This is a genomic window from Nonomuraea sp. NPDC000554 (assembly GCF_040300065.1).
Classification (GTDB): domain Bacteria; phylum Actinomycetota; class Actinomycetes; order Streptosporangiales; family Streptosporangiaceae; genus Nonomuraea.
The window spans coordinates 259,845-316,173 of sequence record NZ_JBEPDC010000006.1 but is presented as its reverse complement, the minus strand read 5'-3'; the positions used below and the strand labels follow the sequence as shown (position 1 = coordinate 316,173).

General features: G+C 71.7%; 50 protein-coding genes and 3 pseudogenes (1 of these 53 running past the window's edge). 25 read left to right on the top strand and 28 right to left on the bottom strand.

The window, feature by feature from the left end:
- Positions 1 to 905, bottom strand: the 5' portion of a protein-coding gene (locus tag ABT294_RS14815; protein WP_350806063.1) for a CaiB/BaiF CoA transferase family protein. It extends 289 nt beyond the left edge of the window; 905 of the gene's 1,194 nt are visible here — the first part of the coding sequence; it begins with the start codon at positions 903 to 905; the stop codon falls past the left edge of the window.
- A gap of 113 nt (positions 906 to 1,018) precedes the next feature.
- Here ABT294_RS14815 and ABT294_RS14810 point away from each other — a divergent pair, with 113 nt between their 5' ends.
- The 4 genes from ABT294_RS14810 to ABT294_RS14795 are packed head-to-tail and all read left to right on the top strand — an operon-like array spanning position 1,019 to position 4,712.
- Positions 1,019 to 1,993 (top strand): Bug family tripartite tricarboxylate transporter substrate binding protein, encoded by a 975-nt coding sequence (locus tag ABT294_RS14810; RefSeq protein WP_350806061.1) that lies wholly within the window; start codon positions 1,019 to 1,021, stop codon positions 1,991 to 1,993.
- Entirely contained in the window at positions 1,990 to 2,424 is a 435-nt protein-coding gene (locus ABT294_RS14805; protein ID WP_350806060.1) for a tripartite tricarboxylate transporter TctB family protein, read from the top strand. Before ABT294_RS14810 ends, ABT294_RS14805 begins: the two co-directional genes overlap by 4 nt.
- Positions 2,421 to 3,965, top strand: coding sequence for a tripartite tricarboxylate transporter permease (locus tag ABT294_RS14800; RefSeq protein ID WP_350806059.1), 1,545 nt, complete (start codon positions 2,421 to 2,423; stop codon positions 3,963 to 3,965). The genes ABT294_RS14805 and ABT294_RS14800 overlap by 4 nt, the downstream gene beginning before the upstream one ends.
- A 15-nt stretch (positions 3,966 to 3,980) precedes the next feature.
- Positions 3,981 to 4,712, top strand: coding sequence for an IclR family transcriptional regulator (locus ABT294_RS14795; protein WP_350806058.1), 732 nt, complete (start codon positions 3,981 to 3,983; stop codon positions 4,710 to 4,712).
- Positions 4,713 to 4,793: 81 nt separating this feature from the next.
- Here the strand turns inward: ABT294_RS14795 and ABT294_RS14790 are convergent, their stop codons facing one another.
- Together ABT294_RS14790 and ABT294_RS14785 are read right to left on the bottom strand one after the other, a co-directional pair.
- Positions 4,794 to 5,255 carry a hypothetical protein gene (locus tag ABT294_RS14790; protein ID WP_350806055.1) on the bottom strand — a complete coding sequence of 154 codons (462 nt, stop codon included), beginning with the start codon at positions 5,253 to 5,255 and terminating at the stop codon, positions 4,794 to 4,796.
- A gap of 68 nt (positions 5,256 to 5,323) precedes the next feature.
- The gene (locus ABT294_RS14785; RefSeq protein WP_350806054.1) at positions 5,324 to 6,253 is read right to left on the bottom strand and encodes a hypothetical protein; all 930 of its coding nucleotides are present in this window, start codon (positions 6,251 to 6,253) and stop codon (positions 5,324 to 5,326) included.
- Positions 6,254 to 6,370: 117 nt separating this feature from the next.
- Between ABT294_RS14785 and ABT294_RS14780 the strand changes: the two genes are divergently transcribed.
- From ABT294_RS14780 to ABT294_RS14770, 3 genes are all read left to right on the top strand, one after another.
- Positions 6,371 to 7,003, top strand: a complete 633-nt coding sequence (locus ABT294_RS14780) for a dienelactone hydrolase family protein (RefSeq protein ID WP_350806053.1) — start codon at positions 6,371 to 6,373, stop codon at positions 7,001 to 7,003.
- A gap of 142 nt (positions 7,004 to 7,145) precedes the next feature.
- Positions 7,146 to 7,742, top strand: coding sequence for a TetR/AcrR family transcriptional regulator (locus ABT294_RS14775; RefSeq protein WP_350806052.1), 597 nt, complete (start codon positions 7,146 to 7,148; stop codon positions 7,740 to 7,742).
- A gap of 114 nt (positions 7,743 to 7,856) precedes the next feature.
- Positions 7,857 to 8,261, top strand: a complete 405-nt coding sequence (locus ABT294_RS14770) for a VOC family protein (protein ID WP_350806050.1) — start codon at positions 7,857 to 7,859, stop codon at positions 8,259 to 8,261.
- Between the two features lie 4 nt (positions 8,262 to 8,265).
- Here ABT294_RS14770 and recD2 read toward each other — a convergent pair whose 3' ends face one another.
- Both recD2 and sigJ read right to left on the bottom strand, forming a co-directional pair.
- A complete protein-coding gene (gene recD2, locus ABT294_RS14765; protein WP_350806048.1) occupies positions 8,266 to 10,428 on the bottom strand; it encodes an SF1B family DNA helicase RecD2 in 2,163 nt (720 codons plus the stop codon).
- Between the two features lie 34 nt (positions 10,429 to 10,462).
- Positions 10,463 to 11,398, bottom strand: coding sequence for an RNA polymerase sigma factor SigJ (gene sigJ / locus ABT294_RS14760; protein ID WP_350806047.1), 936 nt, complete (start codon positions 11,396 to 11,398; stop codon positions 10,463 to 10,465).
- A gap of 173 nt (positions 11,399 to 11,571) precedes the next feature.
- On the opposite strand from sigJ, the gene ABT294_RS14755 reads away from it, so the two are divergent.
- Both ABT294_RS14755 and ABT294_RS14750 read left to right on the top strand, forming a co-directional pair.
- Entirely contained in the window at positions 11,572 to 12,399 is an 828-nt protein-coding gene (locus tag ABT294_RS14755) for a pentapeptide repeat-containing protein (RefSeq protein WP_350806046.1), read from the top strand.
- 110 nt (positions 12,400 to 12,509) lie between these two features.
- A complete protein-coding gene (locus tag ABT294_RS14750; protein WP_350806044.1) occupies positions 12,510 to 12,647 on the top strand; it encodes a hypothetical protein in 138 nt (45 codons plus the stop codon).
- Between the two features lie 221 nt (positions 12,648 to 12,868).
- On the opposite strand, the gene ABT294_RS14745 is transcribed toward ABT294_RS14750, so the two are convergent.
- Positions 12,869 to 13,981: a Gfo/Idh/MocA family protein gene (locus ABT294_RS14745; RefSeq protein ID WP_350806043.1), complete on the bottom strand. Its 1,113-nt coding sequence runs from the start codon at positions 13,979 to 13,981 to the stop codon at positions 12,869 to 12,871.
- A complete protein-coding gene (locus ABT294_RS14740) occupies positions 13,966 to 14,634 on the bottom strand; it encodes a ThuA domain-containing protein (protein WP_350806041.1) in 669 nt (222 codons plus the stop codon). The genes ABT294_RS14745 and ABT294_RS14740 overlap by 16 nt, the downstream gene beginning before the upstream one ends.
- Positions 14,635 to 14,802: 168 nt before the next feature.
- Between ABT294_RS14740 and ABT294_RS14735 the strand changes: the two genes are divergently transcribed.
- Positions 14,803 to 15,837 (top strand): substrate-binding domain-containing protein, encoded by a 1,035-nt coding sequence (locus tag ABT294_RS14735; protein WP_350806040.1) that lies wholly within the window; start codon positions 14,803 to 14,805, stop codon positions 15,835 to 15,837.
- 642 nt (positions 15,838 to 16,479) lie between these two features.
- On the top strand, positions 16,480 to 18,114 hold the full coding sequence (gene ctaD, locus ABT294_RS14730) for an aa3-type cytochrome oxidase subunit I (protein ID WP_350806208.1): 1,635 nt from the start codon (positions 16,480 to 16,482) through the stop codon (positions 18,112 to 18,114).
- A gap of 2 nt (positions 18,115 to 18,116) precedes the next feature.
- Here ctaD and ABT294_RS14725 read toward each other — a convergent pair whose 3' ends face one another.
- On the bottom strand, positions 18,117 to 19,352 hold the full coding sequence (locus tag ABT294_RS14725; protein ID WP_350806206.1) for an NAD(P)/FAD-dependent oxidoreductase: 1,236 nt from the start codon (positions 19,350 to 19,352) through the stop codon (positions 18,117 to 18,119).
- A gap of 65 nt (positions 19,353 to 19,417) precedes the next feature.
- Positions 19,418 to 20,623: an acyltransferase family protein gene (locus ABT294_RS14720; protein WP_350806038.1), complete on the bottom strand. Its 1,206-nt coding sequence runs from the start codon at positions 20,621 to 20,623 to the stop codon at positions 19,418 to 19,420.
- A gap of 582 nt (positions 20,624 to 21,205) precedes the next feature.
- On the opposite strand from ABT294_RS14720, the gene ABT294_RS14715 reads away from it, so the two are divergent.
- From ABT294_RS14715 to ABT294_RS14705, 3 genes and pseudogenes are all read left to right on the top strand, one after another.
- Positions 21,206 to 21,721 (top strand): hypothetical protein, encoded by a 516-nt coding sequence (locus ABT294_RS14715; RefSeq protein WP_350806037.1) that lies wholly within the window; start codon positions 21,206 to 21,208, stop codon positions 21,719 to 21,721.
- Positions 21,722 to 21,835: 114 nt separating this feature from the next.
- Positions 21,836 to 22,732, top strand: a pseudogene (locus ABT294_RS14710) (IS5 family transposase).
- A 236-nt stretch (positions 22,733 to 22,968) separates the two neighbouring features.
- The gene (locus tag ABT294_RS14705; protein WP_350806036.1) at positions 22,969 to 24,177 is read left to right on the top strand and encodes an MFS transporter; all 1,209 of its coding nucleotides are present in this window, start codon (positions 22,969 to 22,971) and stop codon (positions 24,175 to 24,177) included.
- Between the two features lie 90 nt (positions 24,178 to 24,267).
- Here the strand turns inward: ABT294_RS14705 and ABT294_RS14700 are convergent, their stop codons facing one another.
- From ABT294_RS14700 to ABT294_RS14685, 4 genes are all read right to left on the bottom strand, one after another.
- Positions 24,268 to 25,239 carry a DMT family transporter gene (locus ABT294_RS14700; protein ID WP_350806035.1) on the bottom strand — a complete coding sequence of 324 codons (972 nt, stop codon included), beginning with the start codon at positions 25,237 to 25,239 and terminating at the stop codon, positions 24,268 to 24,270.
- On the bottom strand, positions 25,236 to 26,306 hold the full coding sequence (locus tag ABT294_RS14695; protein ID WP_350806033.1) for a glycosyltransferase family 4 protein: 1,071 nt from the start codon (positions 26,304 to 26,306) through the stop codon (positions 25,236 to 25,238). Before ABT294_RS14695 ends, ABT294_RS14700 begins: the two co-directional genes overlap by 4 nt.
- A 98-nt stretch (positions 26,307 to 26,404) precedes the next feature.
- Positions 26,405 to 27,217, bottom strand: a complete 813-nt coding sequence (locus ABT294_RS14690; RefSeq protein ID WP_350806031.1) for an SDR family NAD(P)-dependent oxidoreductase — start codon at positions 27,215 to 27,217, stop codon at positions 26,405 to 26,407.
- Complete coding sequence (locus ABT294_RS14685) at positions 27,214 to 28,395, bottom strand: Gfo/Idh/MocA family protein (protein ID WP_350806030.1); 1,182 nt, start codon at positions 28,393 to 28,395, stop codon at positions 27,214 to 27,216. Before ABT294_RS14685 ends, ABT294_RS14690 begins: the two co-directional genes overlap by 4 nt.
- 316 nt (positions 28,396 to 28,711) lie before the next feature.
- Here ABT294_RS14685 and ABT294_RS14680 point away from each other — a divergent pair, with 316 nt between their 5' ends.
- The 3 genes from ABT294_RS14680 (at position 28,712) to ABT294_RS14670 (ending at position 30,655) form a co-directional block, all read left to right on the top strand.
- Positions 28,712 to 29,380: a TetR/AcrR family transcriptional regulator gene (locus ABT294_RS14680; RefSeq protein ID WP_350806029.1), complete on the top strand. Its 669-nt coding sequence runs from the start codon at positions 28,712 to 28,714 to the stop codon at positions 29,378 to 29,380.
- Positions 29,381 to 29,525: 145 nt separating this feature from the next.
- The gene (locus tag ABT294_RS14675; RefSeq protein ID WP_350806028.1) at positions 29,526 to 30,122 is read left to right on the top strand and encodes an NADPH-dependent FMN reductase; all 597 of its coding nucleotides are present in this window, start codon (positions 29,526 to 29,528) and stop codon (positions 30,120 to 30,122) included.
- The gene (locus tag ABT294_RS14670; protein ID WP_350806027.1) at positions 30,119 to 30,655 is read left to right on the top strand and encodes a dihydrofolate reductase family protein; all 537 of its coding nucleotides are present in this window, start codon (positions 30,119 to 30,121) and stop codon (positions 30,653 to 30,655) included. Before ABT294_RS14675 ends, ABT294_RS14670 begins: the two co-directional genes overlap by 4 nt.
- Here the strand turns inward: ABT294_RS14670 and ABT294_RS14665 are convergent.
- Positions 30,650 to 33,805, bottom strand: a complete 3,156-nt coding sequence (locus tag ABT294_RS14665; protein ID WP_350806025.1) for an AfsR/SARP family transcriptional regulator — start codon at positions 33,803 to 33,805, stop codon at positions 30,650 to 30,652. The genes ABT294_RS14670 and ABT294_RS14665 overlap by 6 nt on opposite strands.
- A gap of 120 nt (positions 33,806 to 33,925) precedes the next feature.
- A complete protein-coding gene (locus ABT294_RS14660; protein WP_350806024.1) occupies positions 33,926 to 34,726 on the bottom strand; it encodes a TetR/AcrR family transcriptional regulator in 801 nt (266 codons plus the stop codon).
- Between the two features lie 58 nt (positions 34,727 to 34,784).
- Between ABT294_RS14660 and ABT294_RS14655 the strand changes: the two genes are divergently transcribed.
- The gene (locus ABT294_RS14655) at positions 34,785 to 37,055 is read left to right on the top strand and encodes an ATP-binding cassette domain-containing protein (protein ID WP_350806205.1); all 2,271 of its coding nucleotides are present in this window, start codon (positions 34,785 to 34,787) and stop codon (positions 37,053 to 37,055) included.
- 4 nt (positions 37,056 to 37,059) lie between these two features.
- On the opposite strand, the gene ABT294_RS14650 is transcribed toward ABT294_RS14655, so the two are convergent.
- Positions 37,060 to 37,809, bottom strand: coding sequence for a PIG-L family deacetylase (locus ABT294_RS14650; protein ID WP_350806023.1), 750 nt, complete (start codon positions 37,807 to 37,809; stop codon positions 37,060 to 37,062).
- 109 nt (positions 37,810 to 37,918) lie between these two features.
- On the opposite strand from ABT294_RS14650, the gene ABT294_RS14645 reads away from it, so the two are divergent.
- The 3 genes from ABT294_RS14645 (at position 37,919) to ABT294_RS14635 (ending at position 41,039) form a co-directional block, all read left to right on the top strand.
- A complete protein-coding gene (locus tag ABT294_RS14645) occupies positions 37,919 to 38,893 on the top strand; it encodes a DUF5937 family protein (RefSeq protein ID WP_350806021.1) in 975 nt (324 codons plus the stop codon).
- A 146-nt stretch (positions 38,894 to 39,039) separates the two neighbouring features.
- Complete coding sequence (locus ABT294_RS14640) at positions 39,040 to 40,062, top strand: patatin-like phospholipase family protein (RefSeq protein WP_350806020.1); 1,023 nt, start codon at positions 39,040 to 39,042, stop codon at positions 40,060 to 40,062.
- 188 nt (positions 40,063 to 40,250) lie between these two features.
- Positions 40,251 to 41,039 carry an SDR family NAD(P)-dependent oxidoreductase gene (locus tag ABT294_RS14635; protein WP_350806019.1) on the top strand — a complete coding sequence of 263 codons (789 nt, stop codon included), beginning with the start codon at positions 40,251 to 40,253 and terminating at the stop codon, positions 41,037 to 41,039.
- Here the strand turns inward: ABT294_RS14635 and ABT294_RS14630 are convergent.
- Positions 40,929 to 41,372 (bottom strand): DUF4180 domain-containing protein, encoded by a 444-nt coding sequence (locus ABT294_RS14630; protein ID WP_350806017.1) that lies wholly within the window; start codon positions 41,370 to 41,372, stop codon positions 40,929 to 40,931. The genes ABT294_RS14635 and ABT294_RS14630 overlap by 111 nt on opposite strands.
- Positions 41,373 to 41,604: 232 nt before the next feature.
- Between ABT294_RS14630 and ABT294_RS14625 the strand changes: the two genes are divergently transcribed.
- Positions 41,605 to 42,297, top strand: coding sequence for an MBL fold metallo-hydrolase (locus tag ABT294_RS14625; RefSeq protein ID WP_350806016.1), 693 nt, complete (start codon positions 41,605 to 41,607; stop codon positions 42,295 to 42,297).
- A gap of 9 nt (positions 42,298 to 42,306) precedes the next feature.
- Here ABT294_RS14625 and ABT294_RS14620 read toward each other — a convergent pair whose 3' ends face one another.
- From ABT294_RS14620 to ABT294_RS14600, 5 genes are all read right to left on the bottom strand, one after another.
- Complete coding sequence (locus ABT294_RS14620; protein WP_350806014.1) at positions 42,307 to 43,179, bottom strand: alpha/beta fold hydrolase; 873 nt, start codon at positions 43,177 to 43,179, stop codon at positions 42,307 to 42,309.
- Positions 43,180 to 43,249: 70 nt separating this feature from the next.
- Complete coding sequence (locus ABT294_RS14615) at positions 43,250 to 43,987, bottom strand: SRPBCC family protein (protein WP_350806013.1); 738 nt, start codon at positions 43,985 to 43,987, stop codon at positions 43,250 to 43,252.
- A gap of 2 nt (positions 43,988 to 43,989) precedes the next feature.
- Positions 43,990 to 44,562 carry an ArsR/SmtB family transcription factor gene (locus ABT294_RS14610; RefSeq protein ID WP_350806012.1) on the bottom strand — a complete coding sequence of 191 codons (573 nt, stop codon included), beginning with the start codon at positions 44,560 to 44,562 and terminating at the stop codon, positions 43,990 to 43,992.
- A gap of 46 nt (positions 44,563 to 44,608) precedes the next feature.
- The gene (locus tag ABT294_RS14605; RefSeq protein WP_350806010.1) at positions 44,609 to 45,841 is read right to left on the bottom strand and encodes an RNA polymerase sigma factor; all 1,233 of its coding nucleotides are present in this window, start codon (positions 45,839 to 45,841) and stop codon (positions 44,609 to 44,611) included.
- Positions 45,838 to 46,182: a YciI family protein gene (locus tag ABT294_RS14600; protein WP_350806204.1), complete on the bottom strand. Its 345-nt coding sequence runs from the start codon at positions 46,180 to 46,182 to the stop codon at positions 45,838 to 45,840. Before ABT294_RS14600 ends, ABT294_RS14605 begins: the two co-directional genes overlap by 4 nt.
- Before the next feature lie 179 nt (positions 46,183 to 46,361).
- Between ABT294_RS14600 and ABT294_RS14595 the strand changes: the two genes are divergently transcribed.
- Together ABT294_RS14595 and ABT294_RS14590 are read left to right on the top strand one after the other, a co-directional pair.
- On the top strand, positions 46,362 to 47,489 hold the full coding sequence (locus tag ABT294_RS14595; RefSeq protein ID WP_350806009.1) for a winged helix DNA-binding domain-containing protein: 1,128 nt from the start codon (positions 46,362 to 46,364) through the stop codon (positions 47,487 to 47,489).
- Between the two features lie 127 nt (positions 47,490 to 47,616).
- On the top strand, positions 47,617 to 48,696 hold the full coding sequence (locus tag ABT294_RS14590) for a helix-turn-helix transcriptional regulator (protein ID WP_350806203.1): 1,080 nt from the start codon (positions 47,617 to 47,619) through the stop codon (positions 48,694 to 48,696).
- A gap of 76 nt (positions 48,697 to 48,772) precedes the next feature.
- Here ABT294_RS14590 and add read toward each other — a convergent pair whose 3' ends face one another.
- The 6 genes and pseudogenes from add to ABT294_RS14560 form a co-directional block, all read right to left on the bottom strand.
- The gene (gene add, locus ABT294_RS14585) at positions 48,773 to 49,717 is read right to left on the bottom strand and encodes an adenosine deaminase (protein ID WP_350806008.1); all 945 of its coding nucleotides are present in this window, start codon (positions 49,715 to 49,717) and stop codon (positions 48,773 to 48,775) included.
- A gap of 60 nt (positions 49,718 to 49,777) precedes the next feature.
- The gene (locus ABT294_RS14580) at positions 49,778 to 50,551 is read right to left on the bottom strand and encodes an SDR family NAD(P)-dependent oxidoreductase (protein ID WP_350806007.1); all 774 of its coding nucleotides are present in this window, start codon (positions 50,549 to 50,551) and stop codon (positions 49,778 to 49,780) included.
- 30 nt (positions 50,552 to 50,581) lie between these two features.
- Positions 50,582 to 51,145: a TetR/AcrR family transcriptional regulator gene (locus tag ABT294_RS14575; RefSeq protein ID WP_350806005.1), complete on the bottom strand. Its 564-nt coding sequence runs from the start codon at positions 51,143 to 51,145 to the stop codon at positions 50,582 to 50,584.
- An 86-nt stretch (positions 51,146 to 51,231) separates the two neighbouring features.
- Positions 51,232 to 52,152: pseudogene (locus tag ABT294_RS14570) on the bottom strand (RNA polymerase sigma factor); the annotation flags it as partial.
- Positions 52,153 to 52,587: 435 nt separating this feature from the next.
- A complete protein-coding gene (locus tag ABT294_RS14565) occupies positions 52,588 to 54,018 on the bottom strand; it encodes a WS/DGAT/MGAT family O-acyltransferase (RefSeq protein ID WP_350806004.1) in 1,431 nt (476 codons plus the stop codon).
- Positions 54,019 to 54,050: 32 nt separating this feature from the next.
- On the bottom strand, positions 54,051 to 55,103 hold the full coding sequence (locus ABT294_RS14560) for a winged helix DNA-binding domain-containing protein (RefSeq protein ID WP_350806002.1): 1,053 nt from the start codon (positions 55,101 to 55,103) through the stop codon (positions 54,051 to 54,053).
- Between the two features lie 9 nt (positions 55,104 to 55,112).
- Here ABT294_RS14560 and ABT294_RS14555 point away from each other — a divergent pair.
- Positions 55,113 to 56,300, top strand: a pseudogene (locus tag ABT294_RS14555) (cysteine desulfurase-like protein).
- Positions 56,301 to 56,329: the final 29 nt, after the last annotated feature.

Sequence of the window (56,329 nt, the reverse complement as noted above, 5' to 3'; positions counted from 1 at the left end):
CACTCCTCGGCGGTGCGCTGCGCGAGGCCCTTGTCCAGTTCGGCGGTGAGCTCGTCGCGATGGGCCTTGCGCCGCTCCCTGTCACTGAAGCGCGGGTCGGTGATCAGGTCGGGCCGCCCCACCAGGCGGCAGAGCGTCTCGAACTGCTCCTGCCGGTTGGCCGCGATGTTCAGCGCGCCGTCGGCGGTGCCGAACGTGCCCGAGGGGGCCGCGGTCATGTTGTCGTTGCCCATCGGGACGGGCTCAACCCCGGCGATGAGGTAGTTGGAGACCGTCCAGCCGAGCGCGGTCACGGCGGTCTCCAGCATGGAGACGTCGAGCAGGGTCCCGTGCCCGGTTCGTCCCCTGCGTACCAGGGCGGCGCAGACCGCGTAGGCGGCGGCGAGCCCGCCGAGCGTGTCGGCGATGGGGAACCCGGCCCGCAGCGGCGCGGTCTCCGGTGTCCCGGTGGCCGCCATCATCCCGGACAGGCCCTGGATGACCTGGTCGTAGGCGGGTCTGCTGCGCATCGGGCCGGTCTGCCCGAATCCGGAGATGGCGCAGTAGACCAGGCGGGGGTTGAGCTCGCGCAGCCGCTCCCAGCCGAAGCCCAGCCGTTCGAGCACGCCCGGACGGAAGTTCTCCAGCAGGACGTCGGCCCGGGCGACCAGCCGCGCGAAGACCTCCTTGCCCCGCGCGGACTTGAGGTTGACGGTGAGGGACCGCTTGCCGCTGTTCTGCGCCAGAAAGGACGCGCCCAGCAGCCGTTCGTTCAGCGCCGGGTCCGCGCCGAGCTGCCTGGCCAGGTCTCCCGTGCCCGGCAGCTCCACCTTGACCACGTCCGCCCCCAGAAGGGCGAGCTGGTAGCTGGCGAACGGCCCGGCGAGCACGTTCGTCAGGTCCAGCACCCGAACGCCATCGAGCACCTTGCAGCCTCCTTCACATGTGACCCTTGCCACGCTTGAGCGTCCGCCCTATAGTTCCAGCAATCCACTAGACGGGTCAACTGTTCCACCTGATGGTTCAAGGAGAGTGCCGAATGAAGAGGCGCCTCAGCGCGATCGCGGCCGTGATCGCCGTGACGACAGCCGGTTGCGGGCAGCTCGGGCAGGACGCGGGCGGCCCCTTCCCCAGCGCGAACGTCGAGATCATGGTCCCTGCCGCTCCCGGCGGCGGGTGGGACCTGACCGCCCGCTCGATGCAGCAGGTCCTCAAGGAGGGCAAGCTGGTCGACCAGCCGGTCGAGGTCTTCAACGTGGTCGGCGCGGGCGGGACGGTGGGCCTGTCGCAGCTGGTCAACAAGGGCAAGGGCGACGCGCACCAGTGGATGGTGACCGGCCTGGTGATGGTCGGGGCGATCGTGCAGAACAAGGCCGCGACCGACCTCACGCAGGTCACCCCGATCGCCACGCTCACCGCCGAGCCCGAGGTCGTCGTGGTCAGGGCCGACTCCAAGTACCGGACGCTCAAGGACCTGCTCGCCGACGCCGGCAGGGTCAAGTGGGGCGGCGGCAGCGTCGGCGGCACCGACCACCTGCTGGTCGGCATGCTCGCCAAGGCCGCGGGCGGCACCCCGAAGAACATGCAGTACGTCGGCTACTCCGGCGGCGGCGAGGCCAAGGCGGGCGTGCTGTCGGGCGACGTGACGGCCGCGGTGTCCGGCGTCAGCGAGTTCGAGAGCCTGATCAAGTCGGGCGAGCTGCGCGCGCTGGCCGTCTCGGGAGCCACGGGCGTGACCGTGGCGGGCAGGCCCGTCCCCTCGATCAAGGAGGCGGGCTTCGAGGCCGAGCTGATGAACTGGCGGGCCCTCGTCGCGCCGCCCGGCGTCTCCGACGCCGACGCCAAGGCCGTCGGCCGCCTCGTCGACACGCTGCACTCCTCGCCCCAGTGGCAGGCGATCCTCAAGAAGCAGGGCTGGACCGACTACTACCGGTCCGGCCAGGAGGCCAAGGACTTCATCGCCGGCGAGACCACCAGGATCAAGAAGCTGGTCGCGGAGCTGGGGCTGGCATGACCGGCGCCTCCCCGCTCGTCCGCCTGGCCACGGCGGCGGCCCTGCTGGCCCTCGGCGCGTTCCTGCTGATCCAGTCGCTGTCCATCGCCGCCGGCGCGCGTCACTTCCCGCTCGTGGTCTGCTCCGCCTGGACGGTGTTCGCCGCGGTCAACCTCGTCCAGGCGGTCAAGGAGTACCGCGGGAGCCCCCGCGACAAGCTCGGCAGCGAGCCCTTCCTGATCATCGCCGTGCTGGCCGGATACGCGTTCACGGTGATCCCGCTCGGCTTCGTGCTCGCCACGGCCATCGCCTTCCTGCTGATCACCTGGATTCTGGGCAGCCGGGCGTTCGTGCGTGACGCGATCGTCGCCGTCCTGCTGTCGGCGGGCGTCTACCTGGCCTTCACCCAGTTCCTGTCGATCCGCCTGCCCGCTGGAGTGTTCGCGCTGTGACCGATCTGCTCGCCGGTTTCGGCACCGTCCTGGAACCGCTGAACCTGCTCCTGGCCGCGATCGGGGTGACCGTCGGCACCCTGGTCGGCGTGCTGCCCGGGATCGGGCCCGCGCTGACGATCGCGCTGCTGCTGCCGATCACGTTCAACTTCTCCGACCCGACGGGCGCGTTCATCATGTTCGCCGGGATCTACTACGGCGCGATGTACGGCGGCTCGACCACCTCGATCCTGCTCAACACGCCGGGCGAGTCGGCGAGCGTGGCCACCGCCATGGAGGGCCACCTGATGGCCAGGCGCGGCCGGGCCAGGGCGGCGCTGGCGACCTCGGCGATCGGCTCGTTCGTCGCGGGCCTGATCTCCACCGTGCTGCTGACGCTGGTCGCCCAGCCGATCGGCCGGCTGGCGGCGACCTTCCAGGCCGGCGACTACTTCGCGCTGACCCTGCTGGCGATGGTGTCGGTCACCGCGCTGGTCGGCAGCTCGATCGTGCGCGGCCTGCTGTCGCTGTCGCTGGGGCTGTTCATCGGACTGATCGGGCTCGACTCGATGACCGGGCAGCCGCGCTTCACCTTCGGCACCCCGCTGCTCACCGACGGGGTGGACATCACCATCGTGATCGTCGGGCTGTTCGCGATCGGCGAGGTGCTCTACTGCGCGAGCCGGGTCAAGCGCGGCGAGGACACCGTCCAGCCGCTGGAGAAGGCGAGCTTCCGCACGCTCTGGCTCACGCCGGACGACTGGCGGCGCTCCTGGCCGGCGTGGCTGCGCGGCACCGCGCTCGGCTTCCCGTTCGGGGCGCTGCCCGCCGGCGGCGCGGAGGCGCCCACGTTCCTGTCGTACACCATCGAGAAGCGCAGGGCCGCCGGACGCGGCGGCAGCGCATTCGGCAAGGGCGCGATCGAAGGGGTGGCGGGCCCGGAGGCGGCCAACAACGCCAGCTTCTCCGGCGTGCTCGTCCCGCTGCTCACCCTGGGACTGCCGACCTCGGCGACGGCCGCGGTGATGCTGGCGGCCTTCCAGATCTTCAACATCCAGCCGGGGCCGCAGCTCTTCCAGACCTCGGGCCCGCTGGTGTGGGCGCTGATCGCGTCGCTGTTCATCGGCAACGTGCTGCTGCTCGTCCTGAACCTGCCGCTGATCCAGCTCTGGGTGAAGGTGCTGCTCATCCCCCGGCCCGTGCTGTACGCCGGGATCCTGGTCTTCGCCACCGTCGCGGTCTACTCCCTCAGCGGCAGCGTCCAGGAGGTCCTGCTGGCCTACGGCATCGGCGTCGCCGGCTACCTGATGCGGGTCAACGACTTCCCGATCGCGCCCGCGGTACTCGGGGTGATCCTCGGGCCGATGGCCGAGACGCAGTTGCGCAGGGCGCTGGTGGTCAACGACGGCGACCTGCTCGCGGTCGCGTCCAAGCCGCTCACCGCGGCCATCATGGTGATCGCCGCGCTGTCGCTCGTCCTGCCGTACCTGCCTAGGATCATCGCGAGACTACGGCACGCGCCGTCGCCCGCCGGGCGACTGGCCTTCGGTGACGAGGACTGAGGAGTAGGACGGGGCATGAGCGCGGAGGGCGGGGTTCGCAGCGTCACGCGGGCACTGGAGCTGCTACGGCGTTTCGACGAAGAACGCATGGCCTGGACCGTCAGCGACCTGGCACGGGCCAGCGAGCTGCCCAAGACCACCGTGGTGCGCATGATCGCCACGCTGGAGAGCGCGGGCATGCTGTGGACGCGTCCCGACGGGCAGGTGACGGTCGGCGCGGGGCTGCTGCGCTGGGCTCGGCTGGCCAGGGCGGCCTGGGAGGTGCCGGAGGCCGTCCGGCAGGTGATGCGCGAACTGGCGCTGGAGTGCGGCGAGACCGTCAACCTGTACGTCCGCCAGGACGTCGTGCGGATCTCGATCGCCCAGGAGGAGGGCACCAGAACCCTCCGGCATGTGCTGCGGGTCGGCGACGAGCTGCCCCTGTGGGCGGGCGGCGCGAGCAAGGTGCTGCTGATCGGCGCGCCCGACGCCGTGGTGCGGCAGGTCGCCGACCGATCCCCGTACGGCGCGGGCTTCCACGACGAACTGGTGGAGCAGATCGCGCGGGCCGAGCGCGACGGCTACTCGATCAGTCACGGCGAGCGTGAGGAGGGCGTGTCGGGCATCGGCGCGCCCGTCCACGACGCCGAAGGACGGATCGTGCACGCCCTCGCGATCGGCGGCCCGACCTCCCGGTTCACCCCCGACCGGATCGACGCGTTCGTGTCCGCGCTCACGCGCGCCGCCCGGCGCATCTCGAGCACCTGACGGGGCCGGGCCGGATCACGCCGAGCGGTGGGGGCGCGGGCGGGCGCTGTGTTCGGTGACGGCGAAGGAGGCCGGCGCCCGTCAGCGTTCGCGCGTGTAGGTCAGCTCGAAGTCGAGGTTCCAGGTGACCCCGTCCGCTGACATCTCCCACCGCCCGTCCACGGCGTCGCCGTCGGCGCTGAGCGTGCCGGTGAAGCGCTGGTTGAACCCGGGCGCGTCGCGCCACACGGTCCACACGCCGTCGGCGAGCGTCATCCGGTACACCCGGTGGACGCCGCGGGCGTCGGCGTACAGCATGGTGAACTCCCCGGTGGCGTCGTCCAGGCCGATCACGGCGCTGACCGGCAGCGGCGAGTTGTCCCGCCAGGCCTGCGGCGCCGTCGGCGGGAGAGGATCGGCGTCGGAGTACTGGCGCAGGAACACCCCGCCTTCGTCCCAGGTGAACTCGGTCCAGCCGGCGCCGAGGCCGGCGACCTTCGGCTGGACCGTCCACCGGCCGGCGAGCGCGTCGAGCCGGGCGAGTGCGGGGTGCCTGTCATCCATCGTCGTGTCCCTTCTCGTTTTCGTCGGTACTGACTGCCGGGACGGTGCAAACGCATCGGTGCGGGGCGTCAGCCGTGGTCGCGCATCCAGAGATCGATGAGTTCGTGGGTGTCGGGGCTCAGGGCGGCGACGCTCATGTCCCGGTGGTCGACCTCGATGCCCACGGGACGGAGGTCGGGAACCAGGCCGCTGTTGAGGGCCTCCTCCTCCGGCAGCTGCTCGTACCGGCCGGGACGCCACCAGAAGACCTGCGGGCTGATCGCCTTCTCTCCGGCCTCGAACAGGCGGCGCGAGAGATCCTGGACGGCCTCCATCGCGGCGAACAGGTGGACCCCGCCGATCGCGTGGACGAGCACGTACTCGGGGAGGGGGAAGGAGAGCAGGGCCCCGTAGGGCGCCGAGGCGGGGTCCACGTGCCGCCGGAGCACGTGCACGTGGGAGCTCACGTACCGGTGCGTGCCGCCGATGTGCGTCACGGGCACGCCCTGGACCGCGCTGGTCTCGGTGTAGTGGGGCTCCTTGCCGATGGAGAGCGACAAGGCGGCGCCGAAGACGCCGTTCTCGGGCGCGCCGGCGAGGTCGGCCCGGTTCAACGGCATGATCGAGTCGGGATAGTCGGCGACGACCGTCTCGAGCAGCCCGGGGGCGAGCCGGCGAGTCACCAGCCCATCACGCATCTCGCCCAGAGCCTCGTCGGTGTAGAGGCGCACCCGCAGGTTCTCGGAGGCGGGCAGGGGCTGCTCGTTCTGGGAATGTCCGGCGTAACGGGCGAACGCCTTGGCCGCCTGATCGGCGTAGTCCGCGGCGATTCCGGGCAGGGCAGCCGGGGCGTTGCCGCCGGCGTACCCGCGCCACTCGGTGATGTCCGCGGAGAGGCTGGAGCCGTCCGGCATCCTGATGCTGACGGTCGTGGGGTCGGGCAGGGTCGCTTCGTAGCCACGATCCGCGAAGGCGCGCACCAGAGCTTCGCCGACGACATCAGGGGTTGTCTCCGTCATGGACGAGAACCTATCGGGAGGCTCTGACAAGAACGGAATCAGATGCTCTCCGTGGGTAGGACGTTTTGGTGCAGGAAGGATGGATTTGTCCGCGTCCCAGACCGGGGAGAGCAGAGCATGGACATCACGATCCCGGCGGGCGACGTGGCCCTGGAGGCCGACATCGTCGTACCCGGCACGCCGCAGGGGGTGGTGCTGTTCGCGCACGGCAGCGGCAGCAGCCGCCACAGCCCGCGCAACCGCTTCGTCGCCGCGCAACTCCAGGACGCCGGCCTGGCCACGGTGCTCGCGGACCTGCTCACCCCGGCGGAGGAGCGGCGCGACGCCCTGACCGCTGAGCTCAGGTTCGACATCGGCCTGCTCGCCACCCGCATGACGGCGCTGACCGACTGGGCCGGAGCCGACCCCAGGACGGCGGGCCTCGGCATCGGGCTCTTCGGCGCCAGCACCGGCGCCGCGGCGGCGCTCGTCGCCGCGGCGGAGCGGCCCGAGGCGGTGCGGGCGGTCGTCTCCCGAGGGGGACGCCCCGACCTCGCCGGCGACTTCCTCGCCGGAGTGCACCAGCCCACCCTGCTCGTCGTCGGCGGCGACGACCCGGTGGTCATCGACCTCAACCAGGAGGCGCGGGAGCGGATGCCCGGGACGGTCCGCCTGGACATCGTGCCCGGCGCCTCACACCTGTTCGCCGAGCCAGGCACGCTCGAACAGGTGGCCCGCCTGGCCGCGGGCTGGTTCGTCGCCCACCTGTGAACCAGGGCTCGTCTCCGCGAGGTCAGCGGGATGCCTGGCGGCCCGGTGCGGGCCGCGGGTAGAATCGGAGAAGCCTCTCCGGTTAACGCCCTCGAAGATGCGGAGAGCCTTCTCCGGCTGTCAATCTCGGAAGGGACGACGCATGGGCGAAGGCCAGAAGCCCCTGCGCGCCGACGCTCGCCGCAACCGCGAGCGGGTCCTGCGGATCGCGCAGGCGGCGCTCGCCAGCGACGGCCTGGCCATCTCCTTCGACGAGATCGCCCGCCGCGCCGGGTTCGGCGTCGGCACCGTCTACCGGCACTTCCCCACCAAGGAGGCCCTGTTCGAGGCCGTCCTGCTCGACCGGATCGAGCGGCTCGTGGCCGACGCCCGCGCACTGGCCCTCGCCGACGACCCCGTGGAGGCGTTCCTGGGCTTCTTCGCGGCGGCGGTGGGGCAGGTCGCCACCAACCAGGCCCTGCGCGACGCCCTCGGCAACAGCACCGGCCTGGGCTTCAAGGCCTCGACGACCCTGGAGGACGACTTCAACGACGCCCTCGGCCGCCTGCTGCGCCGCGCCCAGCAGGCGGGCGCGATCCGCGACGACCTGGACGCCGCCGACGTGAAGGACCTCCTGATCGGCACCGTGACCGCCGAGCGCCGCGCACACGACCGCGCACCTGATCGCGCGGATGGCCGCGCCACATCCGGCCGCCTGACGTCCACCGTCTGCGACGGCATGCGCACCCATCCGCGCTGACCCACGCGCCGGCCCGCGCGCCAGCCTCCGGTGGCCGCCGGGTGGCGCCTTCGGCGCGAGCATGTGTAGGTTGAGACCAATCATTGGTAGTCACCCACTAATCTGGAGGGCCGGATGGACGCGCTCTACCCCCGCCTGCTGGTTCGCGACTTCGACACCGCCGCCGCCTTCTACCAGGCCGTCCTGGACGAGCTGTTCGGGGTCAAGCCGGTGAAGGTGCTCCCCGAGGCCGCGTACGCGAACTGGGACATCGACGGCCAGGCCGGGCTGGTCCTCTACGGGCGCGGCACGATCGCCGAGGTCGTCGGCAGCACCGCCCTGCCCGAGGCCGCCCCCGCGCAGGACTCCGCGATGCTGGTCATGAAGGTCGACGACGTCGACGCCGCGAGCGCCTGCCTGGCCAGGAACGGCGCGCAGGTCGTCGCGCCGCCGCAGGACCGCCCCGAGTGGGCGCCCGGCATGCGCACGGCCCACCTGCGCGACCCCGAGGGCAACCTGGTCGAGCTGCAGTCGTACTGAGCCGTCAGCCCCGCAGCGTCAGGGCGAGACGGCGCGACAGGCCGGTGTTCCTGCGGTCGCCGAGCCGGTGCACCGCCAGCTCCAGCGCCTCGCGCCGCCCGACGAGGACGACCCACGCCTTCGCCCTGGTGACCAGCGTGTACAGCAGCCTGCGCCGGAGCATCACGCCGCCGGACTCGGCCACGATGGGCGCCACCACGAACGGGTACTCGCTCCCCTGCGAGCGGTGGACGCTGATCGCGTAGGCGTGAGTCAGCTCGTCCAGCTCGTCGAAGCCGTACTCGACGCTCTCGCCGTCGTCGGTGCGGATCTCCAGCCGCCGTTCCTGCGGGTGGACGGCGGTGACCGTGGCGCTCTCGCCGTTGAAGACGCCCTTGTCGTAGTTGTTGCGGATCGGCATGATGCGGTCGCCCACCCTGAACACCGCCGGCCCCGACCAGTGCTCCGCCTCCCCCTCGCGGGCCGGGTTCAGCCGCTCCTGCAGCCTGCGGCCCAGCTCGGCGGTGCCTGTGGCGCCCTTGCGCATCGGGCACAGCACCTGCACCTGGTCGGCGCCGATCCCCTGCTTGCGGGGGATCGCCTCGGTCGCCAGGTGGATCACCCGCTCGGCCACCTGGTCGGGGTCGTCCAGCTCCTCGAACCAGAAGCCGCCCCTGCCGGGCAGCGCGGGCAGCTCGCCCGCCCTGATCCGGTGCGCGGCCCGGACGATCCCGCTGTCCTGCGCCTGGCGGAAGACGCGGGTCAGCCGGACGCGCGGAACCTCCTCCACCGCCAGCAGGTCGGCCAGCACGCTGCCGGGACCGATGCTGGGCAGCTGGTCGCTGTCGCCGACCAGCAGCAGGTGGCTGCCCGCGGGGACGGCGGCGGTCAGCCGGGTGGCCAGGTGCAGATCCAGCATGGACGCCTCGTCGACCACGATCAGGTCCGCGTCCAGGGGCGACTCCTGGAACAGGATGCCCTCGTCGGGCTCCGGCTGGTGGGCGAGCATCCGGTGGACGGTCATCGCGGGCAGCCCGGTGAGCTCCGACAGCCGCTTGGCGGCCTTGCCGGTCGGCGCGGTCAGGGTCACCCTGCCGCCCATCGCCCGCACGGTCGCCGCGACGACCCGTACCGTGTGGCTCTTGCCGCAGCCGGGGCCGCCGGTCAGCACCGTCACGGTGCTGGTCAGGGCCAGGTTCACGGCGGTCCGCTGGTCCTCGTGCAGCCCTTCGTCGTCGGGGAAGGGGCGCAGCGGCAGCGTAGAGCGAGCCCTGAGCAGCCTGGTCAGGTTCGCCGCCAGCGCGACCTCGCGCGCGTGCAGCTCCTTGGCGTACACCACGCTCCGGCCGGGGTCGGTCAGCGACGTCTCGACGACCACCCGCCGTTCGGCGGCCAGCGCGTCGACCGCGCGGCGGATCAGCTCCTCGTCCTGCTCGACCAGGCTCGCCGCCTGGGCGACGACGGTGGTCAGCGGCAGGTAGCAGTGCCCGTCGCGGGCGGCCGCCGCCTCCAGCCTGTCGACGACCGCCGCCGCGATCCGCCGCGGGCTGTCCTCGGGGACGCCCGACCGCAGCGCGATCCGGTCGGCCGTGTGGAAGGCGACCCCTCTGACCTGCCCGATCAGCCGGTACGGGTCGGAGGTGACGACGTCCGGCGCCTCGTCGCCGTACACCTGGTAGATCTTGGCCGCGAGCAGCGGGCTGATGCCGAACCCCTGTAGGAGGACCATCAGCGCGGCGACCGCCTTCTGCTCCGCCCACGCCTGGACGATCTGCGCCTGCCGCACCGCTCCGATGCCGACCACTTCCAGCAGCCGCTCGGGCGCGGTGTCGATCACGGTGAGGGTCTGGTCGCCCAGGTGGCTGACGATGGCGTGCGCGAGCCGCGGCCCGATGCCGCGGATCAGGCCGGAGCCCAGGTAGATCGTGATCGCGCGGATGGTCGAGGGGACCACCCGTTCGCACCGCTTGACCATCAGGCGGCTGCCGTGGCGCGGGTGCTCGTCCCACTCCCCTTCCAGCCGCAGCGTCTCTCCGGGCTGGACCCCGGCCAGCGGGCGGCCGGAGGCGACGAACGAGGCCGGCCTCTCGGCGCTCATCCGGGCCACCGTGTACTCGTCCTCGCGGACGTACACCAGCTGCTCGACGGACGCCTCCACCTCCGTCACGAGCGCGCTCCCCGTGGTCATGCGCAGGACACTAGCGGACGCGGGAACGCCCGGCTCACCCCTCCGGGGCTCCGCTGCCCCGGCCGATGCGGGTGAGCTTGTCGGGGTTGGTGACGGCGTAGATGCCGCTCACCCGGCCCCCGTCGGCTGTCAGGTCGAGGACGATGACCGCGTACGGGGTGTCACCCGACAGCAGCAGCGCCGACGGGTCGCCGTTGACCTGCCGGATGCGGATGCCGAGATCCGGGATGGGGCGCCTGGACACGTTCCCGATGATCAGGCGGGCCACCTTGTCGCTGCCGTGGACCGGCCAGAGCCCCGCCGCGGGCGCCTTGCCGCCGCCGTCGGCCCACATGGTCACGTCCGGCGCCAGGATCTCCATCAGCGCGTTGATGTCGCCGCCGACGACCGCGGCCAGGAACCGCTCGGTCGCCTCCCGCTTGAGGCGCGGATCGGCCTGATAGCGCGGACGCCGGGCCTGGACGTGCTCCCGTGCCCGGTGCGCGACCTGCCTGACCGCCGCGGGGCTCCGCTCGAGGATGCCGGCGATCTCGCTGAGGGCGTACCCGAACACCTCGTGCAGCACGAACACGGCGCGCTCCAGCGGGGTGAGCGTCTCCAGCACCACGAGCAGCGCCATCGACACCGACTCGGCCCGCACGACCGCATCCCCGGCGTCACCCGCGACGGGCTCGCCTCCCGGCGGGGTGAGGAGCGGTTCCGGCAGCCAGGGCCCGACGTACTCCTCCTTGCGGCGGCTGATGCCGGCCTGCCTGGCCAGCGCCCGGTTCACCGCCACCCGCACCAGGTAGGCGCGCGGGTTGTCGATCCGCTCGCCGGAACGCGCCCGGGGCGTCCACGCCAGCCACGTCTCCTGCAGGACGTCCTCCGTGTCGGCGACGCTGCCCAGCATGGTGTAGACGATGGAGAACAACAGCTCACGGTGGTCGACGAAGATCCGCGTCGCCCCTTCCCCCGATATATCGGACATGGGCGCTCCTCCTACCGCAGACGTCACGATCACCTCATGAGAGCGGCGTAGACCCCAGAGTGTGACATGCCCCCGAAAAGATATGCGGCGCGCCGCCCGCACCGGCGTCCTCGCGTCTGGCAGTAACCTCGGAGGTCAGGAGAGCCGTCCGCAACGCACGAGGGGACCACACGGTGGCAGCTACGCACGGATCCGACAGCGCCGCGCTCAGCCTGCGAGCCGACTGCGCGAGCTGCTTCGGCCTGTGCTGCGTCGCGCTGCCCTTCTCCGCCTCGGCCGACTTCGCGATCGACAAGGACGCGGGCCGCCCCTGCCCCAACCTGCGGACCGACTTCCGCTGCGGCATCCACCAGGACCTCAGGGAGCGGGGTTTCCCCGGCTGTGTCGTCTACGACTGCTTCGGCGCGGGCCAGCAGGTGTCGCAGGTGACCTTCGCCGGGCAGGACTGGCGGCGCTTCCCGGAGGCCGCCGGCCAGATGTTCAAGGTGTTCCCGGTCGTCCGGCAGCTGCACGAGCTGCTCTGGTACCTGACCGAGGCGCTGTCGCTGCGGCCGGCCGCCGGGCTGCACCCCGAGATCCGGGCCCGGCGCGACGAGGTCGAAGCTCTCACGCACGGCTCCCCCGACTCCCTCCTCGAACTGAACGTCCCCGCGCTCCGCCAGGAGGTCAACGAGCTGCTGCTGCGCACGAGCGAGCTGGTCCGGGCCGGAACCGGGGGCCGCAGGAAGGAGCGCAGGGGCGCCGACCTCATCGGCGCCAAGCTCAGGGCCGCCGACCTGCGCGGGGCCAACCTGAGAGGCGCCTACCTCATCGGCGCCGATCTCAGAGGGGCCGACCTCAGGCTGGCCGACCTCATCGGAGCCGACCTGCGCGGCGCCGACCTCGGCGGGGCCGACCTGACCGGCTGCATCTTCCTCACGCAGTCGCAGCTGAACGCCGCGAAGGGCGACTCGGCCACCAAGCTGCCGCCCGCGCTCACCCGCCCGGCCCACTGGGGCTAGCCCCGTTTTCCGCGCATGGGCGATCTTCAGCGGACCCGGCACGTGCACGGAGGCCCCTCAAGCAGGTCTTCCTAGTCGAACGCCACTTCTATGACCTGCGCTGGAAGCCCTTGCCGAGGGCCGCGGTGCTGGACGTCACCAACCTGCCCGCGACGCTGGTCAGCCCACGTCGCCTGGCCGAGCTGGTCTGGGGCGAGTGGTCGTGCCGTAGCCGGCGACGACGTCGCCTCGCGATCACGGACACGTAGCGTTACGGCATCACGATCTTTGTGCCAGAGCCATTTGTGATGGCCACCAGCCGAGAGAACCCAAGACCATCTACCCGGGCATCCTCGTGGCCGTTGACACCGCTCATCATCAGCGTCGATCACGTGGAGGAAGTCGTGATCGCGACGCTGGAGGAGATGCCCAAGAATGCCACGCACTGGTCATGGAAGTTGACCGCGGAACGCAGTGGCGCTCGCACTTACTACTGGCTCGGCGCCGGACCGAATCCGTGTTCGTTCAGTGGTACGAGCGGTGGCACCTCGCATCGGCTCCGCACGTCCAGCGTGGTGCGTCTGTCCGCCGCCTCCAGCAACGTGTACGAGCAGTCGAGGACATGGTAGGCGAGGTCGGCGGAGGCCCGATGGGGCCGACCCTCACGGATCGCCCGGGCCATCTCCGCGAGACCGAACCCTCGGCGTGCCCCGACATATCCCGCGGACGGCGGGAGCACGCGCCAACCGCCGCTGCCAGGGTTCCACATCTCGCAGTCGCCGTCGAAGCGGTTCGGATCCGGGACCACGAGCGACCCCGCGCTGCCGTGGACCTCGATATGGGACGCCTTCGAGGCCGCCACGTCGAAGCTCATGATCAGGGTCGTCAGCGCGCCGTTCTCGTGCTCCAGGATGCCGGTGACGTGCGTGTCGACGCTCGTCTCGAATGCCGTGCCCGCTCGCGGACCCGTCGCGATCGTCCGTAACGGGCGAGGTCTGCCGCCGAAGCCCGCGACGGACCTCACCGGTCCGAGCAGGTGGACGAGGGCCGACAGATAGTAGGGGCCCATGTCGAGCAGGGGCCCGCCACCGGGCAAGTAGTAGAACTCGGGGTCGGGGTGCCAGCGTTCGTGGCCGAAGCCGACCATGGTCGCCGTCGCCGAGGTCGGCGTCCCGATCAGACCGTCCTCGATGGTCCTGCGCGCGGTCTGGACGCCGGTGCCGAGCACCGTGTCCGGCGCGCACCCGACGCGCAGCCGAGCCCTGTTCCCCGCCTCGACCACCGCCGCCGCGTCGGCCGGGTTCGCCGCGAGCGGCTTCTCGCCGTACACGTGCTTGCCCACGGCGAGCGCCGCCAGCGCGACCTCCGCGTGGGCTCCAGGCGTTGTCAGGTTCAGGACGACGTCGATCTCCTCATCGGCCAGCAGTTCGTCCAGCGTGACGGATCTCGATCCGGGCATTGTCTCCACCGCGGCGAGGGCGCGTCGCCGGTCGCGGTCGCTCACGGCGACCACTCTCAGGTCGGGCAGGGCACCGAGCGTATTCAGATACGCGCCGCTGATGTTTCCGGCACCGACCACGCCGACGTTCAACGGCTCGCCCACAGCAGGCCCCTCTCGATGATGGTGCGGATCTCAGGCACGTCGAGCGTGGGCGGCTGGTGGCCGGGAGTGCAGACGAAGACGCGGCCCGCTCCCCAACGCCTGGTCCAGACGGCGGGGAAGGTGACCGGCGCGCCCCACGGGTCGCCCTCACGGACCGGCACGGTGGTCGTGGCCAGTACCTCGCTGTGAGGGTCGGACAGCACCCAGTACTGCTCATCCTCGACGGTGACGGACGCGGGCAGACCCCTGACGATCTCGTGATCGCTCCGGGCGGGCACGACATCGACGGTGTAACGATGGACGCCGCCGGGATGAGCCGCGAACTGGGCGCCCGTGAGCTGGAGATACTCAGTCGACGCGCGGAACGAGTCGACGATCCCGCCGTGCCATCCGGCGAGTCCGACACCGGACTCGACGGCGCCGCGCAGTCCCCGCGCATGGTCCCGGTCGAGCGAACCCATCGTCCAGCACTGGAGGATCAGGTCGGTCCCGGCCAGGAGCGCCGCGTCCGTGTAGCTGTCGAGGTCCTCGGAGACGATGACCTCGTATCCGTGCTCCTTCAGGAACGGGATGAAGCGTTCGGTGGCGTCGGTCGGGAAGTGGCCGTCCCAGCCACCGCGGACGACGAGCGCCCGTTTCCGTGGTTCAGGCATCGAGGTCCTCCCGGTTCCGCTTCGAAGATCGTTCGGCATGCTTTTCTCTTCATAGTTGCGCAACTTCTTCTGCCGCACGCAGCTGTATTGGCAAGCTACCTCAGGCTGCCTCTATGCCACCAGGGCGAAAAGTTGCGCAACATCGCCGGGGTCTTGCATGCTGGAGGCGTGAAACAGCGCGCGTGGCGCAGGCCGCCGGGATCACCGACGCTCACCCAGATCGCCCGAGCCGCGGGCGTACCCGTCACCGTCGTGTCGAAGGTGCTGAACGGGCGGAGCGACGTCTCGCCGGCCGTCCGCGAGTCCGTCGCGGCCCGTCTCCATGAGGCTGGATACACGCTGACGGTTCCGGAGGGAGCCTCGGCGCTGGACGGTCTGGTCGACCTGGTCGTCTCCGGCGTCCAGGGAACCTGGGCGAACGTCATGCTCTCGGGGATCGAGCGGGCGCTGTCGAGGACGGGTCACGACGTGGTCGTCGTGGTCGCCCGAGAAGCGGAACCGGACGCGCGCGACTGGGTGCGGCGCCTGATCGCCCGGGGCAGCCGGGGGGCGGTGATCGCACTCGTCACACCGACGGCCGCGCAGCATCGCCGGCTGGCCGCGGCCGGAGTCCACCTGGTCGCGCTGGACCCGCACAGGCCGCTGCCCACCGGGATCCCGACGGTGGGCGCGACCAACTGGACCGGCGGCCGGCAGGCCGCGGAGCATCTCATCACTCTGGGACACACGCGCGTCGCCGCGATCGGAGGCGTGGCGCATCACCGCTACAGTCAGGCACGCCTCGACGGATTCCGTTCGGTCCTTGCGGCCCATGGTCTCGATGAGAGTTCCACCGAACTGGTGCGCCACGGGAACTGGAGCCGTCGGGGAGCGGCCGAGGCGGCCAGGGAACTGCTGGAACTCCCGAACGCGCCGACGGCCGTCTTCGCGTGCTCCGACCGCATGGCGCTCGGGATCTTCGATGCGGCAGCCGAACTAGGGCTGCGGATTCCGCGCGATCTCAGCGTCGTGGGGTTCGACGACCTTCCAGAGGCGTGCTGGCTCAGTCCGGCGCTCACCACGGTTCGTCAACCGGTGTGTGAGATGGCCGAGTTGGCCGCCGACACGCTCCTGCGTCTGATGGCCGGCGAAGCGGTCCGGGCTCCCCGCGTCGAGCTCGAGACGCGGTTGATCGAGCGCGGGAGTACGTCGTCGCCCCTGTGATCGCGCCCGTCGCCGGTGGTCACCGGTGCTGCCCGGCGACCACCGGCGAGACCGACGTCGGAGCTCTGCGCGGAGTCCGTGAGGGTGCGCCGAACCCCTGTCAGCCCTATGGCCGGCCCACTTCTGGCCGCTCGCGAAGTACGCGGCCACCTTCGGGTCCACGGGAGCGACGTCAATGACTCGTCCCCCGTCCCGCAGCGAAGCGGTGGCCGCGTGGCTGGCGGCCACCGCTTCGCGGGTCGCGACGATCCTGGCGACGATGGCGTCGCGGTGCCGGTCCATCACGGGCCAGTCGATGATGTGGACGGCTCATAGCCGTCCCCTGTGAACTCGACGGTCAGAGTGTGCTCCCCGGATCCGAGCGCGAACGGCGCCTGGGCAAGGTGTGGGCGCCGTACCCGATCTCCCAGTTGCTCCCCCGATGGCGGCGCCGTCGCTTGACCTCTATAGCTGGTCGCCGCTGTTGAGGCGGTCCAGTCCCCCCTAGCCGACTGGTCACTCCCCAGCCAATCCGTGGGGCTATTCCGACCCTACAGCGGGTAGTCATGCGCGTACGGCATGCGTTCGCGTCATCGCGCTGCCGCCAGCGTGGGCGGAGGGGGAATCCAGGTGACCATCCACAGGCCGTCGGCCGGCGAGCCGCTGACCGCGCCGGCTCCGCCTCGCCGGATCCGGACGATCATCGCCGACTGGGCGTCGTCGACGGATCACAAGGTGATCGGCTACCTGTACATGATCACCTCGTTCGGGTTCTTCCTCGTCGCCGGCCTCATGGCCATGGTGATCAGGGCCGAACTGCTCGAGCCGGGCCTGCAGCTGGTCAGCGCGCAGCAGTACAACCAGCTGTTCACCATGCACGGCGCCCTCATGTTGCTGCTGTTCGCCACCCCGCTGTTCGCCGGCTTCGCCAACGTGGTCATGCCGCTGCAGATCGGCTCGCCCGACGTGGCCTTCCCCCGGCTCAACATGGTGAGCTACTGGCTGTTCCTGTTCGGCGGGCTCATCGTGCTGAGCGGCTTCGCCGTCAGCAGCGGCGCCGCCGACTTCGGCTGGTTCGCCTACACCCCGCTGTCGACGGCCATCTACTCGCCGGGCATCGGCGGCGATCTGTGGATCATGGGTCTGGTGATGAGCGGGCTGGGCACGATCCTCGGCTCGGTGAACTTCTTCACCACGATCATCGCGATGCGCGCGCCCGGCATGACGATGTTCCGGCTGCCGCTGTTCACCTGGACCGTGCTGCTGACCAGCATGATGGTGCTGCTGGCCTTCCCCGTGCTCGCGGCCGCGCTGCTCGTGCTGGAGTCGGACCGCAAGCTCGGCACGCACGTCTTCGACGCCGCCAACGGCGGCCCGATGATCTGGCAGCACCTGTTCTGGTTCTTCGGCCACCCGGAGGTCTACATCATCGCGCTGCCGTTCTTCGGCATCATCAGCGAGGTCATCCCGGTGTTCAGCCGCAAGCCGCTCTTCGGCTACATCGGCCTGGTCGCCGCCACGATCGCGATCGCCGGGTTGTCGATGACGGTGTGGGCGCACCACATGTTCGCGACCGGGCAGGTGCTGCTGCCGTTCTTCTCGTTCATGACGTTCCTCATCGCCGTGCCGACCGGGGTGAAGTTCTTCAACTGGGTCGGCACGATGTGGCGAGGCCACCTGAGTTTCGAGACGCCGATGATGTTCGCGATCGGCTTCATGGCGACGTTCCTGCTCGGCGGGCTGACGGGGGTGATCCTGGCCTCGCCGCCGCTGGACTTCCACATCAGTGACACCTACTTCGTGGTCGCGCACTTCCACTACGTGGTGTTCGGCACCGTGGTGTTCGCCATGTTCTCCGGCTTCTACTTCTGGTGGCCCAAGATGACCGGCCGGATGCTGCACGACGGCATCGGCAAGATCCACTTCTGGATGCTGTTCGTCGGCTTCCACACCACGTTCCTGGTGCAGCACTGGCTGGGGGTGCTCGGCTTCCCGCGCCGCTACGCCGACTACAGCGCGGTCGACGGCTTCACCACGCTGAACGAGATCTCGTCCGTGGGGGCGTTCCTGCTCGGCGCCTCGACGCTGCCGTTCCTCTTCAACGTCTGGCTCACCGCGCGGCGGGCCCCGCGCGTGACCGTGGACGACCCGTGGGGGTTCGGCAACTCGCTGGAGTGGGCGACGTCCTGCCCGCCGCCCCGGCACAACTTCACCTCGATGCCCGCGATCCGGTCGGAACGTCCCGCGTTCGACCTGCACTACCCGCACGTCCACCACCGCCGCCAGCTGGAGGAGTAGGGTCACTCGGCGACCGAGGCGGCGCTGCGGCGCGGCCCGAAGTACCGCCACAGGAAGCTGATCAGGACGTTCGTCCGGTTCCTGCCGCCCAGCAGGTACGCGATGTGCAGGGCGATCCACGCCAGCCAGGCGAGCAGCCCGTGGAAGGTCCAGCCGTTCGACAGTTGCAGGACCGCCTCGGCCCGGCCGACCGTGGCCATGATGCCGGGGTCGCGGTATCTGAACGGCGCGACCGGGTGACCGTGGGCGGCCGCGAGGATCTGCCTGCCCGCGTGCTTGCCCATCTGGATCGACGGCTGCGCCAGCTGCGGCAGCGGGTCGGGCGGCCCGGCGAGGTCGCCCGCCACGAAGATCTCCGGGTGTTCCCGGACGTTGAGCGCCTCGGAGACCGCGATCCTGCCGCCCTTACCCTGCGGCAGCCCCCAGTGTCCGGCCTCCTTGGGCGCGGCGACGCCGAGCGCCCACACGGTGACGTCGCTCGGCAGGCGGGTGCCGTCGGCCAGGACGACGGCGTCGGGCTCGACGGCCGCGACCGTGCTGCCGAGCCGCAGGTGCACCCCCCGCCTGCTCAGCGCGTGGGCCGCCGCGGCGCGCAGGCGCGGCTTGTACGGCGCGAGCACGTAGTCGAAGCGCTCGACCAGCGTGACGCTCGTCTGCTCGGGGGCGATCTCGGGGTGGGTCAGCGGGATCGTGCGGCGGCGCAGTTCGGCCAGGGTGCCGGCCATCTCGACGCCGGTGGCCCCGCCGCCGATCACCACCACGTGGGTGCTCGGCCGCCTGCCCGTCGCGGTCTCCTCCAGGCACCTCTCCAGGGTCCCGCGCAGGGCGACGGCGTCGGCGACCGAGTAGATCGGCCGGCTGTTCTCCTCCGCGCCCCGCACGCCGATCCAGTTCGTGGTGACGCCGGTGGCCAGCACCAGGTAGTCGTAGTCGAGGCTGGTGCCGTCGTCGAGGTCCATCCGCCGTTCGATGGGGTCCAGCTTGGTCATCGCCGCTCTGCGCGCCCGCACGGTCGGGTACGCGGCGGCGAAGGCCCGGGTCGGGTAGGTGATGTCCCCGGAGCTCATGCCGGCCGTGGCCACCTGGTAGAGCAGGGGCTGGAACGTGGTGTAGGGGTTCCTGTCGACGAGCGTGACCAGGGCGCCGCCGCGGGCCAGCTCGCGGGTCGCGTTGAGGCCGGCGAAGCCCGCCCCCAGCACCACGACGTGCGGCCTGCCTGATCGCCATCGCTGATCCATCACCAGCTGCCCCTTTCGGCGATTGCTGTCATGGATGTATCGCACCGTTGGAGGCGCCTAAACACCTAGGCCCGCATGCCGAAGAGAAACCGGGTCACCCACGTGCGCCGTACCAGCAGGTCGTAGGCGAGGAGGGTCAGGACGAGTGACGCCGCCACGATCGCGACGTACTTGACCGCCATCGGCGCGTCCCAGCGGACCACGCCGTAGGCGACCGCCACCACGATCGGCTGGTGCAGGACGTACATCGGCAGCACGGCCGCCGCCAGGTACGCGTACACCCGGCGGGCCCGGCCGCCGCCCGGCTTCCCGCCCCGCTCCCTGGTCGTCCGGCGGCGGTCGAGCAGGCCCAGGATCGCCACTAGCCAGCTCCATCCGGCGGCCCCGTACAGGGTGCGCGCGCCGATGGCGAGCGGCGTCAGGTCCGTGAACGGGTCGCCGCCCGCGACCAGGAAGGCCGGCATGCCCACCGCCACCAGGGCCACGCCCACCACGGCGGCGGGCGCCGCGTCACGCCGCATCGCCGCCCGGAACCGCTCGTCGGTGACCAGGGCGAACCCGTACAGGAAGAACAGCAGGTAGGCCCAGCGGCTCCAGGCCGCGAACCCCTCCTCCAGCCCCGCCAGCGCGCTCAGGACCGCGACGGGGACGGCCGGCAGCAGCACACCGCCCCGCCGCCCCGCCAGCGCCCCGGCCAGCCGCCCGCGAATCCGGCGGGCGCTCTCCCGGGGCAGCCAGCGGACCAGCGGGGCCAGCAGGAGCGAGAACGCGAGCAGCAGCACCACGAACCACAGGTGACCGGTCTCGAAGTACTCGCCGCGCAGGACGAACGGGAAGTTGGACAGGTCCACGTGGACGCGGAAGAAGCGCGGCAGGAACTCCAGATACGACTCGAGGTGTCCGGGCTCGCCGCGCAACCGTAACCACTGCGGCACCGGGATGATCGTGATCGTCGCGAACACCAGCGGCACCCCCAGCCGCCGCAGCCGCTCCACGGCGAACCCGCCGGGGCCGCGCCGGCGCATCGAGTGCCACGAGCCCAGCCCCGCGACCACGAAGAGCAGCGGCATCGCCCAGATCACACCCAGCCCTGCGAGGACCGTGGTGACGCCGGTGGTCTCGGCGTTCTTCACGTAGTAGTCGTCCCGGGTGTCGAAGACCAGGGCCGAGTGGAAGAAGACCAGCCCGACCACCACCAGGGTGCGGAGCGCGTCCAGTTCCGGCCGCCGTTCGGGCTGCGCGGCCCGTGGCCGTTCGATGTCCGCCGTCATCCCACCGCCTCCGCCGAGTCCGCCGTTTGCGACCAGTGTCGGGCTTGCCGGGTTCGCGCGCCATAGGGACCGGCACCTGACTCAGTAGCTTCGGCCGAAGAACCAACAGATACGCCTCTGGCCTGCATTGATAGGCAGGGCTCAGGTCTGCCCCACCAGCCCGGGATCTCTGCATAAGCGCAGGTGAGAGGCGTATCTGTTGGATCCTGCGCCATTACTACCGGGCCCCGTGACGCCCAGACGCGTGCCTGTGTGGGCGATCTCGGCGCGGACGGAAGTGGTGAGGAATCCGTGCGCCGGGTCCTGCGGCAGCCAACAGGCCAAACGCGGTGATCCGCCCTGGTGGGACGGCGGCGGTCACCCCGTCGAGTGCCGTCGTAACGGCGCGGCCGCGCATCCGGCGGACGACCAGCCGCTGACCACAGCGAGGAAATCGACCTCCAGCCGAACCCTTCAGCCAATCAGATCAAGATCGAGAAAGATCGGGGCTAGGCCGTGTTTCATAAGCTTTCCAACCTTGATCGCCGGCTGTTGAAGGTCGGTAGGGTTCCCGGTGTTCACCTGGGCGATCGGGAGGCTGGCATGCACAGTTTCTACATGTTCGAGGGTGCGTTCTGGCAAGGCGGCGGTGGCTGGGAGCACATCGACGTGTGCCGCACTGTGTCGGAGCTCGACGCCGCAGTCTCCTACTACGTTCGCACCGGATCGTGGGCGGCTGGTGCATCTGATTGGTGCGTCGCCAGGGTCTACCGTCACGGGGAGCTCATCCTTGAGAAAGACCTGTATCCCTTCCTGACGGTGAAGGTGCCAGGGCTGACGGCGATTTGTTTTACCGAGGACGCACAAGCCGCCGGTGGCCTGCCGGAGCCCGGAGGGCGGTACGAGGGCATGGGCGAGGGCGCAATCTGGGAAGAGCTGGCCGCGGATGTGTACGAGGCCGCGCTGGAGACTCCCGAGGACATTCAAGCGCGGGTTGACTGGGCCGGCGTCGCCCTGCCTGAGCTGGCCCCTCCGGTGCTGCCGGAAGGATGCGCCGTGGCGATCGGCGAGCGTGAATTTCGATACGGCCGCAACTCCACGTTGGACGGGTGCGTCTGACACAGCGCCGCGTTGTGTATCGCTTGGTCGGTTACGGTGTGTCGTTGATCGTTGAACGAAGAGGTCTCCGGCAGTTGGTTCAACGACCAAGAAGAACGAAATACCGGAGACCTCGTGGCCGGCGTAGTGGTGACGAGGCGGCACGACCTCACCGACGCGCAGTGGGCGGCACTGGAGCCGCATCCGCCTGCCGCATCGGGCAAGGGGCGTCCGCCGAAGTGGAGCAGGCGGCAGTTGATCGACGCGATCCGATGGCGGATCCGGACCGGGGCGCCGTGGCGGGACGTGCCAGCCTGCTACGGCCGCTGGTTCACCGTGTACGGCCTGTTCCGCCGCTGGCAGCGTGCGGGGAACTGGGCCCACATCCTGGCGGCGTTGCAGGCGTGTGCGGACGCCGCCGGGAAGATCGGCTGGACGGTGAGCGTGGACTCCACCATCACCCGGGCTCACCAGCACGCGGCCGGAGCACGCCGACAGGGTCACCTGCAGAAGGAACCGCCCGGCGGGGTGCACGACGAGCCGGGCGACCATGCGCTGGGCCGCTCGCGCGGCGGGCTGACCACCAAGACGCATCTGGCCTGTGAGCAGGGCCGCAAGCTGACCGCTGGGCAGCGGGGCGACAGCCCGCAGCTTATTCCGGTGCTGGGCAAGATCCGGGTGGCCCGCATCGGCGCGGCCGTCCCAGGACCCGTCCGGACCGGGTCCTGGCCGACAAGGCCTACACCAGCAAGGCCAACCGGACTCATCTGCGCCGGCATGGGGTCAAGGCGTGCATTCCGAGCAAGGCCGACCAGGACGCCCACCGCAAGGCCAAGGGATCGAAGGGAGGCCGCCCGCCCGCCTTCGACCCTGCGCTCTACCGGCTGCGCCACGCCGTGGCACGCGGCATCCCTGCTCAAAGGCAACCGCGGCATGGCAACCCGTTACGACAAGCTCGCCGTACGTTACGAAGCCGTCGTCATCATCGCTGCGATCAACCAGTGGCTCAACGCCTTATCAAACACGGCCTAGACATACTGAAGCGCCTTGCCGTCTTGCTAGGGTTATCCCAGTTGCCCGGACCCGCCTTGGCCTGGGCGCCACGTTTCTCCTCCGCTCGGTGTCAGGGCGGCGGCGAGGGCGCGTGTCCCGTCCCGCCGCAGTCATGGACGTCCTCCGGCGGGCCACGGGCCGCACCTTTCTGCATCACTCAGGCGCCGGCGACCCCAGGTGGCTCGCCACGCCGGGCGGCGATGAAGGACACCCTCATGCCCCACGCCGCTACCGGCTACCGTCCGCTGCTGCGCACCCCGGGCGCCGCCGCCTTCTTCCTCACCGCCGCTGTCGGCCGCGTCGGCATCGCCATGACCGGCCTCGGCCTGCTCTGGTTGCTGCACGCCCGCACCGGCTCCTACGGCACCGCCGGCCTGGCCACCGCCGGATTCGCCCTCGCCGAGGCCCTGATCGGCCCGCATGTAGCCCGTCTGGTCGACCGGTTCGGCCAGACCCGCGTCCTGCCGTTCTCCCTTCTCGCCCATGGCGCCGCCATCACCGGCGTCCTTGCATCCACCACCCCCGCCGCCGCGATCAGCGCCGCCACCTGCGCCGGCGCGGTCGTTCCCCAGCTCGGCGCCCTGTCCGCAGCCCGCTGGGCCCACCTGCTGCGCGGCGAACGGGCCGACGAACTGCCCACCGCCTTCTCCCTGGAATCCCTGGCCAACGCCGCCGCCTTCCTCCTCGGGCCAGTCCTGGTCACCTCGCTCGGCGCGGTCGGCGACGCGACCCTCGCCAGCACCATTGCCGCGGCCCTGATCCTCGGCGGCGGAGGGGCGCTGGCCGCCCAGGGCCGCACCGCGCCCCCGCCCGCCCACGAGCACGCCGAACACGCCCGCACCAGACGGACCCTGCTGCAGCCGGCCTTCCTCCTCCTCGCCCTGCTCAACCTGGCCATCGGACTGTACTTCGGAACCATGGGAGTCTCTATCAGCTCCTTCGCCATCAGCCATGCGATTCCCGGCACGGCCGCGCCGATCATCGCCGCCTCCAGCCTCAGCGGGCTGCTCTCCGGCTGGCTCTACGGGCTGCGACGGCACCCCACCCCACCACACCGCCAACTCATCATCGCCACCACCTATCTGACAGGCACGGCACTGCTGCTTCCCCTCGCGCCCTCCGCCGTCTGGCTCGGCGCGGCTGTGGTGGTCACGGAAGCGGCGATACCGCCCACACTCGTCCTGCTGAACGTCCTCACGGAAAAGGCCGTCCATCCAGCCGTCCTCACCCAGGCCTTCACCTGGAACAACTCTGCCAGTGCGGCCGGCTCGGCACTGGCGGCGTCCCTCGCCGGGCGCGCCGCCGACGCGTGGGGGGCCTCCGCCGCCCTCGCGCAGGCTCCCGCGGCCGGGCTCGTCCTCCTCGTCCTCTCGCTCGTCCTGTCACTTGTCGCTCGGCGGCCGGGAGGGGCCCGAGAACGTTGACCTGTGGCTGGTGTTGCTCGCGCGGAGTGATGCGTCCAAGGAGGTGGAGCTCTTGGTCCTGCGTCACGAAGTCGCGGTGTTACGTCGTGATCAGGCATCTGACGGCCGCGACAGCGTGACGCGGGTGGGCCTGCCCTCCTTCGTCTGCGCGAGTTTGCTCCGGATGACGAGAGCCATCCCGGCCAGCGTGAGCCCCATGCTGGCGATCTGCATCGGCGTGGGCGCCCCGGCGAGTTGCAACAGCGCCGAGCTGACCCCCACCAGCGGCGGTACGGCGAGGCCGAGCAGGGCAGAGTAGGACGGCCCGCCGGTCAGCAGGATGCGGTGCTGCAGGAGGTAGGCGGGCACATAGATCACGATGCCCAGCACGACGAGCATGCCCAGCGCCGCCCAGCTGACCCGCTCGCCCGCCGCGACGTCCGCCGCCGCCCACGCGGCAAGCGGGATCGTCCCCACCGCGAAGATCGGCAGAATGCGCGGCGCCATCGCGCCCTGGTAACCGCGATTCGTCCTGCTGAAGTACAGGCCGTAGAAGGACATGGAGAACATCGCCGCGAGCGCGACCAGCGACCCGAGCGCAACGTCGTCGCCGAGCGTCCCCGCCAGCCGGGGGATCGTGTAGAGCGCGGCGCCGGCGACCGCGATCATCGTTCCGGCGATGGTGCGCGGCGGAGGCCACGTGCGCAGCAGGACGCTCTCGGCGATCAGAACCACGGCCGGGGTGAGCGAGAGGGCCAGCGCGGGCAGCGCCGGTCCGGCGAGGCTGATCGCGACGGTCGAGAGCACCGTGTAGGCGGTTACGCCCGTCAGCGCGAGCAACACGACCTGCCACCACCGGTACCTCGTGTCGTTCGTAGCCTTCGTGGCCGGTGCGGCCCCGGCGGGCGCCCACCGGGTGAGCGCCAGCAGGCCCAGAACGGTGAATCCGGTACGGCCGGCCGACACGATCGCGGTGCTCGCATCGCGCAGGGAGGCCTCGACGATCAGCCAGGTCGAGGCCAGCAGGACGACCAGCGCGGTGGACTGCCAGATCAACCGCCTTCTGCCACGGTGCCCGCTCACCGCGCGACGGTTTCGTAGACAGCGCAGGTGCGTTCCACCATCCGCGTGGCCGTGTACAGCTCCTGGTATCGGTCGCGCGCGCGGCCGGCCATGCCAGCGCCACGGTCCTCCCGTGCCAGGACGCTCAGCGCGGCCTCCGCCAGGGCGTGCGGGTTGTCCGGGGCGACCAGCAGGCCGTCGACTTCGTGCCGGACCAACTCGGGGATGCCGCCCACCGCCGTCGACACGATCGGGATCCCAGAAGCCATCGCCTCCAGGATGACGAGGCTGGCCGCGTCGCCCCGTGACGGCGCCAGGAGCACGTCCGCGCTGATCTCGGCGGTCAGGGCGCCTGACACACTGCCGTAGAAGCGCACGTGCTCGGCGATGTCGAGGGCGGCGACCAGCCTGTGGAGAAGGGTCTCGTCCGGGCCCGTCCCCACGAGGTGCAGCTTCGCGCCAGGCCGTTGGCCGAGCATGAGCTCGAACGCGAGGATCGCGACATCCGCGCCCTTCTCCGGCGACAGGCGGCCGCAGTACAGCACCTGCGGCCCCGAGGCCGGCTCCAGCCTGAAGCTCGACGCGGCGGGGACGTCGACACCGTTCGGCACGTAGTGGACGCGGCCCGCGTCACCGAGGAACTTGCCGATGGCTCTCTGAGCGAACTCGGCGACGGCGATGACCGGGAACTCCGCGTTCGTGGCCAGAGCGGCCTGGAGGAACGGGTCGACCGGGTTGTACATGTGCTGCGTGTACAGCAGCGGCGTCCCGATCGTCGTGGAGAGCTCCTTGCCACGGAAGCCGGCGTGCATCAAATGGGCGTGGATCAGGTTCGGCCGCCAGGCGGCGCCCGTTTCGAAGAGGGCGGCGGGGTCGTCGAACTGCCCCGGAGTCGGCACCGGCAACAGGGTCGGGTCGACGAAGACGTCGGCGCCCGCTCTGCGGCAGTGCTCGGTCAGGACGCCGTCGCTTCCGGCTACCACGCCGACCTTCAGTCCGCGGGCGATCTGGTGGGTCACCTGGGTGGCGACGTGGCTGACCGTTCCGCCGGTCGTGGGGCCGCACTGCACCAGATGCATGACGCGCATGTGTTGCGTCCTTTCCTGACGGGCCATGTGGGCTGATGGCGCGACGCGCGCGCCGACGTGGCCCTCTCGCCGGCGCGCGCGTGGGTGTTCTTCAGTGATCAGCTGCCTTCGACGGAGCGGGCCATCAGGGCGTTGCCCGCGGTGAGCCCGCCGTCGACCGTCAGGACCGACCCGGTGATCCAGCCGGCGCTGTCGGAGGCCAGGAAGCAGATCGACGTCGCGACATCGTCCGGCTCCCCGATCCGTCCCAGCGGGTACCACTGCTTGAGCGCCTCGAAGGTGGCCGGGTTCTTGGCGATCTGCTCGTCCCACGCCGGGGTACGGATGGTCCCGGGGCTGACCGCGTTCGCCCGGATGCCGTGCCCGCCGTACTCCACGGCCAGCGAGCGGGTCAGCGAGACGATCGCCGCCTTGGCGGCGCTGTAGGAGGGGTGACCGAAGAAGGCGAAGGCGTTCACCGAGACGACGTTCACGATCACGCCGTCGCCGCGGGCCATCATGGCGGGCAGTGCCGTTTGCGCGCAGCGCACCGCGCCCTTGACGATCACGTCGAGGTCGGTGTCCCAGAGGAGCTGCGGCGCCTCGTGGAAGCGGGGTGGCACCGGGCAGGCCACGATGGCGTTGTTGACCAGCACGTCCACCGGGGCGCCCAGCTTCTGCGCGGCCGTGGCGAAACCCGCGGACACACTCTCGGTACAGGTGACGTCCAGCCGCAGGCCGATCGCCGTGCCTCCGTCGGCGGTGATCTCCTTGGCGAGGTCGACCGCGCCGGACTCGTCGATGTCGGTGACTGCCACCGCCGCGCCCGAGGCCGCCAGCCGCCGTGCCGTCACCCGGCCGACACCCCCGGCCGCGCCGGTCACCAGCGCCACCCTTCCCCTCAGGTCGAACCGGTCTTGACGCCCGCTCACGCCGCTTCCACCTGCCCGTTGTCGAAGTAGGCCCGCAGCGATCCCTGCAGCTCGGGCACCCGCAGGACGGCCCCGCCGTCCCGCAGCGAGCGGGTTGCCAGGTCACCGGCGGCCACCGCCATCCGCGCGTCCACCGGCGAGGTGTCGGTAGGCCCACCCTCGCGCACGAACTGGACGAACTCCTCGATCACCTTCGCGTCCGCCCCGCCATGCCCGCCGACCGGCCCGGGGATGGGGAATTCCGCGTCCCCGGACGGGTCGTAGTTGCGGCGGCCGGTGTTCCACACCCGGATCACGCCACCCGGCTCGTCACCGAAGTTCTCCAGCCGCCCGGCGTCCCCGATCACCGTGAAGGAGCGCCAGTAGTCAGGGGTGTAATGGCACTGCTGGTAGGCGGCCAGCACCCCGTTGTCCAGGCGCAGGTTGAGCAGCGCGAGATCCTCGACGTCGATCACCGGGTTGAGCTCGCGCTGCCTCGACGGCGGCCAGTACTCCTTGCTCAGCCAGGTCTCCGGCTTGGGCACTCCCGCCTCGCGCCGCGGCAGGTCGCCGTAGACAGTCAGCCCGCCCATCGCCTGCACCTCCTCGGTGGAGCCCCCGACGATCCAGTGCATGGCGTCGAGGTCGTGGCAGGCCTTCTGCAGCAGCAGGCTGTTGACCTTGGACCGCTCGGCGTGCCAGTCCTTGAAGAAGTAGTCGCCGCCGTGGCCCACAAAGTGGCGGATCCACACCGCCTTCGGGACGCCGATCCGGCCCTCCCTCACGAGCCGGCGCATCAGGCGCACCACTTCCATGTGCCGCATGTTGTGCCCGACGTACAGCCGGGAGCCTGACTCCCTGGCGGCGCGCAACACTGCGTCGGCGTCCGCCACCGTCGTCGCCATCGGTTTCTCCAGGTAGACGGCCTTGCCGGCGCTCAGCGCGTCGATGGCCACCCGGGCGTGGGTGTGGTCGGGGGTCGCCACCAGCACCGCGTCGATGTCGTCGCGGTCCAGCAGGCGGCGGTAGTCAGTCTCGGCGGCGTTCGCGCCGAAGAAGTCGGCCTCTTTGCGGAGGGTGGTCTCGTCCAGATCGCAGACGGCGGTGATGCGCGATCCGCGGCCTGGTTCGCGGTGGGCGGCGACGGCGAGGCTGCGCCTTTGTCCCAGTCCGATGGCGGCAATTCGGAGATCATCCATGCTCTGTCAAACGCTCCATCACGTTGAGTCGTCGAGCTGTGCTCCCCGCACCACACTGTGCGGCCGGACGGCAATCGCTGGGGGTCGTTGTGATCAACGATGCCCAATACTGCACGCAAAGACAAGGCTTGACGCGACTTTGCGCATGAGTAAACATTTTCGCGCGGCCTGCGGTTCGTGGCCGCGCGGCTCGGTAGCGTCGGCCGCATATCGCCTCCACGACGTCCACCCGCCCGACGGTCTGACCCGCCTTGCGCAGCGCTTATGCGTTGCCGACGGCGGAGCGATTCGCTCCGCCGCCGCTAGGATGGCGGACGTGAGCGAACGCAGGCGCCGCGCCCCGCGCCAGGCCGAGGCCGAGCGGAACGACCGCGCGCTGTTGCAGGCCGCCCGCGAGGTGCTGGCCGCCGACGGCGCGCACGCCTCGGTCGCGGCCATCGCCACCCGGGCGGGGGTCGGCATCGGCAGCCTCTACCGCCGCTACCGCACCAAGGAAGAGCTGTTCCAGCGGTTGTCAGTGCTCTCGCTCGACCACCACAACGAGGCCGCCGAGCAGGGCCTGGCCGCCGCCGACCCGTGGGCGGGGCTGGCCGGCTTCGTCGTCGCCTGCGTCGAGTTCGGCCAGGGCTCGCTCGCGCCGATCGCCGGCACGATCGAGGTCACCGAGGAGATGGGGGCGAAGTACGAGCGCTCGACCGAGCTGGTGGCCGCGCTGGTCGCCAGGGCGCGCGACGCGGGCGTGCTGCGGCCCGGCGTCACCGCCGTCGACGTCTCCCTGCTGATCGAGCAGCTCCGCGCGTCCCCCTTCGTGGACCAGCTGCGCAAGCAGGGGCAAGACGACCTCGCCGAGGCCGCGGCGCAGGCCCGCAGGCGCGTGGTCGCCATCGCGGTCGACGGCCTGCGCGCGGTCCACGACGAGCCGCTGCCGGGCCGGCCGCCGTCCGGCAGGCTGTTCACGGAGCGCTGGGCCCGCCGTGACGGCTGAGTTCCGCGCCGCGAAGCGCGGCCGCAAAACGGAGCGCTGGGCTCGCCGTGACGGCGGAGCGCGGCCGTAAATCCGTGAGCAACAAACCGTAAACGCCTCACGGCATCGTGAACGCACCGGGATCACGACCGCGAAGGAGACGGAGATGGCGGACGATCGGCTGCGGGTGGCCGTCATCATCGGCAGTACCCGCAACGGGCGTTTCGGGCCCACCGTGGCCGGCTGGTTCGCCTGCCGCGCCAGGAGACGCCAGGAGCTGGACGTCGACCTCGTCGACCTGGCCGAGGCCGACCTCCCCGACACCCTCGCCGACCAGGACGAGCGCCTGCCCCCGCAGGTCCAGGCCCTGGCCCCGCGGCTCGCCGCGGCCGACGCGTTCGTGGTCGTGACCCCGGAGTACAACCTGAGCTTCCCCGCGCCGCTCAAGACCGCCATCGACTGGTTCCACGAGGAGTGGCAGGCCAAGCCCGTCACGTTCGTCGCGTACGGCAGGGAGTCGGGCGGCCTGCACGCGGTCGCCCAGTTGCGGCAGGTGTTCGTCGAACTGCACGCCGTCCCGATCCGGGACGCCGTCAGCCTGCCCTGCTACTGGAACCGGTTCGCCCCCGACGGGAGCTGGCCCAGGCCGGGCGACGGCGAGGACACGGTCAGAGCCACCCTCGACCAGCTCACCTGGTGGGCCAGAGCGCTCAGGGACGCCAGGACGAAGCACCCCTACAACGCACAAGGAGAAACACCATGAGACGAGTGATCGCCACGGTCTACACGACCCTGGACGGCTACATCGACAACCCCCAGGAGTGGTCGCTCAGCCACGCGACCGAGGACAGCGGCGCCTTCGGCTTCGACCTGCTGCGCGGCAGCGACGCGCTGCTGATGGGCCGGGTCACCTACGAGGGCTTCTCCCAGGCGTGGCCGTCCGTGCCCGGCGAGTTCGCCGACCGCATCAACGGGATGCCGAAGTACGTGGTGTCCTCGACGCTGGGTGAGGTCGGGTGGAACGCGACCGTCCTCAAGGGCGAGGTCGCCGACGAGGTGGCGGCGCTGAAGCGGCAGCCCGGCGGCGACATCCTGATGTACGGCACGGGCAGGCTCACCGACACGCTGATGGAGCACGGCCTGCTCGACGAGTACCACATCTGGGTGTACCCCGTGATCAAGGGGAAGGGCGACCCGCTGTTCCGGCCGGGCACCAGGGCGACGCTGACGCCGTCGGGCACCAGGACGTTCAGCTCGGGCGTCGTCGTCCTGTCGTACCGGCCTCAGGTGTCATGACGGCTGGGCGTGGTCGTGCGGCGTCAGCTTGCGGCCCGTCTCGTACTCGGCCGCGAAGGCGTCCTGTCCCAGGGCGGCCGACACCCGCCCGGTGATCCGGTCGACGTCGTCGCGCTGGTCCGGCCCCAGCGGCAGCAGCGCCGCGTCGCGGACCGCGGCGGCCGTGCCGAGGAGCCGCGCGGCTCGGGCCGGGTCGCCGGCGAGTGACACCGCTCCGGCCAGGCCCTCCATGGCGAGGGCCTGGCCGCGGGGGGCGTCCAGCTCGCAGGCCATGGCGAACGCCCGCCGGTGCAGGGCGAGGGCCGACGCGGGGTCGCCGCGCAGCTCGGCGGTGAACCCCAGCTCGATCGTGATCATCGGCAGGTGCGGCGGGATCTGCTCGCCGTCCTGCCACGGGTTCGACTCCAGCATCCGCCGCAGCAGCGCCTGCGCGGTGTCGAGGTCGCCGCCCTTCCTGGCGGCGAAGGCCAGCCCCATCTCGGCGAAGATCTCCGCCGGCCGCAGACCCTGCTCGGCCGCGAGCCGCCTGCCACGCTCGCACAGGTCGCGAGCCTGGACGTGGTCGCCGAGCTGCAACGCGAGCCAGCCGAGCCAGGCCAGCCGCCCCGCCACCTCCGGCCACAGGCCCAGCTCCTCGGCCAGCCGGAGCCCGTCCGTGTGCAGGCGCACGGCCCGCTCGTGGTCGCCGGTCATCTCGGCCAGCGCGCCCAGCCAGGCGGCGGCCTGGAGTTCCCCCCAGCGGTCGCCGAGCGCGGCGAACAGCTCGGCTCCGCGCTCGCCGTCGCGCTCCAGCGTTTCCAGGTCGCCCCTGATGTGGGCGAGCTTGGTGCGGGTGACCAGGGTCGCGGCGATCCCCCACCGGTCTCCGGCCGCCTCGAACGCGGCCAGCGCCCGTTGCAGCAGCTCGTCCGCGCTGGCCAGCTCGCCGGCGTCGAGCTGCCCGTACGCCAGGAACCAGGCCGCCATCGCCTCGCCGACAGGGTCGCCCGCCCCCTCGAACGAGCGCAGCGCGGCCCGCTCCGTGCGGTCTCCCTGCAGCACCGCGATCCCCTCCTGCCAGGCCGCGGCCCGGGCCCGGACGGCGGCGTCGCCCGGAGATCCGGTGAGGGCGAGGGCCGCGTCCAGGGAGCGGCGGGCCTCGGTGAGACGTCCGCGCAGGAACCAGAACCAGGCGAGGGCGCTCGTCAGGCGCAGCGCCAGGCCCGCGTCGCCGTCGGCGACCGCGCCGTCAAGGGCGGCGCGCAGGTTGGCGGACTCGGCGTCGAGGCGGCGCAGCCACTCCCGCTGTTCGGGGCCGCGCAGGTGGGGGTCGGCGCGTTCGGCGAGGTCGGTGTAGTAGGCGTGGTGGCGCCTGCGCACCTGCTCGTACTCCCCCGCCTCGTGCATGCGCTCGGCGCAGTACGCGGCCACCGACTCCAGCAGCCGGTAGCGGACGCCTCCCGGGCCGTGGACGGCCACCACCAGGGACCGGTCCACCAGGCGGGCCAGCAGATCCAGCACGTCGGCGGCGGGCAGGTCGGCGTCGGCGCACACGGACTCGGCCGCCGCCAGCGAGCAGCCGTCGGCGTGGACGGCCAGCCGCCGCAGGGCCAGCCGTTCCGGCCCGGTCAGCAGCCCCCAGCTCCAGTCGATCATCGCGGTCAGCGTCTGCTGGCGCGGCGGGGCGCCCCGGTAGCCGGTGGCCAGCAGGCGGAAGCGGTCGTCGAGCCTGGCGACCAGCCCGTCCACGCCGAGCGCCCGGACCCTGGTGGCGGCCAGTTCCAGGGCCAGCGGGATCCCGTCGAGCCGCCTGCACAGGGTGGCGACGTCGCCGGCGGTGCGGGCGTCCAGCGTGAAGTCCCGCGCGGCGGCGGACGCCCTGGCCGTGAACAGCCGCACCGCGCCGTACTCGCCCAGCGTCGCCGGGTCGGCGCCGGGGCCGGGCACCTCCAGCGGCGGGACGCTCCACACCACCTCGCCCGCGACGGCCAGCGGCTCCCGGCTGGTGGCCAGGACGCGCAGGTCGGGAGCGCCCTTCAGCAGCAGCTCGACCAGCTCGGCGGCCTGCTCGACGAGGTGTTCGCAGTTGTCGAGGACGAGCAGCAGCCGGCGGGCCCGCAACGCGGCGACGAGCCGCTCCTCGGCGCGCCCGCCGCCGTCCTGGATCTCCAGTGCGGCCATCACGACCTCGACCAGCTCCACCGCCCCGCCCGGGGTTCCGGCCAGCTCGACCAGCCACACGCCGTCGGGGAAGGTGCCGGCCAGCTGGGTCGCCGTTTCCAGGGCGAGGCGGGTCTTGCCCACGCCGCCCGGCCCGGTGAGCGTCACCAGGCGGTCGGCGGCCAGGTGGGCGCGGACCTCGGCGACGGCCGTGTCCCGGCCGATCAGGCCGGTGAGCAGGGCGGGCAGGTTGGTGCGCGGGCGCCCTGACGGGCCGGCCAGGGCCGGGTCCTGGGTGAGGATCGCCTGGTGGAGCGCCGTCAGGCCGGGGCCGGGGTCCAGGCCGAGCTCGTCGGCCAGCCGGGCGCGCAGGTCGGCGTAGCTGTCGAGGGCCTCGCTCTGGCGTCCGGTGCGGTAGAGGGCGCGCATGTGGGCGGCGCGCAGCCGCTCGCGGAGCGGGTGCTCGGCCACGAGCCGGCCGAGCTCGCTCACCAGCGGGCCGTGCTCGCCGAGCGCCAGCCGGGCTTCCGCCAGGTCCTCCTGCGCGGCCAGCCGCCGCTCCTCCAGGTGCGCGATGGCCGCGCGGGCGAACGGCTCGTCGGCGAAGTCGGCGTAGGCGGCTCCGCGCCACTGCGCGAGGGCGCCCGCCAGCAGCGCGGCGTCGGCCTGCCCGGCCCGCGCGAGCAGCGTCTCGAAGCGGCGCGCGTCGACCGCGTCCGGCTCGACCTGGAGGACGTATCCGGCCGGGTGCGAACGGACCAGGCCCCTGGCTCCGGGTTCGGCGTCCTCCAGGGCGCGGCGCAGCTGCGACACCTTCGCCGACAGCGCGCCCGGCGGGTTGCCGGGCGGGTCGTCGCCCCACAGGTCGTCGATCAGCCGGTCGGCGGGCACCGGCCGTCCGTCGTGCATGAGCAGGACGGCGAGCAACGCCCGCACCTTGGCCCCGGGGATCGGCACCGGTTCGCCGCCGTCAGCCCATACCGCCAGCGGCCCGAGCACCCCGAAACGCATGGAGGACACGATAACGGGCGTACCGGAGCGCCGTAAGCCCGCCTCTCGCACAGTGGCCACGAACAGCGGTCGCCCGTGCGCGGCCGGGTGACCGGCCCCGTCGGCGGGTGGTCGGAGCGGCTACGCGGCCGGTCGGGACGTCACGGCCGCTTCCACGCCGTCGAGCAGGACGGTCAGGCCGGCCCGGAAGGTCTCCCTGCCCTCCCGTTCCATGTAGGAGCCGTCGCCGTCCTCGACGGTGAACGCGCCCTCCGCGGCCAGCCAGTTGATCAGCGGGAAGCGTTCGCAGAAGTCGGGGGCGACCTCCGTCAGCAGGGTCGCGCGCTCCTCCCACCACTCCTCGTCGGAGCGGCCCGTCTCGATCAGGGCCTGGCGGGACTCGGCGGCCGTCTGCGCCAGCCCGCGCACGAACTGGATCAGCGCGCCGGTCAGCCGTCGCAGCGCCCCGGGGACCAGGCCGGTTTCGCGCAGGATGCGCAGCAGCGTCTCCACGAGGGCGTAGTCGTTGGGCCCGAGCACCGGCCGGGCCTGCGACACCTGCAGCACCCACGGGTGCCGGACGTAGAACTCCCAGTGGTCCTGCGCCCACGCGGTGACGGCCGCCCGCCACCCCCGGCTCAGGTCGTAGCCGGTCGGCAGCTCGATCAGCACCTGGTCGTACATGAGATCGACCAGCTCGCTCTTGCTGGGCACGTACGTGTACAGGGCCATGGCGGTTCGGCCGAGCCGCTCGCCCACCGCGCGCATGGACAACGCCGCCATCCCCTCGGCGTCGGCGATCGCGATGCCCGCGTCGACGATCATGTCGATGCTGAGCGCGGGCTTGGGCCCGGGCCCCGTGCGGACGCTCCCCGAACCGGCCGCGCGCCACAGCAGGGCCATCGACCGGCGGGCGTCTCCCTGCGCGGCGAAAACCACCAACTTGCAACTCCTTATGCCATAAAATAACGTGGCCCAGCCGACTCTTTATGCCGTAAGGATATCAGTGCACCCCAACATCGCCGACAGTCACGACGTGATCGAGGTCCGTGGGGCCAGGGAGAACAACCTGGCGGACGTCTCGCTGGACATCCCCAAGCGCCGCCTGACGGTCTTCACCGGCGTGTCCGGGTCGGGCAAGTCGTCGCTCGTCTTCGGCACCATCGCCGCCGAGTCGCAGCGGCTGATCAACGAGACCTACACGGCCTTCATCCAGTCGTTCATGCCGAGCCTGGGCCGTCCCGACGTCGACGCCCTGCGCAACCTGAGCGCCGCCATCGTGGTCGACCAGGAGCGGATGGGCGTCAACTCGCGTTCCACGGTCGGCACCGCGACCGACGCGCACACGATGCTGCGCATCATCTTCAGCCGCCTCGGCACCCCCCACGTCGGCACCTCGACCGCCTTCAGCTTCAACAGCGCCGAGGGCATGTGCCCGGCCTGCGAGGGTCTCGGCCGGATGACCGACGTGGACGTGGCCGAGCTGGTCGACACCGAGCTCTCGCTCAACGAGGGCGCGATCACGGTCCCCGGCTTCACCGTGGGCTCGTGGTACTGGAAGGTGCTGGCCGAGTCCGGCCTCTACGACCCCGACGTCAAGCTGAAGGACTTCACCGCCGCCGAGTGGGACGACTTCCTCTACAAGCCCGCCACCAAGATCAAGCAGAGCGGCATCAACACCAGCTACGAGGGGCTGGTGGTCAAGGTGCAGCGGGTCTACCTGTCCAAGGACCGCGAGTCGATGCAGTCCCACATCAGGGCGTTCGCCGACCGCGCCGTCACCTTCACCACCTGCCGGACATGCGGGGGCGCCAGGCTCAACCAGGCCGCGCTGTCGTCCAAGATCGACGGGCGGAACATCGCCGACTGCGCGTCCATGCAGATCAGCGACCTGGCCGAGTTCGTCAGGAAGATCGACGACCCGTCGGTGGCGCCGCTGGTCGCCACGCTGCGCGCCACCCTCGACTCGCTGGTGGAGATCGGCCTGGGCTACCTGAGCCTGGACCGCGAGTCGGCCACCCTGTCGGGCGGCGAGGCCCAGCGGGTCAAGATGGTCCGCCACCTGGGGTCCAGCCTGACGGACGTCACCTACGTCTTCGACGAGCCGACGGTCGGCCTGCACCCGCACGACATCCGCCGGATGAACGACCTGCTGCTCCGCCTGCGCGACAAGGGCAACACGGTCCTGGTCGTCGAGCACAAGCCGGAGACGATCGAGATCGCCGACCACGTGGTGGACCTCGGCCCGGGTGCGGGCACCGCCGGCGGCCAGATCTGCTACACCGGCGACGTGGCCGGGCTGCGCGCCTCGAGCACGCTGACGGGCCGCCACCTCGACCACCGCGCCCGCCTGCGCGAGACGGCCCGCCGCCCGACGGGGCAGCTCTCGATCACCGGGGCGACCGCGAACAACCTCAAGAACGTCAGCGTCGACCTCCCGCTGGGCGTGCTGACCGTGGTCACCGGCGTCGCGGGATCGGGCAAGAGCTCGCTGATCCACGGCTCGCTCCCCCGCCGCGACGGCGTGGTGGTGGTCGACCAGTCGGCGATCCGCGGGTCGCGCCGCAGCAACCCGGCCACCTACACCGGCCTGCTCGACCCGGTCCGGACGGCCTTCGCCAAGGCCAACGGCGTCAAGCCCGCCCTGTTCAGCGCCAACTCCGAAGGCGCCTGCCCGAACTGCAAGGGCATCGGCCTGGTCTACACCGACCTGGCGATGATGGCCGGGGTGGCGTCGGTGTGCGAGCAGTGCGAGGGCAAGCGGTTCACCCCCGAGGTGCTCACCTACAAGCTGCGCGGCAAGGACATCAGCGAGGTGCTGGCCATGTCGGTGTCGGAGGCGCGCGACTTCTTCACCAGCGGCCCGGCCAGGGCCGTCCTCGACAGGCTCGCCGACGTCGGCCTCGGCTACCTCGGGCTGGGCCAGCCGCTCACCACCCTGTCGGGCGGCGAGCGGCAGCGGCTCAAGCTGGCCATCCACATGGCCGAGAAGGCCGCGATCTACGTCCTGGACGAGCCGACCACCGGCCTGCACCTCGCCGACGTGGACCAGCTGCTCGCCCTGCTCGACCGGCTCGTGGACGACGGCAACACGGTCGTCGTCATCGAACACCACCAGGCCGTGATGGCGCACGCCGACTGGATCGTCGACCTCGGCCCCGGAGCCGGCCACGACGGCGGCCAGATCGTCTTCACCGGGACGCCCGCCGACCTCGTCACCCACGGCGACACGCTCACCGCCCAGCACCTGCGCGAGTACGTGCGGGCCTGAGGGTTCAGAAGGCGTCCCGTGGGCCGGCGGGGGCGGTGTCGCGGCGGATGTACCACTCGGTGGTCAGCATCCGGTCGCGCTGGGCCTGCGGGAGGGCCGCCAGCATCGTCATGGTGGAGCCGCGCTCGATCTCCGACTCGTGGGCCAGGAGCGCGGCCCACTTGCGGTCGGCCCACGGCTTGACGTCCAGCGTGGTGTCGATCTGGTCGTCGGGGACGCCCGGGAGCGTCCCCGTCGGGGCGACGCCGAACAGCTCCTCCCAGATCTCCGTGACGAAGGAGCGCGGCACGGTCGCCATGGCCAGGGCGCGGGGCCGCCACGGGTCGCCGTCGTAGAGCTGGTCGTAGCCGGCCGCCTCGACGGCGGCCAGCGTCAGGCGGTGCACGTGCAGGTGGTCCGGGTGGCCGTAGCCGCCGTACGCGTCATAGGTGACCACCACGTCGGGGCGGAACTCCCTGATGTGCCCGACCAGCCGCCCCACCGCCTCGTCGAACGGCGCGTCGAGGAGGCGGGGGGCGCCCGGCGCGGACTCGGTGCCGTTGGCCTCGGCGTAGCCCAGCAGCCGGGGGGCGCCCGCGCCGAGGATGGCCAGCGAGCGCTCCAGCTCCTCGGCCCTGCGTGTGCCCTCCGCCCAGGTACAGGTGACGACCGCCGTCCTGGCGCCGGCGTCGGCGTAGCGGGCCAGGGCGCCGCCCGTCCAGATCGCCTCGTCGTCAGGGTGCGCGTGCACGCACAGCAGGCTCAGATCCGCCATCGTTCCCTCCCCGATCCAGGCATGATCAAATGCCGCACATCGTACAGCGCACGGGCGGCCCGCACCGGCCTGCGATACATTCGGCCGCAGCCGAATCCGAGGGAGGCGCATGCTCACGCTGGCGTTCTCCGCCTACGACCTGACCTCCATCAGGTTCGCCTTCTCCCCGCTCAGAGAAGTCACCGCCAGCGTCCACGCGCTGCGGACCCCTGCGGGGCGGGCGCTGCATCTGCCGTGGTTCAAGCAGGTACGCCCGCTGCTCGGCAGCGAGCTGAGCCCGCTGCTCGACCTCGTCCCCGGCGGCGACTACATCCCCGACTTCCTGGTCCCGATCCCGGCCACGCCCGTCCCGGACCTGGCCGTCGAGCTGGCAGCCCTGCGCGCCACCCCCGACGAGGTCGTCCGCGGCGATCTCGACCGCATGACCAGCCGGCCCACCTCGGGCCCGCCGGCGGGCTCGGCCAGCGAGCTGTACCGGAACCCGGCCCCGGCGCTGGACCGGCTGGCACGCACGATCGAGGCGTACTGGCAGGTCGCGATCGCGCCGCACTGGCCGCGCATGCGCAGCCTGCTCGAAGGCGACCTGCTCTACCGCACCCGGCAGTTCGCCGAGCACGGCGCGGCGGGGCTGTTCGCGGACATGCACCCGGCCGTCCGCTGGGACGGCCACAACCTCTGCCTGGAGCAGCGTCCCGAGTCGATGTCCCGGGTGCTGGCGGGCGAGGGGCTGCTGCTGGTGCCGTCCGTCTTCGTCTGGCCCGGGATCTTCTACCGCACCGACTCCCCCGGCCAGCCCATCGTCACCTATCCGGTGCGCGCCGTCGCCACCCTGTGGGAACGCGGCACGGCGCCGGCACCCGACGCGCTGGCGGCGGTCATCGGCCGCTCGCGCGCGCTGCTGCTCAGGGAGCTCGAGGCGCCGGCCTCCACCACCGACCTGTCCCGCCGCACCGGCCTGTCGCCCGCGAACGTCTCCGAACAGCTGTCGCTGCTGCTCGCGGCCGGCCTGGTCGCCAAACACCGCGTCGGCCGGACCATGCTGTACGTGCGCACCCCCCGCGCCCACTCCCTGCTGGACGTCTGAAGCTCCCCGGGCTCGACATCTCCGACGAGCGGAGGACCTCGCCTGCCACGGCGTCACCCTGGGGCAGGCGGGCCCCGACGGGCGCTTGACCTCTACTTCGGTTGAGGTGCCAGACTCGGCGGCGGACCGAGGAAGGGAGACTCACTGTGAGCAGGGCACTGGTCCTGGGGCCCGGAGGGGTCGTGGGGACGGCGTGGATGGCCGGCCTGGCCAACGGCCTGCGCCGCCACGGCGTGAACCTGGCGGAGGCCGACCTGATCGTCGGCACCTCGGCGGGGGCGATCATCGGCGCGATGCTCGCCACCGGCGAAGACCTCGACCGCCTCGCCGCCTCCCGCAGCAACCCGGCCCCCACCAACCCGAGCCCCACCAACCGGGGCGCCCCCAACGGAGCCGCTCCCACCGCCAGCGGCTCTCACGCGGCAGCCACCGGCGCGGGACGCACGGGGGCGGGCGCCACCGGCCCAGGCGGCACCGGGGCGGGCGGCACCGGGGCGGGCGGCACCGGGGCGACCGCTGGCGACGCCGTCCTGGACGGTTCTCGGGGCGGCCCCGACGCGAGGGCTCCGCTGGTGGACCACGTCCGGCTGGGGCAGGTGTTCGAGACGCTCGGCGACGCCACGCTGTCGCCCGCGGACATCCGCCGCCGCGTCGGTCGGCTCGCGCTCGACGCGGCCACCGGCCCCGAGGAGGCGCACCTCGCCCGGATGGGCCGCCTGGTCACCACGTCGGCGTGGCCGGACGGAAGACTGCTGATCCCTGCCGTTGACACCGTGTCCGGCGACCCCGAGGTCTGGGACGCCCGGAGCGGCGCCCCGCTGGCGGCCGCCGTGGCGGCCAGCACCGCGATGCCGGCGGTCTTCCCACCGATCACCATCAACGGCCGCCGGTACATGGACGGTTTCCTCCGCGCCGGCCTCAACGCCGATCTGGCCGCGGGCGCGGACGTCCTGGTCGCCGTCGAACCGCTGGCCCACCTGCACCAGTCCGGCCCCCTCGACCGGGACCTCGCGGGCACCATCGTCACGATCACCGCGGACAAGGCCGCCCAATCCGTCTTCGGCCTGGACCCGCACGACCTGTCGGCCTGGCACCCGTCCTACCAGGCCGGCCTCCGCCAGGCCGACGACGCGGCCCAGCGAGTCGCCACCGCCTGGCACAACCGCTGACCACCACCTCGCACAGCCACCGGCCGCCACCTGGCACAGCCACTGACCGCCGCCTGGCGCGGTGGCTGCGGACCCTCCCCTGGGAATCGGTGAAAAAACTTCCGCCGCACGTGTCGATCCGCACGCTCCCGAAGCGACGCGTTGATGAAAACGCACCACGACACGCCATCGATACCAGGAGAACGACCATGTTGCTCGAGAACAAGAACGCGATCATCTACGGCGCCGGGGGCTCGCTGGGCGGCGGCATCGCGAAGACCTTCGCCGAGGAGGGCGCCACGGTCTTCCTCGCCGGACGGACCCGCGACAGCCTCGAACGGGTGGCCAAGGAGATCACCGAGGCAGGCGGCCGGGCGGAGGTCGCCGTCCTCGACGCCCTCGACGAGCAGGCCGTGGACGAACACGCGAGGGCCGTGGTCGCCCAGGCCGGCAGCATCGACGTCTCGTTCAACCTCGTGACGAGGGGCGACGTCCAGGGAATCCCGCTGGTCGAGATGACGGTGGCCGACCTGCTCCGGCCGGTCACGACGGGCCTCACCGCGAACTTCGTCACCGCGAGGGCCGCCGCCCGGCAGATGATCCAGCAGGGCTCGGGCGTCATCCTGGCGCTCGACAGCGGGTCCGCCCACGCCAGCCCGATGATGGGCGGTACCGGCCCGGCCGACGGGGCGCTCGACAGCTTCGTCCGCAATCTGGCGATGGAGATCGGCCCGCAGGGGGTGCGGGTGCTGGGCATCTACACGGCCGGGGTGCCGGAGTCGTTGGCGCCGGAGAAGCTCGCCGCCGTGAACAGCGAGATGGTCTTGGACGAAGCCGCGCTCCAGGGGCTGATCGCGCAGCTCGACAGCATGCGGATGACCCGCAGGTCACCCACGCTGCCGCAGGTCGCGGCCACGGCCGCGTTCCTGGCCTCCGACCACGCCGCCGCCATCACCGGCACCTTCGTCAACGTGACCAGCGGCACCTTCCCCGGCTGACAGCCGCCGCTCCAGCTCCTCGAGATCGGCCACGAACCAGGTCTGCCGGCCGCGGTCGGCCTCGAGGACCCACGCGCGGAACGACTCACTCGCCGCGACGTGCTCCGAGACGTCCCCCACGATGGCCAGGCCGAGCCGGTACGTGGCGAACTTCTGCACGATCTCGCCCGCCACCCGGGTGCTCAGCCGCCAGAAGTCGTCGTGCAGCCGCTCGGCGGGGACCGCCACCCAGCGGGCGTGCCGCCCCATGGCCTCGCCGATCAGGTCGAGGGCGTCGCGGTCGGTGCGCAGCCGCTGCCCGCCGGGTTCGCAGACGAGGACGTGATCAAGCATGAGTCTTCTCCTTGAGGGATTCCATGACGGTCACCGTCGGGCGGCTGCTCCCTGACCAGCGCGTCGACGAGGCGGAGGACCCTGCTCGACGGCGTACTGTCACATAACTTCCTCTAACCTACCCTATCCAAGGAGGTATAAGGACGTTTAGGGAGTCGCGGTGGGAGAAGTCCCGCTAGGCCCGTGGCGAAAGCCCTGCCAGCGGGCACGGCCGTGGCGTAACTTGCCGCCCATGGACCTCGTCGAGCTACTGCCGACCCTCCACCAGCTGCGCCTCGGCACCGGCAACGCCTACCTGTGGCGCGAGCGCGACGCCCTGACGTTGATCGACACCGGCACCCCCGGCTCCGGCGACGACATCAGAGGCGCCATCGAGACGCTCGGCCGCACGCTCGGCGATCTGCGCCAGGTGATCGTGACCCACGGCCACTACGACCACTGGGGCGCGCTCTCCGAGATCGCCGCCAACGCGACGATCATGGTCCATGGGGCCGACGCCCCCGTCGTCCGTGGCGAGACCTCCCAGCAACTCCCCCTCCTGGCCGGCATGCCCGACTGGGAGCGGACCCTCTACGAGAACCTGCCGCCCATGCCCCCGCCCACCCCGGCCCGCGTCGACCAGGAGCTGGCCGACGGCGACGTCCTCGACTTCGGCGGCGGAGCCGAGGTGATCGCCATCCCCGGCCACACCGACGGCAGCATCGCCATCCACCTTCCGGCCCACCGCCTGCTGTTCGCCGGCGACACCGTCGCCAACGTCAACGGCAACACCATGCTGGGCGTCTTCAACTCCGACCCGGCGGCGGCGGCCGGCTCGTTCCGGCGGCTGTCTGAGCTGGACCTGTCGATGGTGTGCGTCGGCCACGGCGATCCGGTCACGCCCGACGCCTCGTCCCGCCTGCGCGAGGTGGCCACCCGGCTCTGAGCCCGCGGGTCAGCCGACCAGGCGCAGCGTGGCCTCCACCACCGCGCCGGGATCCTCCCTGGGCACGGCGTGCCCGATGCCCGACAGGACACGGCGCTCGTACCCGGCGGCGAACAGATGCTCCTCGCCCTCGGACGTCTCGGGCAGGCTCCCGGCGTCCTCCTCACCGTGCAGCACGATCGCCGGGACGGTGACCGGCGGCTGGCTCGCCAGTTTCTCCTCCAGCTCGCGGTAGGCCGGGTCGCCTTCCGCGTCGCCCCAGCGGTGCAGGTAGGCGTGCACGGTGACGGCGTGCCAGTCGGGGTTGTCCCAGGCCGTCGCGCTCTCCCGGAAGTCGGCCTCGGGGAAGCGCCAGCCGGGTGACCAGGTCTGCCAGAGGTATCGGCAGACGTCCCTGCGGTTCTGCTCGTAGGTGTCGCGTCCGCGCCGGGTGGCGGCCAGCCACTCGTACCAGGAGGCGCGGGCCACGTCGAGGGAGATCTTCGGGTCGGGCCCGGCGTACCCGGCGGACATCGCGACGAGGCCGCGCAGCCGTCCGGGGAAGAGCGCGCCGGCCACGTAGCCCGCGCGGGCGCCCCAGTCGTGCCCGGCCACCACCACGTCGCGCAGGTCGAGCCCCTCGGCGAACTCGGCCAGGTCGCGGCCGAGCGCGGCGACCTGCCCGCTCCGCATCCGGTCGTCCTTCAGGAACGCCGTCGGCCCGAACCCGCGCAGGTACGGTGCCAGCACCCGGCAGCCCATCCCGACCAGCTCGGGGACGATCTCCTTCCAGCAGTGGACGTCGTCCGGCCAGCCGTGCGCCAGCGTCACCACCGGCCCGTCGGGCGGCCCCCACTCCTCGTAGCCGATCTCCAGGCACGACGTCCGCACGAACTGCACCATCTGTCCCCCCGCTGCACCTGCCTCTTCCCGGCTCTACCCGATTGCAGTCATCCGTAATGTGCGGAATGGGTCAGCCGAAGACCTGGTCGAGCCAGGCGCGCCAGGCCCGGCCCTGGTCGCCGCCACCGGAGAAGCCGCCACCGGAGAAGAGGTGGTGCGCGGCGACCATCGAGCCGTCGCGCCCCTGCAGGAACCGGTAGAGCGCGTCCGCCGTGCGGACGCCGAGCGCCTGGGCGTTGGTGAAGTACACCACGCCCTCGATGGGCGCCAGCCCGGCGGGGGCGAAGCGCACCCGGTCGCCCTCGGACGGCTGCCCAAGCTCCCCGCGGAGCCTGCGCCAGGCGTCCGGCCAGTCCTCGATCTTGGGCGAGAACTCGGTGACGGGGGTCGCGACCCGTCCGGCGAAGTGCGTCAGGTACTCCACCAGCGTGGCGAAGAACATCGCCAGACCGTTGGACATGGCCTCGTACTCGGTCTCCCAGTCGTCGCCCGGCAGGAAGCCGCTGGTCACCATGCGCAACACGGTGCTGCCCCGGCCGCGGCCCTCGACGAGGAACTCGTAGGCGACGAACCGGCCGTCGTCGGCCCTGCCGCTGGTGTGCGCGAAGCGCCCCCCGGGTTCGGACGCGGTGACCGTGGACTCCGGAAGGGCAAACCCCCCGAAGACCGTGCGGACCACGCCGTCGGCCACCTCGTTGCGGCCCATGAACCACGAGTCGATGCCCGGACCGGTGGAGATGGCCTCCCACACCTCCTCGGGGGTCGCCTCGACGGTGGCCTCCTGCGGAAGCTCGAACTCGTGGCCCACGCTCAGTGCTCCTTCTTCACCGCCGGGTGCACGGCGACGATCACCCGGTGATCGCGCCCGCCCTCGGCGTCCTCGTCGTGGTACTTGCTGACCAGCCTGGTGACGGCGTCGGCCAGCTCCTCGGCGAACGCCGCGCGGTCGGCGGCCGAGGCGAAGCGGACCTCGCCGGTGATGGCGAACGTCGCCACCCGCTTGCGGGCCTTGGCGGCGCCGGTGATCAGCGCCCCGACGTCGCGCACGAGCTGGGCGGCCAGCGCGAGCAGCCAGCCCGCCGACAGCCGGTCTGGCGAGCGGCCGGGGTCGGGAGCGACGGCGTCGAGCGCGACCGGGGAGATCACGAAGGACGCGGCCGTGGCCTGCATCACCCGCTCGGTGACGTTGCCCTTCTTGCGCTCCTCGACCAGCTCCACCAGGCCGTACTTCTCCAGCGTGCGCAGGTGGTAGTTCACCTTCTGCCTGGCCAGGCCGACCTTGGCGGCCAGCGTGGTGGCCGAGCCCGGCTGCACCAGCTCGGCCAGCAGCCTCGACCGCATCGGGTCGAGCGACGCCTCCGCTGCCGCGGGGTCCTCAATCACCGCCACATCATGCATCCCGCAACGATCTCACCGAAAAAAATACCTGTCAAGAAAGTCTGGCCGCTCGGGTCTCCAGGTAGCGCTGTTCCGGCAGGCTCGTGGTGCGGCGTGCCGCCTCACGGTAGCCCGCCGCGGCGGCGTCCAGATCACCGGCCCTCTCCAGCAGGTGCGCGCGCACCGACGCCAGCCGGTGGTGCCCGGAGATCCGCTCGTCGGTGGCGAGCTTGTCGAGCAGGTCGAGCCCGGCGCGCGGCCCGTGCACCATGGCCGAGGCCACCGCCTGATTCAGCCTGACGACCGGATTGTCGTCGAGCCCCGCCAGCACCTCGTAGAGCGCCAGGATCTGGCGCCAGTCGGTGTCGGCCGCCGTCGGCGCCTCGTCGTGCACGGCCGCGATCGCCGCCTGCAGCTGGTACGGGCCCAGCACGGTGCGCGACAGCGACTCCGTCACCAGCGCGACGCCCTCCGCGATGGCCTGACCGTTCCACAGCCCGCGATCCTGCTCGTCGAGCGGGATCAGCCGCCCCTCCCCGTCCGTGCGCGCAGGGCGGCGCGCCTCCGTGAGCAGCATGAGCGCCAGCAGGCCCGCGACCTCCCCGTCATCCGGCAGCAGCCGCCGCACCGCCCTGGTCAGCCTGATCGCCTCCTGGGTCAGCTCGGCCCTGTGCAGGTCGGGGCCCGAGGTGGCGGTGTAGCCCTCGTTGAAGATCAGGTAGAGCACGTGCAGGACCACGCGCAGCCGGTCGGCCCGTTCCGGCTCCGGCGGCAGCCGGAACGGCACGCCGGTCGCCTTGACGCGCTGCTTGGCGCGGCTGATGCGCTGCGCCATGGTCGCCTCCGGCACCAGGAACGCGCTGGCGATCTGCGCCGTCGTCAGCCCGCCGACGGCCCGCAGCGTCAGCGCGAGCTGCGAGGCCTGCGACAGTGACGGGTGGCAGCACAGGAAGAGCAGCGTCAGCGTGTCGTCCTGGTCGGGCAGCCGCTCGTCGCCCGGCGCGGGCGAGACGAACGCGTCGGCGGGCTCCTGGGCGGCGACCGTCTCCTCTCTGCGCCGCCGGGCGTGCTCGCTGCGCACCTGGTCGGTCATCCGCCGCCCGGCGACCGTGATCAGCCAGGCGCGCGGGTTGTCGGGCACGCCCTGCTTCGGCCACTGCACCGCCGCGTCGAGCAGGGCCTCCTGCACGGCGTCCTCGCAGGCGTCGAACTGGCCGTAGCGGCGCACGAGCACGCCGAGGACCTGCGGCGTCAGCTCGCGCAGCAGCTCCTCGACGGCGGTCACTCCGCGACCTCGTCGATGATCGGCCGCACCTCCATCGCGCACAGCCTCGCGTCGGGCCAGCGTGCGGCGATGTCGGTGGCCCGCTCGAGGCTGTCGCACTCGACGATCAGGTACCCGGCCAGGTACTCCTTGGCCTCCAGGAACGGCCCGTCGGTGACGGCGGGGACGCCGTCGCGCACCCGGACCGTCCTTGAGTCGGCGGGCTCGGCCAGCGCCTGGCCGCCGATCAGCTCTCCGGACTCCGACAGCTCCTTCATCAGCGCGTCGACCTCGTCCATCACCTCGTCCACGGTGTCGGCGACGACCTGCTTGGAGCTGGGGTTGCTGTAGATCAGCAACATGTACTTCACGATGGCCCCTTGTAGTCCTGTCCGGGTCGGAGCCGGTGGCGGCGTCCCGACGTGCCAAGCCTCCCTATTGTCGCAGCTCAGCGGGGACGGGTGACGCGGCCGGCGGCTCCCATCAGCGAAGCGGCGCCATCGCGGAAGCAACCTTTCCGCGATACCCCTAGGCTGCCGACATGATCGAAGTGACGTGGTCCCAAGTCAGCGCGAGGCGGCTGGAGCGGCAGGCTCTGGACATCCCCTCCGAGCAGAGCAGTCCCGCCGGCGTCGTGGCGGCCATGTGCGGCGCGCACGCGCAGGTGCTGTCGGCGGCCGAGCTGTCGGTCGGACTCCGCCTCGGCGGCGTCACCAGGACGCACGTGCGCGAGGCGCTGTGGAACGAGCGCACGCTCGTCAAGACGCACGGACCGCGCGGCACCGTGCACCTGCTGCCCACCCGCGACCTGCCGATGTGGGTGGACGTGCTGTCGTCCGTGCAGGCCACGCCGGTGGCCTCCTCCCCGTCCGTCCGGATGACGCCCGACCAGACGGACGAGGTGGTCGAGGCGATCCGCAAGGTGGTCGACGGAGTGGAGCTGACGATCGACGAGCTGAGCGACGCCGTCATCGCCGCCACCGGGCCGTGGGCGGGAGACCTGGTCATGCCCGCCTTCCAGGGCATGTGGCCGCGCTGGCGGACGGCGCACGCCACGGCGGCGCACCGGGGCGCGTTCGTGTTCGGCAGGAACCGGGGGCGCAAGGTCACCTACACGAGCCCGCCGCCCGGCCTCCCGCCGGCGGGCAGCCGGGACGAGCTCGTCCGGCGGTACCTGACGGCGTACGGGCCCGCGACGCCCGAGCACTTCGCCCAGTGGCTGGGCGTGCCCGTCAGCTTCGGCAGGGAGCTCTTCGAGGCGGCCGCCCTGGAGGAGGTGCTGTTCGAGGGCGAGCCCGCCTGGGTGGTGGCGGGCGACACCGCGTTCCCGCAGGAACCACCGAGGGGTGTGCGGCTGCTGCCGTACTTCGACGCCTACGTCGTCGCGGGCCGGCCGCGCGAGCGGCTCTACCCCGGCGCGGCCGCCCGGCGGGCGCTGGCGGGCGGCCAGGCGGGCAACTATCCCGTGCTGCTCGTGGACGGCGTCGTGGCCGGGGTCTGGCATCAGCGCCGCTCGGGTACGAAGATCGAGGTCACCGTCGAGCCGCTGCGCGACCTCACCGCCGCCCAGCTTCGCGAACTGGACGAGCAGGTGGAGCGCGTCGGGATGATCCTGGAGGGCAGGCCACGGCTCACGATCGGCACCGTCACCGTGGGCGCGCACGCCTAGCCCTCGCCGATCCGGGCGAGTGCGAGCCTCGACGGCTGACGGCGGCGCTTTACTTTACTTACCGTGCTCGATCGGTTACTCGCACGTATTGTGCGGGCGTGTCCGGTCGTGCTGGTCTGGCCGCGTGATGTCTCCGCAGGACCGGCTGGCTCGTGAGCTGTGCGCGGCTGTCGCGCACGGCGCCGGCCCGGACGAGCTGGGCGAGGTGATCTCCCGGGCGATCCGTCCGCACGTGGGGCACGACGCGCTGCGGCTGGTGGGCACCAGCCCGGCCACGGGGCTCGGTCAGGGGTCGTTCAGCTTCTGGCATCGCTACGAGCCCGACCTGATCGGCGCGCTCGTCCTGCACCGCTACCGGAACGGCGATCCGTGCAGCCCGGAGGTGCTCGCCCGGCTGCCGGTGCCCGTCGCCGTGGTCGGCCCAGTGGGTGACCCAGTGGGTGGCGCGCGGGGCTGTGTGACGGGCGAGGGCGGGGCGCGGGAGTTACTGGCCGCGCACGGGGTGGGTTGCGAGCTGCGGCTGCTCCTGCGCGACTCGCACGGCGTATGGGGCGTCCTCGGGCTGCTCAGGACGGAAGGCGGCAGGCCGTTCGACGTCGACGACACGCGCCGGGCGATGCGGCTGGTCCCGGCGCTGCTGATGACGTTGCGGACCTACGTCAGGGCGGGTCCGCTGGCCCCTTCGGTGCCCGCCATGCCCGCCGGGACGATCGTCATCGGCGCCGACCACACGTCCCGGGCGATCACCCCGCAGGCGCACGCCTGGCTGGAGCAGATGCGGACCCCCGGACGATCGAGCATGACCGACGAGGTCGCCGACCTGTTCATGATCGGACTGTCGATCGACACGCGGCTGCACACGCGCGACCCGCGCGCCTGGCGTCCGCTGATCTGCGCGCCGGCGGCGGGGTTCGGCAGATGGATGGCGATCGAGGGCCAGCCGCTCGACGCCGACGGCACCGGAGACGTGGCCGTCGTCATCCAGGCGGCGACGGGCGCGCTGCTGCTGCCGTCGTTCTGCGACTGGTACGGCATCACGCCCCGCGAACGCCGCGTCGTCGAGCTGCTGTGCGCCGGAGCGGCCCCCAAACAGGTCGCCCGCCGCCTGGAGCTGTCGGTGCACACGGTCAACGACCACCTCAAGGCGGTGTTCCGCAAAACCGGCGCCAGCGGCAGGGACGAACTGACCGCCGCCCTCACCGGCTGACCCGATCACCCGCCTCCGCGCCTGAACCAGCGGCTGCGCCGGCGAGCACCACGATCAGCACCCAGGTGGTTCCCCGTCACTGGGTGAGCCACCGGGCCACGTCGGCGCGCAGGGCCGCCTTCAGGTGCGGTGCGGCGAACGACGCGTCGATCGAGGCCGTGGCCAGTTCGGCGAGGGCCGTGTCGTCGTAGCCGAACACCTCGCGAACCCGCGCGTACTCGTCCGCGAGCGCCGTCTCGCCGTCCGTGTTGAGGGTGACGGCCAGCCCGGACGCGCGCAGCAGCGGCAGCGGGTGCTCCGCCAGCGACGGGACGAGGCTGAGCAGGACGTTCGAGGTGGGGCAGACCTCCAGCGGGATGCCGCGCTCCCGCACCTCGGCGACCAGGTCGGGGTCGTCCAGGACGCGGATGCCGTGCCCGAGGCGTTCGGTGTGCCCGACGGTGATGGCTTCGCGGATGCTGTCGGGTCCGGCGGCCTCGCCGGCGTGGTGCACCAGGTGCAGCCCGGTGTCCCTGGCGGTCTCCAGCACCTCGGCGAACGGCGCCAGCGGGTAGCTCTCGTCGCCCGCCAGCCCGATCCCGATCACCTCGTCGTGGCGGGTGGCGAGCTTGAAGGTCTCCCACAGCCGTTCGACGGGACGCCGCCGCGAGTGGTCCAGCAGCACCCGGCACTCGATCCCGTACCGTTCGGCCCCCTCGGCCAGCCCCTCCAGCACCCCTTCGAGCGGCATCTCCATGTCGCCGAGCCGCTCGCCGTGCGAGGCGGCGGTGAACATGACCTCCGCGTACCGGGTGCCCTGGGCCGCCTCGTCCTCGCAGAACTCCAGCGCCACCTGTCGGAAGTGCTCGCGGGTGCGCAGCAGCCCGCGCACGAGCGCGCGGTGGTCGGCGAACTCGCGGAAGGTGGCGAACGTCCCCTGCCGCTCCGGTGGCCCGCCCAGCTCGCGCTGGGTGCCGGGCCGCACGGTGCTCTCCAGGTGGACGTGCAGGTGCGCCTTGGGCAGAAGCCGAACATCTCTCACGCGTGCACCTTAGAGGCATTCCGGACGGTCGGCATCTAGATTCAGGACCGTCCGGCGCGGTCAGGCGGAGGCTCCGCCGTCGAGGACGAGGTCCTGGCCGACGGCGTAGCCGGCCCCGTCGGAGGCGAGCCAGAGGACGGCGCTGGTGATCTCGTCGAGACTGCCGACCCGCCCCGCCGGGTTCTGCTCCTTCATGCGGACGGCACGCTCGGCCTCGCTCTCGCCGGAACGCAGCGACATCGGCGTGTCGTGCGGGCCGGGACTGACGGTGTTGACGCGGATGCCGTCGCCGACGCACTCGAGCGCGGCCGTGCGGCTCAGCGCGGTGACCGCCGCCTTGGACGCGGCGTACGCGCCCAGTCCGGGGACGCGCTTGTGCGTGCCGACGTTGGAGCTGACGTTGACGATGACCCCGCCGCCCGCCTGGCGCATGGCGGCGATCTGGTGCTTCATGGCCAGGAAGACCCCTGTCGTGTTCACCTCGAACACCCGGGTCCACTCGCTCTCAGGCAGGTCCGCGACCTCGCCGAAGGTGAACGTCCCCGCGTTGTTGACGGCGATGTCCAGGCGGCCGTGCCGGTCGACGATCCGCTGGACGAGGCGCGCCACGTCGGCGGTGTCGGTGACGTCCACGGTGATCGCTTCGGCGCGACCGTCCTCGGCCTCGATCAGCGTGACCGTCTCCTCCAGCGGGCCGCGACCGCGGCCCGCCACGATCACGGTCGCGCCTTCGCGGGCGAAGCCGCGCGCCACGGCGCGCCCGATGCCGGAGCCGCCGCCCGTGACCAGGGCGATCCTGCCGGTGAAGTTGTTCGTCATTTCAAGAACGCTCATTCCAGTATTAGACGACGAAAAAGGGGCGGCTCAGACGAGCAGCCTCAAGGCTTGACAGGTGGCGTCCCGGAGCCTGGTGGGGTCGGGGGAGCCCTTGGCCATCAGGCGCAGCCCCTGCAGGAAGACGAGCACGAACCGGGCCAGCTGACGGGGGTCGCCGTCGAGCTCGCCGAGCGCCCGCGCCCTGATCAGCGCCGACGTCAGCGCGCCCTCCAGCTCCGCCCAGTTGTTCTCGACGAACCGCGCCACCGTGTGGTCGCGCGGCAGCAGCTCGCCAGCCGCATTGACGATCATGCAACCGCGCTGGTCGGCGATCGCCTCCTCGGTGTAGCTCTCGACCAGGGCACGCACCGCGGGCAGCGCGGGCCCCGGCTGGGAGAGCAGCTCGATGGGCCCGCGCCCGTCGAGGTAGCGCCGCAGGGCACGCAGGTACAGCTCGTGCTTGCCGCCGAACGTCGCGTACAGGCTGGCCCGGCCGATGCCCAGGTGTGCCACCAGGTCGGCCATGGACGTCGCCTCGTAGCCGCGCTCCCAGAACAGCTCAAGCGCCCTGTCGAGCGCCGCGTCGGGGTCGAACTCCTTGCTCCTTGCCACACCCAGGAGCCTAGAGCAATCTAGAACGAGCGGTCAAATATCCGGACGCACAGCTGCCCGGCAGGGATGCCGGGCAGGGCGGGCGGTCAGCTCAGGTAGTCGCGCAGGGTCAGGGCCCTCGACGGGTGGCGGAGCTTGGACATCGTCTTGGCCTCGATCTGGCGGATGCGCTCACGGGTGACGCCGTAGACGCGGCCGATCTCGTCGAGGGTCATCGGCTTGCCGTCGCTCAGGCCGTACCGCATCGTGATGACGCCGGCCTCGCGCTCGGTGAGGTCGTCGAGCAGGGCGCGCAGTTGCTGCTGGAGCAGCGTGAAGGAGACCGCGTCGGCCGGGGACACGGCCTCGGTGTCCTCGATGAGGTCGCCGAACTCGCTGTCGCCCTCCTCCCCGAGCGGGGTGTGCAGGGAGATCGGCTCGCGGCCGTAGCCCTGCACCTCGATGACCTTGTCGACCGGCAGCTCGGTCTCGGCGGCGATCTCCTCCGGGGTCGGCTCGCGCCCGAGGTCGCCCTGCAGGCGGCGCTGCGTGCGCACCACCTTGTTGATCATCTCGACCATGTGGACGGGGATGCGGATCGTGCGGGCCTGGTCGGCCATGGCCCGGGTGATGGCCTGCTTGATCCACCAGGTGGCGTAGGTGGAGAACTTGTACCCGAGCCGGTAGTCGAACTTCTCAATGGTGCGGATCAGGCCCAGGTTGCCTTCCTGGATCAGGTCGAGGAAGAGCATGCCGCGGCCGGTGTAGCGCTTGGCGATCGACACCACCAGCCGCAGGTTGGCCTCCAGCATGCGCTCCTTGGCGCGCACCCCGTCGTCGGCGATCCACTCCAGGTCGGCGCGCAGCTCGCCGGGCAGGTCGCCCTCCGTCTCGAGGCGCGCCCTGGCGAACAGGCCCGCCTCGATGCGCTTGGCCAGCTCGATCTCCTGCTCGGCGGTGAGCAGCGGGACCCGCCCGATCTCCTTCAGATACGTCTTCACCGAGTCGGCGCCGAGGGCCACCCCACCGTCGGCGACGCTGTCGTCCAGTTCGAGAACCTCTGCTACGTGCGACAACTGAGCACTCTCCTCACTCGGGTAGGAGCCAACCCGGGAACTCGCGAAAAGTTCGGGCGTCTGAGCATCGGCACCTTGGGCTTGGGGGCACGGGTGTGGCGGGACCGGGTAAGCCGTCTCTGACCAAGCTACCCAACGCTGGGCGGTGCGTAGCCTCCTGCAGCCCCCGATCAGTGGCCCCGAAGGGAAGGGCCGGATGTCCAGTGCGCCATCCTCAAGGTGCCACATGCCACCGACAGTTTCCGTCGACGAGGAACGTCGCGAAAAAGGTGCCTGCCCCTGCTGAGCGGGGCCTGCATCAGGGGCCACAGCCACCGGCGGTCGTCGGCCAGGGCCGGGTGCCGGGCACGACCTGCCTGCCGTGTGGGTCGTCGGCAGGCTACGCCCTTATTGCGGCAAGTTCTCTTCCGCGACGAGCAGGTCGTCGAGGGCCTCCCGCAGGTTTCGGGCGAGCTCCCACGCGTCGGGCACCATCTTCCTGTCGGTGACCACGCCGATGTCGAGCGAGCCGTCGTAGGAAAAGGCGGTGATGTTCACCCCGCCGCTGACGTCCGTGATCACCGAGACCGGGTAGTGGGTCAGCAGCCGCGCGCCGCACACGTACAGCGGGAACTGCGGGCCCGGCACGTTGGAGACGGCCACGTTGATGGGCGGCGCGGTCTGCCCGACCAGCCCGAACGCCGACCTGGACGCCAGTCCCATCAGGGCGGCGGGCATGGACTCGCTGAACTCGCGCAGCCACCGCGCCGGGGCCAGCGCGAACCTGTCCTTGATCCGCTGCATCGCCTCCCGCACCTGGTGCAGCCGCTCTACGGGGTCGTCCACGTGGACGGCGAGCGGCGCCGTCATGAAGGCCACCTGGTTGCCGGGGCCGTCCTCCCCCACGGCGCGCAGCGAGAACGGCACCCCGGCGACCAGCGGCTGGTGCGGGACGCCGCCGTGCGCGGCGAGCCAGCGTCGCAGCGCTCCCGCGCACACGGCCATGACCACGTCGTTGACGGTCACGCCGAAGCCCTTGCGGACCCGCTTGATCTCGTCCAGCGGCAGCGAGACGAACGCGAAGCGGCGGTGCGCGGAGATCGGGCCGCTGAACGGCGTGCGCGGGGCGGCCAGCGCCGGCAGGTCGGGCGCCCGCCCCGACCCGGCGACCCTGCGGGCCAGCCCGGCCACGACGCCGCTGCCGGGGACCCAGGACACGACGGGGATCTCGTCCAGGTGCGGCATGGCCTTGGCGGCGAACCGCAGCGCCTGGGCCGGATTGCCCGCCATTCTGGCCAGGCCGCGGGCCAGCATCTCCACCCTGCCGGGCGGGGGCGCGTCGTGCTCCGGCTCCTCCGTCGGCGGCGGGGCGGGTGTGGGGCCGGTGTCGAGCAGCGCGGCCAGCACGTCGGCGCCCCCGATCCCGTCGACGGCCGCGTGGTGGATCTTGGTGTAGAGGCCCATGCGCCCGCCGGACAGGCCGTGGATCAGGTAGATCTCCCACAGCGGGTGGGACCGGTCGACGCGGCGGGCGTGCAGCCGGGAGACCTGCTCGGCGAGCTGGTGGTCGTCACCGGGCGGCGGCAGGCCGATCTCGCGGACGTGGTAGTCGAGGTCGAGGTCGTCCTCCTGCTCCCAGTACGGGTGGTCGAGGCCGAGCGGCACCGGGGCGAGCTTGCGGCGCAGCGCGGGCACGTACGGGAGCCGCTGTTCCAGCAGGGCCTGCAGGTCGGCGCGGTTGAGATCCCCCTCCAAGATCGCCAGGCCGGCGATGTTGGCGATGTTGGTCGCCGTCTCGAAGTGGAGGAACTGCGCGTCCAGGGCGGTCAGCTGCGGCATTTGCTCACACCTCCGCCCCGAACAAACCAGACTCAGGCCACCACTTCAAGGGTACGGCCCGGCGCGTCGGGCTCGGCGAAGGCCAGCAGGGCCATGCCCTCCTCTTCCAGCTCGTCCGGCGCGACGGGGGTGAAGGGGGTGAGGAGCAGGGTGGCCTTCTTCGCCGTGCGCTTGATCTGCCACGTTCCGGCCACGAAGCCGTCGACCAGGTAGGTGGCCCGGACGCGCAGGTTCTTGGTGACGACCGCGCCGCGGTGCTCGTCGGCCAGGATTCTGCGGCGGTCGGCGTGGCCGAGGACGAGCGTGTCGAAGTCGGGCAGGAACCTGACGGGGGCGGGCTCGTCGCCGTCCGGCCTGGGTGCGTCCGGCAGGTCGAGCAGCTCCCTGCCCGCCTCGTCGGCGACGGTCACGAGGCGGTCGCGCATGCCGTCCAGGACGGGTTTGAGGCCCCTCAGCCCGGACCAGGCCTGCACGTCGGCCGCGGTGGCCGGGCCGAACGCGGCCAGGTACCGCTCGACGAGCCCCTCCAGGCTCGGACGCGGGTCGAGGTCGAGGCCGGGCAGGGCGAAGGCGGACTCGCGGGGGAAGCTCCAGCGGTCCTCGGTCGGCACCATGACCAGCGGGGTGAGCATGCGGACCGCGTAGCCGAGCGCCCGGTCGTAGGCGTCGGGGAACTCCCGCTGGAGGCGGGGGCGCAGCTCGTTGAAGGTGTGCGGCCCCTCCGCCAGCAGCCGGTCGGCGGCGGCCACCACGGCCTCGAAGTCCAGCTCGTCGAAGCGGCGCGCCGCGGCGGCCAGCATCGGCCGCATCAGCGGGCGGAAGGCGGCGAAGTCCTCGGCCGTCACCATGTGCAGGGTGCCCCGGTACAGGGTGGCGCGCACCATCGTGCGCGCGTGCAGCGCCGCGTGCAGGTCGTCGCGCGAGAACCCCTCCAGCCGGGCCCACACGCCCAGGTACGGCGGGCGCGGCTCCTGCGCCTGCAACCCGGCCAGGCGGCTGACCACGTCGGCCGGGTCGCCCTTGTGCCGGTGCAGGAGGTGCTGGCGGGCCAGCGTGGCCCGGTTGAGGTCTCTCAGGCTGAGCATCTACACATCATGCACTTCCCCCTCCAATCGGTACGAACTGCTTATCCGGCGCTGGCCGACGGCCACGCCTACCTCGACGGCGCCGCCGGAACCCAGACGCCCGAGTCCGTCATCGACGCCATCGCGGACGCCTACAGCGCCGGAATCGGCAACGTCGGCGGCGCCTTCCCCGCCGGCCACCGCTCGGACGCCATCGTGGCGGCCTGCCGCGCGGCCGTGGCGGACCTGGTCGGCGGGCACCCGGACGGCGTGATCCTGGGCCCGAACATGACCACCCTCACCTACCGGCTGTCGCGGGCGCTGTCCAGGCAGTGGAGCGCCGGCGACGAGGTCGTGCTGTCGCGGCTCGACCACGACGCGAACGTCCGGCCTTGGGTGCAGACCGGGGCGACGATCCGCTGGGCGGACGTGGACCCGGTGACCGGCGAGCTGCCGGTCGGGCAGTACGCGTCCCTGATCGGCGAGCGGACCCGGCTGGTGGCGGTGAGCGCGGCCAGCAACGTGCTCGGCACCCGCCCGGACGTCGCCGCGATCACCGCGCTCGCGCACCAGGCGGGCGCGCTGACCTACGTGGACGGCGTGCACGCCACCGCGCACGGCCCCGTGGACATGCGGGCGCTGGGGGCCGACTTCTACGCCACCAGCGCCTACAAGTGGTCGGGTCCGCACGTCGGCGCGGTCGTCGCCGATCCGGCCCTGCTGGAGACGGTCTGGCCGGACAAGCTCGCCTCCTCGCCCGACACCGTGCCGGAACGGTTCTAGACGGGCACGGCGGCCTTCGCCGACCTGGCGGGGGTGACGGCCGCGGTGGACCACCTGGCGGCGATGCTGCCGGGGACGGGCGAGCGCAGGCAGCGGCTGCTGGCCTCGATGGCCGCGGCGGAGGCACACGAGCTGGAGCTGTTCGCCGTCATGATCGCGGGTTTGCAGGCGATGCCGCACGTCACCCTCTACGGCAAGCCCGCCAGGCGCACCGCGACGGCCTACTTCACGGTGGCGGGTCACCCGCCGCGCGAGGTGGCCGAGCACCTGGCCGCGCGCGGGGTGAACGTGTGGAACGGGCACAACTACGCCTGGGAGCTGACGGCCGCGCTGGGCATCCGCGACTCGGGCAGCGCGGTGCGGGCGGGGCTCGTCCACTACAACGACCGCTCGGACGTGGACCGTCTTCTGGAGGGGGTGGCCCTGCTGGGCTGACCGCGCGCCGCGCGGATCGTAAGATCGTC

Coding starts and splice junctions, on each gene's coding strand:
- ABT294_RS14810 (WP_350806061.1), top strand. CDS start 1,019: ATGAAGAGGCGCCTCAGCGCGATCGCGGCCGTGATCGCCGTGACGACA.
- ABT294_RS14805 (WP_350806060.1), top strand. CDS start 1,990: ATGACCGGCGCCTCCCCGCTCGTCCGCCTGGCCACGGCGGCGGCCCTG.
- ABT294_RS14795 (WP_350806058.1), top strand. CDS start 3,981: ATGAGCGCGGAGGGCGGGGTTCGCAGCGTCACGCGGGCACTGGAGCTG.
- ABT294_RS14790 (WP_350806055.1), bottom strand. CDS start 5,255: ATGGATGACAGGCACCCCGCACTCGCCCGGCTCGACGCGCTCGCCGGC.
- ABT294_RS14785 (WP_350806054.1), bottom strand. CDS start 6,253: ATGACGGAGACAACCCCTGATGTCGTCGGCGAAGCTCTGGTGCGCGCC.
- ABT294_RS14780 (WP_350806053.1), top strand. CDS start 6,371: ATGGACATCACGATCCCGGCGGGCGACGTGGCCCTGGAGGCCGACATC.
- ABT294_RS14775 (WP_350806052.1), top strand. CDS start 7,146: ATGGGCGAAGGCCAGAAGCCCCTGCGCGCCGACGCTCGCCGCAACCGC.
- ABT294_RS14770 (WP_350806050.1), top strand. CDS start 7,857: ATGGACGCGCTCTACCCCCGCCTGCTGGTTCGCGACTTCGACACCGCC.
- recD2 (WP_350806048.1), bottom strand. CDS start 10,428: ATGACCACGGGGAGCGCGCTCGTGACGGAGGTGGAGGCGTCCGTCGAG.
- sigJ (WP_350806047.1), bottom strand. CDS start 11,398: ATGTCCGATATATCGGGGGAAGGGGCGACGCGGATCTTCGTCGACCAC.
- ABT294_RS14740 (WP_350806041.1), bottom strand. CDS start 14,634: ATGCCTGAACCACGGAAACGGGCGCTCGTCGTCCGCGGTGGCTGGGAC.
- ABT294_RS14725 (WP_350806206.1), bottom strand. CDS start 19,352: ATGGATCAGCGATGGCGATCAGGCAGGCCGCACGTCGTGGTGCTGGGG.
- ABT294_RS14720 (WP_350806038.1), bottom strand. CDS start 20,623: ATGACGGCGGACATCGAACGGCCACGGGCCGCGCAGCCCGAACGGCGG.
- ABT294_RS14715 (WP_350806037.1), top strand. CDS start 21,206: ATGCACAGTTTCTACATGTTCGAGGGTGCGTTCTGGCAAGGCGGCGGT.
- ABT294_RS14705 (WP_350806036.1), top strand. CDS start 22,969: ATGCCCCACGCCGCTACCGGCTACCGTCCGCTGCTGCGCACCCCGGGC.
- ABT294_RS14695 (WP_350806033.1), bottom strand. CDS start 26,306: ATGCGCGTCATGCATCTGGTGCAGTGCGGCCCCACGACCGGCGGAACG.
- ABT294_RS14685 (WP_350806030.1), bottom strand. CDS start 28,395: ATGGATGATCTCCGAATTGCCGCCATCGGACTGGGACAAAGGCGCAGC.
- ABT294_RS14675 (WP_350806028.1), top strand. CDS start 29,526: ATGGCGGACGATCGGCTGCGGGTGGCCGTCATCATCGGCAGTACCCGC.
- ABT294_RS14670 (WP_350806027.1), top strand. CDS start 30,119: ATGAGACGAGTGATCGCCACGGTCTACACGACCCTGGACGGCTACATC.
- ABT294_RS14665 (WP_350806025.1), bottom strand. CDS start 33,805: ATGCGTTTCGGGGTGCTCGGGCCGCTGGCGGTATGGGCTGACGGCGGC.
- ABT294_RS14650 (WP_350806023.1), bottom strand. CDS start 37,809: ATGGCGGATCTGAGCCTGCTGTGCGTGCACGCGCACCCTGACGACGAG.
- ABT294_RS14645 (WP_350806021.1), top strand. CDS start 37,919: ATGCTCACGCTGGCGTTCTCCGCCTACGACCTGACCTCCATCAGGTTC.
- ABT294_RS14635 (WP_350806019.1), top strand. CDS start 40,251: ATGTTGCTCGAGAACAAGAACGCGATCATCTACGGCGCCGGGGGCTCG.
- ABT294_RS14630 (WP_350806017.1), bottom strand. CDS start 41,372: ATGCTTGATCACGTCCTCGTCTGCGAACCCGGCGGGCAGCGGCTGCGC.
- ABT294_RS14625 (WP_350806016.1), top strand. CDS start 41,605: ATGGACCTCGTCGAGCTACTGCCGACCCTCCACCAGCTGCGCCTCGGC.
- ABT294_RS14620 (WP_350806014.1), bottom strand. CDS start 43,179: ATGGTGCAGTTCGTGCGGACGTCGTGCCTGGAGATCGGCTACGAGGAG.
- ABT294_RS14600 (WP_350806204.1), bottom strand. CDS start 46,182: ATGTTGCTGATCTACAGCAACCCCAGCTCCAAGCAGGTCGTCGCCGAC.
- ABT294_RS14595 (WP_350806009.1), top strand. CDS start 46,362: ATGATCGAAGTGACGTGGTCCCAAGTCAGCGCGAGGCGGCTGGAGCGG.
- ABT294_RS14590 (WP_350806203.1), top strand. CDS start 47,617: ATGTCTCCGCAGGACCGGCTGGCTCGTGAGCTGTGCGCGGCTGTCGCG.
- ABT294_RS14580 (WP_350806007.1), bottom strand. CDS start 50,551: ATGAGCGTTCTTGAAATGACGAACAACTTCACCGGCAGGATCGCCCTG.
- ABT294_RS14565 (WP_350806004.1), bottom strand. CDS start 54,018: ATGCCGCAGCTGACCGCCCTGGACGCGCAGTTCCTCCACTTCGAGACG.
- ABT294_RS14560 (WP_350806002.1), bottom strand. CDS start 55,103: ATGCTCAGCCTGAGAGACCTCAACCGGGCCACGCTGGCCCGCCAGCAC.